Annotated in this window: 49 protein-coding genes; 24 read left to right on the top strand and 25 right to left on the bottom strand. The window is 71.1% G+C overall.

Going from position 1 to position 57,671, the window contains the following annotated elements:
• Nucleotides 1–534: 534 nt before the first annotated feature.
• Entirely contained in the window at nt 535–909 is a 375-nt protein-coding gene (locus LWF15_RS15825) for a hypothetical protein (RefSeq protein ID WP_232811578.1), read from the bottom strand.
• Nucleotides 910–1,029: 120 nt separating this feature from the next.
• Nucleotides 1,030–1,389, bottom strand: a complete 360-nt coding sequence (locus LWF15_RS15820; RefSeq protein WP_232811577.1) for a helix-turn-helix domain-containing protein — start codon at nt 1,387–1,389, stop codon at nt 1,030–1,032.
• Nucleotides 1,390–1,614: 225 nt separating this feature from the next.
• Here LWF15_RS15820 and LWF15_RS15815 point away from each other — a divergent pair, with 225 nt between their 5' ends.
• The 5 genes from LWF15_RS15815 to LWF15_RS15795 all read left to right on the top strand — a co-directional run bounded on the left by LWF15_RS15815 (nt 1,615) and on the right by LWF15_RS15795 (nt 6,855).
• The gene (locus LWF15_RS15815; RefSeq protein WP_232811576.1) at nt 1,615–2,202 is read left to right on the top strand and encodes an ATP-dependent Clp protease proteolytic subunit; all 588 of its coding nucleotides are present in this window, start codon (nt 1,615–1,617) and stop codon (nt 2,200–2,202) included.
• A gap of 83 nt (nt 2,203–2,285) precedes the next feature.
• Nucleotides 2,286–3,548, top strand: a complete 1,263-nt coding sequence (locus LWF15_RS15810) for a helix-turn-helix domain-containing protein (protein ID WP_232811575.1) — start codon at nt 2,286–2,288, stop codon at nt 3,546–3,548.
• A gap of 125 nt (nt 3,549–3,673) precedes the next feature.
• A complete protein-coding gene (gene adh, locus LWF15_RS15805) occupies nt 3,674–5,197 on the top strand; it encodes an aldehyde dehydrogenase (RefSeq protein WP_269810236.1) in 1,524 nt (507 codons plus the stop codon).
• Nucleotides 5,198–5,473: 276 nt separating this feature from the next.
• A complete protein-coding gene (locus LWF15_RS15800; protein WP_352396689.1) occupies nt 5,474–5,800 on the top strand; it encodes a DUF779 domain-containing protein in 327 nt (108 codons plus the stop codon).
• A 281-nt stretch (nt 5,801–6,081) separates the two neighbouring features.
• Nucleotides 6,082–6,855: a response regulator transcription factor gene (locus LWF15_RS15795; protein ID WP_232811573.1), complete on the top strand. Its 774-nt coding sequence runs from the start codon at nt 6,082–6,084 to the stop codon at nt 6,853–6,855.
• A gap of 195 nt (nt 6,856–7,050) precedes the next feature.
• Here LWF15_RS15795 and LWF15_RS15790 read toward each other — a convergent pair whose 3' ends face one another.
• Complete coding sequence (locus tag LWF15_RS15790; protein WP_232811572.1) at nt 7,051–7,377, bottom strand: hypothetical protein; 327 nt, start codon at nt 7,375–7,377, stop codon at nt 7,051–7,053.
• A gap of 54 nt (nt 7,378–7,431) precedes the next feature.
• On the opposite strand from LWF15_RS15790, the gene LWF15_RS15785 reads away from it, so the two are divergent.
• Both LWF15_RS15785 and LWF15_RS15780 read left to right on the top strand, forming a co-directional pair.
• Nucleotides 7,432–8,262 (top strand): HAD family hydrolase, encoded by an 831-nt coding sequence (locus tag LWF15_RS15785; protein ID WP_232811571.1) that lies wholly within the window; start codon nt 7,432–7,434, stop codon nt 8,260–8,262.
• Nucleotides 8,263–8,271: 9 nt separating this feature from the next.
• Nucleotides 8,272–9,048, top strand: coding sequence for a ferredoxin (locus tag LWF15_RS15780; protein WP_232811570.1), 777 nt, complete (start codon nt 8,272–8,274; stop codon nt 9,046–9,048).
• Here the strand turns inward: LWF15_RS15780 and LWF15_RS15775 are convergent, their stop codons facing one another.
• The 7 genes from LWF15_RS15775 to LWF15_RS15745 all read right to left on the bottom strand — a co-directional run bounded on the left by LWF15_RS15775 (nt 9,049) and on the right by LWF15_RS15745 (nt 13,957).
• Entirely contained in the window at nt 9,049–10,017 is a 969-nt protein-coding gene (locus LWF15_RS15775) for a hypothetical protein (protein WP_232811569.1), read from the bottom strand.
• Nucleotides 10,008–10,961, bottom strand: a complete 954-nt coding sequence (locus LWF15_RS15770; protein ID WP_232811568.1) for a sulfite exporter TauE/SafE family protein — start codon at nt 10,959–10,961, stop codon at nt 10,008–10,010. Before LWF15_RS15770 ends, LWF15_RS15775 begins: the two co-directional genes overlap by 10 nt.
• 32 nt (nt 10,962–10,993) lie before the next feature.
• Nucleotides 10,994–11,428 carry a PRC-barrel domain-containing protein gene (locus LWF15_RS15765; protein WP_232811567.1) on the bottom strand — a complete coding sequence of 145 codons (435 nt, stop codon included), beginning with the start codon at nt 11,426–11,428 and terminating at the stop codon, nt 10,994–10,996.
• On the bottom strand, nt 11,425–12,006 hold the full coding sequence (locus tag LWF15_RS15760; RefSeq protein ID WP_232811566.1) for a PRC-barrel domain-containing protein: 582 nt from the start codon (nt 12,004–12,006) through the stop codon (nt 11,425–11,427). The genes LWF15_RS15765 and LWF15_RS15760 overlap by 4 nt, the downstream gene beginning before the upstream one ends.
• The gene (locus tag LWF15_RS15755; protein WP_232811565.1) at nt 12,003–12,164 is read right to left on the bottom strand and encodes a hypothetical protein; all 162 of its coding nucleotides are present in this window, start codon (nt 12,162–12,164) and stop codon (nt 12,003–12,005) included. The genes LWF15_RS15760 and LWF15_RS15755 overlap by 4 nt, the downstream gene beginning before the upstream one ends.
• Before the next feature lie 85 nt (nt 12,165–12,249).
• Nucleotides 12,250–13,059 carry an SDR family oxidoreductase gene (locus tag LWF15_RS15750; RefSeq protein ID WP_232811564.1) on the bottom strand — a complete coding sequence of 270 codons (810 nt, stop codon included), beginning with the start codon at nt 13,057–13,059 and terminating at the stop codon, nt 12,250–12,252.
• A gap of 40 nt (nt 13,060–13,099) precedes the next feature.
• A complete protein-coding gene (locus LWF15_RS15745) occupies nt 13,100–13,957 on the bottom strand; it encodes an HAD family hydrolase (protein WP_232811563.1) in 858 nt (285 codons plus the stop codon).
• 155 nt (nt 13,958–14,112) lie between these two features.
• Here LWF15_RS15745 and LWF15_RS15740 point away from each other — a divergent pair, with 155 nt between their 5' ends.
• On the top strand, nt 14,113–15,165 hold the full coding sequence (locus tag LWF15_RS15740; protein ID WP_232811562.1) for a diacylglycerol/lipid kinase family protein: 1,053 nt from the start codon (nt 14,113–14,115) through the stop codon (nt 15,163–15,165).
• A gap of 1,282 nt (nt 15,166–16,447) precedes the next feature.
• Here the strand turns inward: LWF15_RS15740 and LWF15_RS15735 are convergent.
• On the bottom strand, nt 16,448–17,722 hold the full coding sequence (locus tag LWF15_RS15735) for a glycosyltransferase 87 family protein (RefSeq protein ID WP_232811561.1): 1,275 nt from the start codon (nt 17,720–17,722) through the stop codon (nt 16,448–16,450).
• Nucleotides 17,723–17,829: 107 nt separating this feature from the next.
• Here LWF15_RS15735 and LWF15_RS15730 point away from each other — a divergent pair, with 107 nt between their 5' ends.
• On the top strand, nt 17,830–20,058 hold the full coding sequence (locus LWF15_RS15730) for a hypothetical protein (protein WP_232811560.1): 2,229 nt from the start codon (nt 17,830–17,832) through the stop codon (nt 20,056–20,058).
• A 584-nt stretch (nt 20,059–20,642) separates the two neighbouring features.
• On the opposite strand, the gene LWF15_RS15725 is transcribed toward LWF15_RS15730, so the two are convergent.
• The 4 genes from LWF15_RS15725 to LWF15_RS15710 all read right to left on the bottom strand — a co-directional run bounded on the left by LWF15_RS15725 (nt 20,643) and on the right by LWF15_RS15710 (nt 25,450).
• Nucleotides 20,643–21,908 carry a class I SAM-dependent methyltransferase gene (locus tag LWF15_RS15725; RefSeq protein WP_232811559.1) on the bottom strand — a complete coding sequence of 422 codons (1,266 nt, stop codon included), beginning with the start codon at nt 21,906–21,908 and terminating at the stop codon, nt 20,643–20,645.
• A 9-nt stretch (nt 21,909–21,917) separates the two neighbouring features.
• A complete protein-coding gene (locus LWF15_RS15720) occupies nt 21,918–23,453 on the bottom strand; it encodes a putative hexosyltransferase (RefSeq protein ID WP_232811558.1) in 1,536 nt (511 codons plus the stop codon).
• A gap of 116 nt (nt 23,454–23,569) precedes the next feature.
• Nucleotides 23,570–24,355 (bottom strand): glycosyltransferase family 2 protein, encoded by a 786-nt coding sequence (locus LWF15_RS15715; RefSeq protein WP_232811557.1) that lies wholly within the window; start codon nt 24,353–24,355, stop codon nt 23,570–23,572.
• 135 nt (nt 24,356–24,490) lie between these two features.
• Nucleotides 24,491–25,450 carry a DUF5926 family protein gene (locus tag LWF15_RS15710; protein ID WP_232811556.1) on the bottom strand — a complete coding sequence of 320 codons (960 nt, stop codon included), beginning with the start codon at nt 25,448–25,450 and terminating at the stop codon, nt 24,491–24,493.
• 169 nt (nt 25,451–25,619) lie between these two features.
• On the opposite strand from LWF15_RS15710, the gene LWF15_RS15705 reads away from it, so the two are divergent.
• Entirely contained in the window at nt 25,620–26,261 is a 642-nt protein-coding gene (locus LWF15_RS15705) for a 2'-5' RNA ligase family protein (protein WP_232811555.1), read from the top strand.
• Nucleotides 26,262–26,273: 12 nt separating this feature from the next.
• Here the strand turns inward: LWF15_RS15705 and LWF15_RS15700 are convergent, their stop codons facing one another.
• Entirely contained in the window at nt 26,274–27,113 is an 840-nt protein-coding gene (locus LWF15_RS15700) for a glycerophosphodiester phosphodiesterase (RefSeq protein WP_269810272.1), read from the bottom strand.
• Between the two features lie 144 nt (nt 27,114–27,257).
• Nucleotides 27,258–27,809: a YceI family protein gene (locus tag LWF15_RS15695; protein ID WP_232811553.1), complete on the bottom strand. Its 552-nt coding sequence runs from the start codon at nt 27,807–27,809 to the stop codon at nt 27,258–27,260.
• 166 nt (nt 27,810–27,975) lie between these two features.
• Between LWF15_RS15695 and LWF15_RS15690 the strand changes: the two genes are divergently transcribed.
• Complete coding sequence (locus LWF15_RS15690; protein ID WP_232811552.1) at nt 27,976–29,289, top strand: DUF445 domain-containing protein; 1,314 nt, start codon at nt 27,976–27,978, stop codon at nt 29,287–29,289.
• Nucleotides 29,290–29,346: 57 nt separating this feature from the next.
• Here the strand turns inward: LWF15_RS15690 and LWF15_RS15685 are convergent, their stop codons facing one another.
• Genes LWF15_RS15685 through LWF15_RS15670 form a run of 4 tightly spaced genes read right to left on the bottom strand, consistent with a single transcriptional unit; the run spans nt 29,347 to nt 33,709 of the window.
• Complete coding sequence (locus LWF15_RS15685) at nt 29,347–30,573, bottom strand: ATP-binding protein (RefSeq protein ID WP_232811551.1); 1,227 nt, start codon at nt 30,571–30,573, stop codon at nt 29,347–29,349.
• Between the two features lie 53 nt (nt 30,574–30,626).
• Nucleotides 30,627–31,037 (bottom strand): hypothetical protein, encoded by a 411-nt coding sequence (locus LWF15_RS15680; protein ID WP_232811550.1) that lies wholly within the window; start codon nt 31,035–31,037, stop codon nt 30,627–30,629.
• Nucleotides 31,030–33,393 (bottom strand): transketolase C-terminal domain-containing protein, encoded by a 2,364-nt coding sequence (locus tag LWF15_RS15675; RefSeq protein WP_232811549.1) that lies wholly within the window; start codon nt 33,391–33,393, stop codon nt 31,030–31,032. Before LWF15_RS15675 ends, LWF15_RS15680 begins: the two co-directional genes overlap by 8 nt.
• Nucleotides 33,371–33,709 (bottom strand): rhodanese-like domain-containing protein, encoded by a 339-nt coding sequence (locus LWF15_RS15670; RefSeq protein ID WP_232811548.1) that lies wholly within the window; start codon nt 33,707–33,709, stop codon nt 33,371–33,373. The genes LWF15_RS15675 and LWF15_RS15670 overlap by 23 nt, the downstream gene beginning before the upstream one ends.
• Before the next feature lie 284 nt (nt 33,710–33,993).
• Here LWF15_RS15670 and LWF15_RS15665 point away from each other — a divergent pair, with 284 nt between their 5' ends.
• The 3 genes from LWF15_RS15665 (at nt 33,994) to LWF15_RS15655 (ending at nt 38,507) form a co-directional block, all read left to right on the top strand.
• A complete protein-coding gene (locus LWF15_RS15665; protein WP_232811547.1) occupies nt 33,994–34,449 on the top strand; it encodes an SSI family serine proteinase inhibitor in 456 nt (151 codons plus the stop codon).
• A gap of 270 nt (nt 34,450–34,719) precedes the next feature.
• On the top strand, nt 34,720–36,453 hold the full coding sequence (locus tag LWF15_RS15660; protein ID WP_232811546.1) for a SpoIVB peptidase S55 domain-containing protein: 1,734 nt from the start codon (nt 34,720–34,722) through the stop codon (nt 36,451–36,453).
• Between the two features lie 248 nt (nt 36,454–36,701).
• The gene (locus tag LWF15_RS15655; protein ID WP_232811545.1) at nt 36,702–38,507 is read left to right on the top strand and encodes a SpoIVB peptidase S55 domain-containing protein; all 1,806 of its coding nucleotides are present in this window, start codon (nt 36,702–36,704) and stop codon (nt 38,505–38,507) included.
• A 53-nt stretch (nt 38,508–38,560) separates the two neighbouring features.
• On the opposite strand, the gene LWF15_RS15650 is transcribed toward LWF15_RS15655, so the two are convergent.
• A complete protein-coding gene (locus LWF15_RS15650; RefSeq protein ID WP_232811544.1) occupies nt 38,561–39,448 on the bottom strand; it encodes an Fpg/Nei family DNA glycosylase in 888 nt (295 codons plus the stop codon).
• Nucleotides 39,449–39,577: 129 nt separating this feature from the next.
• Here LWF15_RS15650 and LWF15_RS15645 point away from each other — a divergent pair, with 129 nt between their 5' ends.
• The 8 genes from LWF15_RS15645 (at nt 39,578) to LWF15_RS15610 (ending at nt 49,449) form a co-directional block, all read left to right on the top strand.
• Nucleotides 39,578–39,955 (top strand): hypothetical protein, encoded by a 378-nt coding sequence (locus LWF15_RS15645; RefSeq protein WP_232811543.1) that lies wholly within the window; start codon nt 39,578–39,580, stop codon nt 39,953–39,955.
• 2 nt (nt 39,956–39,957) lie between these two features.
• A complete protein-coding gene (locus LWF15_RS15640; protein WP_232811542.1) occupies nt 39,958–41,457 on the top strand; it encodes a sensor histidine kinase in 1,500 nt (499 codons plus the stop codon).
• A complete protein-coding gene (locus LWF15_RS15635) occupies nt 41,454–42,122 on the top strand; it encodes a response regulator transcription factor (protein ID WP_232811541.1) in 669 nt (222 codons plus the stop codon). Before LWF15_RS15640 ends, LWF15_RS15635 begins: the two co-directional genes overlap by 4 nt.
• Nucleotides 42,123–42,124: 2 nt before the next feature.
• Nucleotides 42,125–43,339: a phosphotransferase gene (locus LWF15_RS15630; RefSeq protein WP_232811540.1), complete on the top strand. Its 1,215-nt coding sequence runs from the start codon at nt 42,125–42,127 to the stop codon at nt 43,337–43,339.
• Nucleotides 43,340–43,437: 98 nt separating this feature from the next.
• Nucleotides 43,438–45,081, top strand: a complete 1,644-nt coding sequence (pgm, locus tag LWF15_RS15625; protein WP_232811539.1) for a phosphoglucomutase (alpha-D-glucose-1,6-bisphosphate-dependent) — start codon at nt 43,438–43,440, stop codon at nt 45,079–45,081.
• Between the two features lie 93 nt (nt 45,082–45,174).
• The gene (locus LWF15_RS15620) at nt 45,175–46,542 is read left to right on the top strand and encodes an FAD-binding oxidoreductase (protein ID WP_408623360.1); all 1,368 of its coding nucleotides are present in this window, start codon (nt 45,175–45,177) and stop codon (nt 46,540–46,542) included.
• Between the two features lie 126 nt (nt 46,543–46,668).
• Nucleotides 46,669–47,979 carry a class I SAM-dependent methyltransferase gene (locus LWF15_RS15615; RefSeq protein ID WP_408623357.1) on the top strand — a complete coding sequence of 437 codons (1,311 nt, stop codon included), beginning with the start codon at nt 46,669–46,671 and terminating at the stop codon, nt 47,977–47,979.
• Nucleotides 47,980–48,225: 246 nt separating this feature from the next.
• Nucleotides 48,226–49,449 carry an EAL and HDOD domain-containing protein gene (locus tag LWF15_RS15610; RefSeq protein ID WP_232811536.1) on the top strand — a complete coding sequence of 408 codons (1,224 nt, stop codon included), beginning with the start codon at nt 48,226–48,228 and terminating at the stop codon, nt 49,447–49,449.
• Nucleotides 49,450–49,504: 55 nt separating this feature from the next.
• Here LWF15_RS15610 and LWF15_RS15605 read toward each other — a convergent pair whose 3' ends face one another.
• Nucleotides 49,505–50,515: a CAP domain-containing protein gene (locus LWF15_RS15605; RefSeq protein WP_232811535.1), complete on the bottom strand. Its 1,011-nt coding sequence runs from the start codon at nt 50,513–50,515 to the stop codon at nt 49,505–49,507.
• Nucleotides 50,516–50,778: 263 nt separating this feature from the next.
• Nucleotides 50,779–51,210: an organic hydroperoxide resistance protein gene (locus LWF15_RS15600; protein ID WP_232811534.1), complete on the bottom strand. Its 432-nt coding sequence runs from the start codon at nt 51,208–51,210 to the stop codon at nt 50,779–50,781.
• Nucleotides 51,211–51,316: 106 nt separating this feature from the next.
• On the opposite strand from LWF15_RS15600, the gene LWF15_RS15595 reads away from it, so the two are divergent.
• Both LWF15_RS15595 and LWF15_RS15590 read left to right on the top strand, forming a co-directional pair.
• Nucleotides 51,317–51,916 carry a TetR/AcrR family transcriptional regulator gene (locus tag LWF15_RS15595; protein WP_232811533.1) on the top strand — a complete coding sequence of 200 codons (600 nt, stop codon included), beginning with the start codon at nt 51,317–51,319 and terminating at the stop codon, nt 51,914–51,916.
• Between the two features lie 59 nt (nt 51,917–51,975).
• Nucleotides 51,976–56,301, top strand: coding sequence for an AAA domain-containing protein (locus LWF15_RS15590; RefSeq protein WP_232811532.1), 4,326 nt, complete (start codon nt 51,976–51,978; stop codon nt 56,299–56,301).
• Here the strand turns inward: LWF15_RS15590 and ligD are convergent.
• A complete protein-coding gene (gene ligD / locus LWF15_RS15585; protein ID WP_232811531.1) occupies nt 56,232–57,524 on the bottom strand; it encodes a non-homologous end-joining DNA ligase in 1,293 nt (430 codons plus the stop codon). The genes LWF15_RS15590 and ligD overlap by 70 nt on opposite strands.
• Nucleotides 57,525–57,671: the final 147 nt, after the last annotated feature.

Genomic DNA, 57,671 nt, shown 5'->3' with positions numbered 1-57,671 from the left:
TTCGCATTTTGGCAGTGAGGCGATACGCCGGCCAATGAGACCACTGGAGCGTCAGCGTAAACAGATATCTATGAAGCTCCGTCCCTCAGGCGGAGCGAACAGTCCGGCTAGCCACCTCGTACCAATGAATTGAGCGCGACTAAGTAACGACGACGCAGCACATTTCTGGGCCATCTACGGGCTAATAGCCCGGGACACGCGGGGGGCAGGTGAGGCCGCTCGCGGCCACTCGTCCGAGCAGGTGGCTGCTGGTCAATCCGAGCGGGCGACAGTTCCCAAGCTGACAGTCCGCGTAACGCTGCTCCGGGGCAGGGCCGAGGCAGGACTGCTGCTCACGAAGGTGATTGCCCTGGTCAAGAGCGAATAAACGGTCCTCTTGAAAACCACTGAGGTGTCAAAGCCTCCGGGGGTTCGAATCCCTCGCTCTCCGCCTGGTGAGCAGTGCGAACGGCCTGGGACCAGCACCGCTGGTCACGGGCCGTTCGTCATTGCGGCCTGGCTTGCAGCAGCAAGTTGTTCGTGGGTTCAGAGGCCCTATTGAGAGACCCGGGCGGCCCAGACGACCGGGGCTGAGGCGGTGAACTTCACGGTCCAGCTCTGGGCCTTGCCCACGTTGATCTCGTTCAGCGACGGGGTGATCGAAGCTGCGTCGCAGGGGATCGTGATGTCGACGGCAGGCTGTGCGGATACCTGGACCTGCCCCTTGCCCAGGCAGTTGACCGCCACCCAGACCGCGCCTGCCTGCACTTCGATCGGCCACGTCTGCGCGGAACTGCCTGCACCCGAAGCTTGCAGAAGCGTCTGCGTGTCCGGCTCCCTCGCTGGCAGTTCGACCGGTTCAGCGCGTGCCGAAGGCGAAGGGCTGCTCGAGGTCTGCGGTGTGGCAGGGCCGGCCGAGGCGTCGAGCACCTGGCCGGAGGTGGCGTGGGTGCATCCGCTCGAAAGAAGCACGACGCTGCTGACGACCGCGACCCGGATACGCATAAGGGGGTAAGTGTGGCAGGCCTCCCTGTCGCCGACGGCGAGGGCTCAGGCGGCGGCCATGGACACCGAGTGCAGCCCCACGGCGTTGGAGGACAGGGACGGGCGTGGGGCCAGCTCGGTCTGGGCGAGGGCGGTGAAGCCGATGGTGCGGGGCTGGGTGGCCAGCTCGGCCAGGCGCTCGGTCTCCAGCTCGAAGCGGACCTCGGACAGCAGGTCCATCATGTCCAGCCCGAGGGCCTCGCAGATCGAGGCCAGCAGCTCGGACGAGGCCTCCTTGCGGCCGCGCTCCACCTCGGAGAGGTAGGGCACCGAGACCCGGGCGGTCTCGGCCACGTCTTTCAGGGTGCGTCCCTGGCCGAGGCGGATCCGGCGCAGAACGGTCCCGATCAGGCCTCGCAGCAGCATGGCAACCCCTCCCTCGGCGAATGTCCCCAAGCCTACGGCGCACCACCGTCAGGATCGGGCCGCGGGCAACCCGAAAGCAGCAGCTCTGCTCACAGCAGATCGGACCGCAGCCACCCCGGGAAGCCGGCGGAAACTCGTCCTCAATCGAAAATCGTCTGCCCGCAGCAGATCTCCGCACAGGCGAATCGCTGGAACCGGGCCCGGTGCGCGGCCGAGGGTTGAGGCATGACCGAAACCCTGCACGTGCCCGGTTCCGACCAGGTCCTCACCCGGCTGCTCGGCGAGCGCATCCTGCTGCTCGGCTCCGAGGTGCGCGACGACAACGCCAACCAGCTCTGCTCGGCCCTGCTGCTGCTCGCGGCGCAGGATCCGGACAAGGACATCTCGCTCTACATCAACTCGCCCGGCGGATCCGTCGACGCCGGCATGGCCATCTACGACACCATGCAGTACATCAGCTGCGACGTCTCCACCGTGGTGATGGGCATGGCCGCCTCGATGGGGCAGTTCCTGCTCACCGCGGGAGCCAAGGGCAAACGGTTCGCCCTGCCCCGGGCCCGGGTCATGATGCACCAGCCGCACGGCGGCATCGGGGGCTCGGAGACCGACATCCGGATCCAGGCCGAGCAGATGCTGCGGATGAAGCAGCAACTGGCCCGGCTCACCGCCGAGCACTCCGGCCAGCCGCTCGAGAAGATCGAGGCGGACGCCGACCGGGACCGCTGGTTCACCGCCACCGAGGCCGCCGAGTACGGCCTCGTCGATGCGGTGCTGACCCGCCCGCCGGCCCCGCTCGGCGTGGTTCCGGCCTGAGGCAGGCACCGGCCAGCGCCGGGGCGCAAATAGTCCCCGGTGGCCCGGTGCGTCGGTGACCTGCCTCACTTACTATCGGCGGCATGTCCTCGCTGAAGCGGATCGGAGCGCTGGCGGCCGTTCAGGAGCATTTCCTGGCCGCTCCCGGCACGCCGCTGCCGGACGACATCGTCCGCCCGGTGGTGGCCGAGAGCTGGAAGCGTTCGCTGGCGCTCGGCGTGGACCCGCAGGCCGAGGCCGCCCCGCTGGACATGAGCGAGGGGCAGCTGGCCGACTACCGGGCCAACCATCCGCTGGCCGCGATGATGCCGCTGATCCGCCGGCTGCTCACCGAGGACGCGGACGAGGCCGGGCACATCGTGGCGGTGGGCGACGCGCTCGGCCGGCTGCTCTGGGTGGAGGGGCACCACCGGCTGCGCAGCCGGGCCGAGCAGATGCAGTTCGTCGAGGGCTCGCTGTGGAGCGAGCGGGCCACCGGCACCAACGCCCCCGGCACCGCGCTCGCCCTGGGCAAGGCGGTCCAGATCAGCGCGGGCGAGCACTTCGGCCTGGGGGCGCGCACCTGGAGCTGTGTGGCGGCCCCGGTGCACCACCCGCTGACCGGTGACCTGCTCGGCGTCATCGACCTGACCGGCGGGCCGGACGTGGCCGGGCCGCGCACCCTGGCCCTGGTGCGGGCCTGCGCGGCTGCGGTGGAGTCCGGCCTGCAGCTGCAGAGCTGGCCCAGCAAGCAGTTCGGGGCCCCCAGCCCGATGCCGGCACCGCGCACGCCTCCGGGCGCCCGGTTGCGGCTGCTCGGCGCCGAGGCGGGCAGCCTGGAGCTGGAAGGCCGCACGGTCAGCCTGTCGCGGCGGCACACCGAGCTGGTCTGGCTGCTGGCCAGCGCCCCGAACGGGCTCTCGGCCCAGGCCCTGGACGTGGCCCTGCACGACGAGGGCGAGCACCTGATCACCGTGCGGGCCGAGATCAACCGGCTGCGCCGGGTTCTCGGTCCCACCCTGCTCTCCTCCCGGCCGTACCGGCTGAACCTGCCGGTGCGCACCGACGTCTCCCAGGTGCGCCGCCACCTCGCCGAGGGGCGGCTGCTGCAGGCGATGGACCAGTTCACCGGGAGCCCGCTACCGGGCTCCGACGCCCCCGGAATCCGTTCCCTCACCGACGAGTTCGTCTGCGAGGTTCGCGAGGCGGTGCTCGGCTCGGGCGATGTGGCGGTGCTCGAACGCTGGGTCGGCCTGGCCGAGGGCAGTGAGGATGCGGCGGCCTGGCAGGCCCTGGTCGAGGCCCTGCCCGACGGCTCGCCCCGGCAGGCCCTGGCCCGCGCCCGTCTGGCCCGCCTAGGGCACTGATATGCCCGCAAGTACGCCGAACGGTCGGTGACAACGTCGGGCCGCAACGTAGCTGCAACCTTCACCGTCCTAGCGTCGGGGCAGCTCCGGTCCACCGTCGGGCCGGAGGGAGTCGGAGGTTTTCCATGGCTGTCTTCCCAGCGCCCGGCCAGCCGGGCAGCCCCACCACTTTCGCCTCTCGTTACGACCACTGGATCGGTGGCCGCCGGGTCGCCCCGGTCAAGGGTCAGTACTTCGAAAACCCCAGCCCGGTCACCGGCAAGCCGTTCTGCGAGGTCGCCCGGGGCACCGCCGAGGACATCGAGCTCGCCCTCGACGCCGCCCACGCCGCCGCGCCTGCCTGGGGAAAGACCTCCCCGGCGGAGCGCGCCGTGATCCTGAACAAGATCGCCGACCGGATGGAGCAGAACCTCGAGTCGCTCGCCGTCGCCGAGTCCTGGGACAACGGCAAGCCGGTGCGCGAGTCGCTGGCCGCCGACCTGCCCCTGGCGATCGACCACTTCCGCTACTTCGCCGGTGCGATCCGGGCCCAGGAGGGCTCGATCAGCCAGCTCGACGACGACACCGTGGCCTACCACTTCCACGAGCCGCTGGGCGTGGTCGGCCAGATCATCCCCTGGAACTTCCCGCTGCTGATGGGCGTGTGGAAGCTCGCCCCGGCGCTGGCCGCCGGCAACGCCGTGGTGCTCAAGCCGGCCGAACAGACCCCGGCCTCGATCATGCACTGGATCGACCTGGTCGGTGACCTGCTGCCGGACGGTGTGGTCAACATCGTCAACGGCTTCGGCGTGGAGGCCGGCAAGCCGCTGGCGAGCAGCCCGCGGATCAGCAAGATCGCCTTCACCGGGGAGACCACCACCGGCCGGCTGATCATGCAGTACGCCAGCCAGAACATCATCCCGGTGACGCTGGAGCTGGGCGGCAAGAGCCCGAACATCTTCTTCGAGGACGTGGCCGCCCAGAAGGACGCCTTCTACGACAAGGCGCTCGAGGGCTTCACCATGTTCGCCCTGAACAACGGCGAGGTCTGCACCTGCCCCTCGCGCGGGCTGATCCAGTCGTCGATCTACGACTCGTTCCTGTCCGACGCGGTGGCCCGTACCGAGGCGATCGTGGCCGGCAACCCGCTGGACACCGACACCATGATCGGCGCCCAGGCCAGCAACGACCAGCTCGAGAAGATCCTGTCCTACTTCGACATCGGCAAGGCCGAGGGCGCGCGTCTGGTCACCGGCGGCGAGCGCGCCGACCTGGGCGGCGACCTGGCCGAGGGCTACTACGTGAAGCCGACGATCTTCGAGGGCGACAACGCGATGCGGATCTTCCAGGAGGAGATCTTCGGCCCGGTGGTCTCGGTGACCCGGTTCGACAGCCAGGACGAGGCGATGAAGATCGCCAACGACACGCTGTACGGCCTCGGCGCCGGGGTCTGGTCGCGGGACATCAACACCGCCTACCGGTTCGGCCGGGGCATCCAGGCCGGCCGGGTGTGGACGAACAACTACCACGCCTACCCGGCGGCGGCGGCATTCGGTGGTTACAAGGGCTCGGGCATCGGCCGGGAGAACCACAAGATGATGCTCGACCACTACCAGCAGACCAAGAACATGCTGGTCAGCTATTCGCCGAACAAGCTCGGATTCTTCTGATCCGACCCCTGACGCGCACTCCCGGCTGGGCGGGGGTGCTGGGCGTGGCCCTTCTCCAGGTCACGTCCGACGCGGGAAAGGACCGCCGGCCATCCCGTTCGGTAACGAGCACGGGCAGATGGGATGGCCGGTGGCCCCTTCCTCGGTGAGACTCAGTGAAGGAGGTGGTCGAGGATGCCCGAGAACGCCGAGAACACAGTCGTGGCGGCCGAACTGGCCGACGTGGTGAAGGACGACCCCTACACCCGGGTGGCCTTCACCCCGGCCGCGGTCGAGATGCTGCGCACACTGCGCGAGCAGCACGGCCCGCTGATGTTCCACCAGTCCGGCGGCTGCTGCGACGGCAGTTCGCCGATGTGTTACCCCTTGGGCGACTTCCTGACCGGAGACGCCGACGTACTGCTGGCCGAGTTGCCCCTCGACCAGGAGCGGGTGCCGGTGTGGATGTCCCGCAACCAGTTCGAGTACTGGAAGCACACCCACCTGACGATCGACGTGGTTCCCGGCCGGGGAGCGGGCTTTTCACTCGAGGCCCCGCACGGGGTGCGGTTCCTGATCCGTTCGCGGTTGCTGACCGACGAGGAGCAGAGCGCCCTGAACTGAACCGACACCACCGAATGGGGGACGTCCGTGGGCCTGGTGCCCACGGACGTCCCCCATTTGGTCTGGTCGGGTCTTGGTCAGAACCTGCGGACGCGGGTGGGCCCAATCGTCCGGGGAGTCCCGATCCGCTCCGGTAACGGTTCGGGCGCGCTCACGACCTGCACAGACTCTCCCGATCTGACCTGCGGGAACAGTGCTGCCGACTGGGCATGATGGCGAGCGGGCGGGACGGTCCGCGCGAAGTTCGCCGGGCCGAGTCAAGGGGAGGATGTGAGGGCGGGGTGGACGAGCGCGACAAGGTGAGCCGGCTGAGGGAGACCCACTCCAGAAAGCCCGGCGAAGTGCACCTGCAGCATCAGGACCGGCTCGAGCTCATCCCCCGGCAGCATCCTGTCTCCCGAGTCCGGGTCGGAATTGTGGACGACCACCGGCTGATGCTCGACGGGCTGAGCACCTGGCTGACCACCCGGGCCGACGACCTGGACGTGGTCATCGCGGTCACCGAGTTCCGGGAGCTGGTGCGGCACAGCGAGTTCCCACCGGACGTGGTCCTGCTCGACATCGACCTGGGCGACGACGTCCCGGCGGGTGCGAAGATCGTGGAGCTGTCGGCCGCCGGGGTGGCGGTGGTGGTGGTCAGCACGTTCTCCGACCCCCGCCGGGTGCGCGAGTGCGTTTCGGCCGGTGCTCTGGGCTACGTGCCGAAGAGCGAGAATGCCGACGAAATGGCCCAGGCCGTAAGGGCCGCAGCCCGTGGCGAGGGGCACGTGACGCCGGCGCTGGCGGCGATGCTGGTGGCCGACGAGCACGGCGAGCCAGGGCCCGCCCTGAGCCCGCAGGAACGCCGGGCCCTGGTGCTCTACGCCTCCGGGCTGCCCCTGAAAACCGTTGCCCGGCAGCTGGACATCTCGGTAGAGACGGCCAAGACGTATCTCACCCGGGTTCGGGAGAAGTACGCGCACGCCGGCCGCGAGGCGCGCACCAAGATCGCCCTGCACCGGCGCGCGGTCGAGGACGGGCTGCTGCACGAGGCCCAGAGCAGGCACGACGACTGACCAGCGGTCCCCCGAAATCGGGGCATGCCCACTCGGGGGTAGGCCCCTAGCGTGATGAGTGGCCGGGACGCCGCGGGGGGTGTCCGGCGAGGCGAGGACCGGGCCCTGCGGATCCGGCTCGATCTCATCGCCTCGGCGCCGGGCGGCGCCGCGAAGGATGTCGCGCCCGCCCGGCGTCTTCTTCCGATGTTCCGATCAGCTGATCCGCGACCAGAACTCGGCCTCCACCCCGATGCTCTCCAGCCAGGCGGCCTCGCCGATCTTCACCAGGTCGGCCCCCCGCAGCACGAGCGCGTCGATGATGCCCACGCCCTCGGCCACGTCGAGGGCGTCCAGCACCCGGGGCACGTCCTCGGGGGCCACGGTCAGGCCGTAGGCGTACTCCGAGACCTCTTCGCCGAACAGTTCCTGCGCGTTCAGGTCCTCGCCGGTGATGGTCAGCTCGCCGTCGTCGAGGGCCGCCCACACGGTCAGGCCGTTGCCCGACCAGAGCCGGACCCCGCGGTCGTCCTCCTCGTCCATGCTGGTCACTCTAGGGCGTGCGCGGGAATGCCCCTGGCAGGGCAGGATGTACGGATGCGAATGGTTGCGTGCGACCTGGACGGAACGATCGTGCGCACGGACGGCCGGATCTCACCGCGCACCCTGGCTGCGCTGACCGCCTGCGAGCGGCTGGGCATCCACGTCGTGTTCGTCACCGGCCGGCCGCCGCGCTGGATGAACCCGATCGTGGAGATGACCGGTCACCAAGGGCTGGCCCTGTGCGGCAACGGCGCGGTGGTGCTGAATCTGGCCACCGGCGACGTGGTGAGCAGCCGGGCGCTGTCCGCCGCCGCGGTGCTGGCGGTCACCGAGCGGCTGCGGGAGCGCATCCCCGGCGCCGCCTTCGCGCTGGAGACGCTGGACGGCTACCGGCGGGAGGCCGACTACATGCCGGTGCACACCGCCGACCCGGAGGCCCTGACCGGCCCGGTCCCGAAACTGCTGCACGATGCCCCGACGGTGGTGAAGGTGCTGTGCAAGCAGTCCGCCGACCACTACGGCGAGCTGAGCTCGGACGAGTTGCTGGTGCTGGCCCGGGAGGCGCTGGGAGATCTGGCCGAGGCCGTCCACTCCGACCCGAACGGCCACATGCTGGAGATCTCGGCCTCGGGCGTGACCAAGGCAACGGCCCTGGCCTGGCTGGCCGGCGAGCTCGGGGTGGAGGCCGGCGACGTGATCGCGTTCGGCGACATGCCCAACGACATCCCCATGCTGACCTGGGCCGGAACCGGCTATGCGATGTCCGGCGGGCACCCCGACGCGATTGCGGCGGCGAGTCGTCAGGCTCCGCCCTGTGACCAGGACGGGGTCGCTCAGGTGATCGAGGCCCTGCTCAGTGAACGCGGACCCAGGGTCGGAAGGTAGATTCCGCTCATGGCGGCGGAGCGACGGCTGAGTGTGGACTGGCCGGCCTGCAAGGGGCACGGGCTGTGCGCCGAGCTCGTTCCCGAGCTGATCACGCTGGACGAGTGGGGTTATCCGATCCTGGCCGACCGGGCGGTCACCCGGGGCGTGCAGGCGCATGCCCAGCGCGCGGTCGCCTCCTGCCCGACGCTCGCCCTGCTGCTGGTCGAGAAGACGATCAAGAACGCGCCGTCGGGCAACGGCGCCGACGATCCGATCACCGGCGCGATCAAGGCGGTCACCGGGTCTCATCCGGTCCAGCGCCGGACTCCCCCCGTCACCCCGGTCACGTCGCCGGTGATTCCGGTCGCCTCGCCGCCGGTTCCGGTCGCGGCCCAGCCAGCAGCCCAGGCAGGCGAGGCAGCACCGCGTCGGCCTGCGGCCGCCGACTCCCCCCGGCGGCGGGCCCGGGCCGCAGCGGCTGCTTCGGAATCCCCTCGCCGTTCGGCCGCGGCCGCCGCTGCTGAGCCGCCGCGTCAGGCGCAACCCCGTCGTCGCCCGGTTCCCGCCGACGATCCGATCACCGGCGCGATCCAGGCCGTCACCGGGCCCAACGCCACCCAGCGCCGTACCCCGCCGACCGGGATGGCCCGCCACGCCACCCCGGCCTACGGCCAGCCCGCCCTGGTGCCCGAGGCCGAGCCGTACGAGCCGGGAGACAGCTTCTTCGAGGGCTACGAGCCGCGCCGGCCCTACGCCCCCGACCAGCCCCGCACCCGGCGTGAGGCCCGGGCCCGGCGCAAGTAGCTAGCTGAGCGCAGCCCGGTCGAGGTCGTCGAACTGGCGGCGCAGCTGGTGGTACCAGGCCCGGCGGCGCGGGTTCTCCCCGTCGACCGGAGGCAGGCCCAGAGCGATCACCGGGTCGGTCACCGCGTAGGTCGCGCGGTAGGCGAGCAGGCTGGTGGCCACGTCCATCCAGGCCCGGGTGTCCTGCGCGGCCGGCATCGGGCCGAGCACCGAGGTGAACCAGCTCGGCAGCAGCGCCCCGCCGCCCACCGCGTCCGCCACCCGCGCTCGCAGGCGCACCTGCAGCGCGGCCCAGGCCCGCTCCCCCTCGGCGATCACGTCGGCCACCGCCACCTGGTTCTCCTCGTCGGCAGCGAGCAGCTCGGCGGCCTCCAGGGCCGGCGCGGCCAGCCCGCGCAGGCGCTTACGGGTCTCGTCGAGCCCGCTCACCGCCAGCTCGAACTCCTCCACCGCGGCGGAGTGACGCGGATCGTCACGATGGGTGTCGGCGAGCACCTCGCTGGCGCCGATCGCGGCTTCCCGATGATGCGAGTGCTGGCGCACCGCCGCCGCGTGGGCCGACACCGCCGCCTCCAGCGACGAACGGTTGGCCGCCTGCAGCAGACCGGCCTTGGCCAGGTGCCCTTCCTCGGCCACCTGCGCCAGTTCCAGCTCGCGGCGGTCCAGGGCGTCCAGCTCGGCCTCGGGGACGTCGGACTGCAGCCGGATGTTGCGCTCCAGCCACTCCACCCGGGCGTTCAGCCGCTTCACCAGCGCGGCCAGGTCCTGGGCGGTGAGCTCGGCCTCCTCGGAACGTCTTTCGACCAGGTGCAGGGCGTTGCGCACGTCGGTCAGCGAGGAGTTCAGGGTGTCGAAGCGGTCGGGCAGGTCGGCGATCGCCCCGCCCAGGTCCTCGACGTCGTTGCGCAGCTGCAGGACGGCATGGTGCAGCTCGGTGTCCGGGGCCGGGCGCGGTCTGATCAGTGCCATGAGTCGCGCACCCTTCTCGGCAGCGCCGCGATCCGCAGCGGGGTCTGCTGCACGTGCCAGATCCCCGCGCCGATCGCCACCACGCCCAGCAGCAGCACCGTGGCCGGCAGGCCCGAGGCCGCGCAGATCGCCGTGACCAGTGCGCCGAACGCCACCACGACCGAGCCCGGCCGCAGCGACTCGTGCCGGTCTCCGGGTGGGTGCACCGGCAGCCGCAGCAGCAGGTAGGCCGCGCCGCCGCAGATCAGGGCAGGCAGCGCCCACCACCGGGGCAGCCAGCCGGCCAGGGCCGCGAGCAGCACCGATCCAGCCACCGCGGCGGTCAGCACCCCGGACCAGCGCACGATGAGCAGGCTCAGCCGGCGCGGTTGCGCGTCCATCAGCATCGGCAGCCGGCGTTCGTAGTTGATCAGTTCGCGGGTTGCGGCGATGACCGCGTCGGTGGCCTCCTGCAATGAAGGACGTTCGCGGCGGGCTGGGTGGCGCGGCTCGTCGAGGTCGGTGGAGAGGCTCAGATCACCCAGCAGTTTCGGGCCGGGTTCGTCGGTCTCACCCCACTCGGCCCGCTCCCCCCAGGCGCTCCGCCCGGCCCGGTCGTTCCGGTCGATCCGGTCCGCCCGCTCGGTCCGGTCGATCTGGTCGCCGCCCCAGTCGTCCTCGTTCTGGTCGTCGTCCAACTCGTCGCGCTCGGGTTCGTCGCTGTCGTCCAGGTCGAGCACGTCGCCGTCCTCGTCCCAGCCCGGCCGTGCGTCCCTCAGGTCGATGCCGTCGGTGAGGTCGATCTCGCGGACCTCGGACCCGGCTTCCAGATCACTGTCCGGATCGAGGCTTTCGCGCCCGGCAGCCTGGCCGGGCACACCCCGGGCAACCGCCCGCAACTCAGCCAGGCGCTCGTGGATGCGCGCCTGCAGAATCGCGACCTGTTCCTCCGGGTCAACCCCCATGACACCGACGGTAACCACAGCGCGGGGCAAAGTCAGCCAGCGACGACCACGGCGTACCGGCCGATTCCCAGAAGCCGGCCACCGTCGACGAACGTGTCCTTCAGCAGCAGGCTGGTCACCCGGCCGTCGGCCGGGTCGAACTCCACGTCCCGGATCTTGCCCAGGGGGTGCCCGTGCTCGGTGAGCACCGGCCGCTTGAGCACGTCGAGCTTGCGGCCCGAGCGCTCCTTCAGCTCCTCCGGCGGCTCGGCGACCTTGTCGGTCGAGGCCACCGTGATCGCGTCCGGGCCGAGACCGGCCAGCGCGCTCCAGAGCAGCACGTCGCCCGGGCCCTTGCTCTTCTTCACCCGGAACCCGACCACCCGCTGGGTGGCCGGATCGATGATCGGGGCCTCCACCCGTCCCACCGTGGTGGCGGTCGAGGTGTCCATCACCGGGTTGCCGGAGATGTCGCTGAACCTGATCACTGCGGGGCCTCCCCGGCGCTGCGGCCCAGGCGGGCGCGGAACTCCTCGACCGCGGCGCCGAAGCCGGCCAGGTCGTCACGGATGAAGTCGAGAGCGGACTCGGGCAGGATCAGCGCCTCGCCGGAGACCGAGAGCGTGTCGGGCAGCGGCACGAACTGCCGCCGGGGGGCCGACTTGTCGGTCGGCTCGATCTCGTAACCGACCGCGTCGGTGCTCTTCTCGTGCACCGAAAGGATCACGTCGGTGACCACGCCGAGGTTACGGCCGCCCTCGGTGAGCACGATCGAGCCGATCACCACACCGCCGGCGCCCTCCAGCTCACCGTCGAAGGCGTGCCGGTCGGCCAGGCTCTCGGCGCTGCGGATCATCACCGCGGCCGGGCCCAGGCCGTGCACGTTCGCCCAGGGCAGCGTCTGCTTCAGCGGCCCGGCGAAGATGCCCCGGCCGTTCAGGGTGAAACCGGCCAGCTCCCCGGAGCCGGAGGAGTAGATCACGTCCTTGATCTGCGCGACGTCCTCGCCGGCGAGGGTGACCACCGGCCGCTTGAGAAGCTCGGCGGCCCGCAGCAGGACGCTCACGACCGATCTCCCGGAACCCCGCCGGGCGGAACGTTGCCGCCACGCGAGCGCTGCGCGACCACGCTGCCCCTACGCCGCCGGGCCTGGATGCCGTAGACCACCGCAGTCAACAGGATCAGCACCCCCACGACCAGTACGACCCACTGCCACAGATCCACGGCGAACTCCCCTCTGACCGGCGCAAAGGCGCGCCCTGACCATCGTGGCGCGTTCCGATCTTCGCGGCATCCCGAGGACGGCGGATCAGCTCTGTATGCCGCCGTCGGAGAAGAGGTGCTGGCCGTTGATCCAGCCGCCGTCCGGCGACAGCAGGAAAGAGACCAGCGCGGCCGTGTCCTTCGGGCTCCCAAGGCGGCCCAAAGGCGTCTTCAGTCGGAGCTCTTCGCGCAACTCGGTGTCCATCCAGCCGGTGTCGACCGGGCCGGGATTGATCACGTTCGCGGTCACCCTCAGGTGGGCGAGCTCCCGGGCGGCGGCCAGCACGATCCGGTCCAGGGCACCCTTGCTCGCCCCATAGGGCAGGTTGAAGGTGGTGTGGTCGCTGGTCAGGGCCACGATCCGGGCGGGGTCGACGGCCCGGTCGCCGGGCTCGGCCAGCCGGCGGGCGAACTCGCGCACCAGCAGCCAGGTGGCCCGGGCGTTCACCGCGAAGTGCCGGTCGAAGCTCTCCACCGTGGTGCTCAGCAGATCCGAGTCCACCGACTCGGCGTGGCTCATCACCAGGGCGCTCACCGGCCCGAGCTGTTCGTTCACGGCGTCGAAGACGGTCTCGGGCGTACGGACGTCGGTGAGGTCGGCGTTCACCGCAACCGTTCTCGCTCCGGTCGCCTTCAGGCGAGACCCCAGCTCGGCGACGTCCTCGGGTTGCTCGCCCCAGGGCATCCGCGAGTCGTAGGGCGTCCAGTGCGTGGTCGCGACGTCCCAGCCGTCCTGAGCCAGCCTGGTCGCGATGCCGGCCGCGATCCCCACGAGCCTTCCGGCGCCGGTGACCAGGACGACGGGCCGGTTCCCGGCCGCGCTCGTCCCTGCACCAGCGTTGTCTGTCGTCCCCATCCGGCGATCATGCCGAGCCGGGCCGGGGACCGGAAGTGATTTACCGCCCCAGCAGACCTTCCAGCACCTCGGCCAGGCCGTCCTCCGCCACCGGGCCGGTGACCAGGTCGGCGTGCACCTTCACGTCCTCGGTGGCGTTGCCCATCGCGACCGACCGGCCGGCCCAGCCGAACATCTCGATGTCGTTGCGGCCGTCGCCGACCGCCAGCGTGGCCCCCGCGTCCACGGCCAGGCGGCCCCGGATCACCTCGAGCGCGCTGGCCTTGCTGATCCCCTCCGGGGCCAGGTCGAGCCAGGCCGTCCAGCCGACCGAGTAGTTGACCCCGTGCATGCCCAGCGACCGGGTCAGCGCCATGAAGTCGTCCGAGGTGTGATCGGGGCTGCGCACCACCACCCGGCAGGCCTGCTCGACGATGAGTTCCTCGAAGGTGTCCACCACCCGCACGTGCGGGCCCTCCAGCTCGCCGGCCGGGAAGGGCGCGGTGAGCAGGAAGTTGCCCGCTCCGGTCTCCAGCGCGTAGAGCGCGGTGGGCAGGTGCTCGCGCAGCACGGTGAGCACGTCGGCCGGGTCGAACGTGACCGTCTCGGCCACCTCGTAGCCCTTCGGGGCCAGCGGGTCCAGGCGCAGGGTGACCGAGCCGTTGCTGCACACCGCCCAGCCGCTGACCAGGCCGAGCCGGTCCAGCACGGGCAGCGTCTCGTTCAGCGAGCGGCCGGTGGCGATCACCACGTGCACGCCGAGGTCGGCCACCGACCGCACCGCCTCGCGCACCCGGTCGGTCAGCCGCTGGTCGTGGTCGAGGATCGTGCCGTCGATGTCCAGGGCGACGAGTTTGGGGGCCCAGTGGTCGGCGGCGGGGTCGGTACGGGGACGGTTCTCGATCACGTGGTCTGTCATTCGCCGAGTTTAATCGGCCGGAGGTTACGGAACGGGGTCGTTTGATGACGACGAAGGCCAAGTCGAGGTGACAGGGCCTGCGGATCTCAAACCGCAAGTCTCGTCACCCCGCGTCTGGGAGGGCCGGGCCCCGAACCCGGGCTAACGTGCACTTCATGTCGATCAGTAGCGATGTCGTCAGGGACGTCGTTCTGGTCGTCGTTCTCCTGCTGGCCGTGGCCGTCCTGGTCTCGCTCGTGCTCACCCGCCGCCGCCTGCTCTTCGCCCGCCGCCGCGAGGACTCGCTGGACGGGGCGGGGGCGCCGCAGGCCGCGGTGGTCGTGCACAGCAAGAAGGTGGACGACCACGACGCCCGGCGCCGCCAGATCGAGGTGCTGTCCGGGCGCCTGGGCTGGCGCGCCCCGGTGTGGCTGGAGACGACGGCCGAGGATCCGGGACGCGGACAGACGAAGAAGGCGGTCCAGGACGGGGCGTCGGTGGTGGTCGCCTTCGGGGGTGACGGAACCACCCGGGCCGTGGCCGGGTCACTGGCCCAGACGGGTGTACCGATGGGCCTGCTGCCGGCCGGCACCGGCAACCTCCTGGCCCGCAACCTGGGCATCCCGCCCAACCGCCTGGAGTCCTCGCTGCACATCGCCCTGACCGGGCGCAATCGCACCATCGACGTGGGACACGTGGAGATGTCGGACACCCTGGGCAGCCCGCCCCGCCGGGAGACCTTCCTGGTGATGTCCGGCCTGGGCTTCGACGCCGAGGTGATGGCGACGACGGCACCGGAGCTGAAGAAGAAGATCGGCTGGGTGGCCTACGTGGTGGCCGGCGCGAGCCGCCTGCGGGGCCGACGGACGCCGGTGACCATGCGGGTGGACGACGGACCGGTGCAACAGCGCAAGATCCGGGCCGTGGTGGTGGGCAACGTGGGCATGCTGCAGGGCGGAATCCAGCTGATGCCGGGAGCTTTGCCGGACGACGGCTGGCTCGACGTGGTGGTGGTCTCCCCCAGGGGCATGACGGGCTGGCTGCCGGTGGTCGGGGCGGTGCTCACGCGACGCAACCACGCCACGGTCGAGCACTTCCGCTGCCAGACGGTGGAGATCCAGGCCGACCGCCCGATGTTCGCCCAGCTGGACGGCGACCCGGCCGGAAAGGCCCAGACACTCAAGGCCAGCGTCGACCCGCTAGCGCTGATAGTCCGGGTGCCCGGCTGACCCATGACGCTGGGAGTTGTCTTCAGCGCCCGGGCTTACCACAACACCTCGAACTCACCACCTCGTCACACGCCGGGCCGGACCAGCGCCATGGTCAACTTTCGGCCCGGCCCTTCACAGCCCCCGGCCCGCCCCGAACTCCGACAGCTCCTGGGACGAATGGGAGCCACCCGCCCGCCACCGCCGATGGCCAGGTGGGTGATCACCACCGTCTGACGGTCCCAGGTGCTGCCTTGGCCGCCAGATCGGATGTCTTTTTCGCGCCAAGCCGAGATCGGATGTATTTTTGGGCCGTATAGCCCACTTTTGGCATCCGTTCTTGGCTTGCAAGAGATTCCGGCCGAGCGAACCATCGCTGGGCAGGCCAAGACCCCGGGCTGGTCTCATGCCCGGTCAAGAACACGCCGGCCAAGGCGCGTGCCGAGCACAGAGCCCAGCCGACACCGCTCACGGCCCGGCCGAGCTCACACGTGCCCAGGCTTACGCCCAACAAGCTCGCGGCCCGACAAGGCCACGTCCCTGACCAGGCCACGTCCCGACAAGGCCACCGCCTGGCGAGTCCACAGCCCGACAAGACCACGACCCGACAAGACCACCACCCAACGAGACCACCACCCGACTAGGCACCGCCCGACAAGGCCACCGCCTGGCGAGTCCGTGGCCCAACAAGGCCACCCCCTGCGAGTCCGTGGCCTAACAAGGTCACGGCCTGGCGAGTCCACGACCCGACAAGACCACCGCCCAACAAGGCCACGCCCCGACAAGGCCACCGCCCGACTAGGCACCGCCCGGCGAGTCCGCGGCCAGACAAGGTCACCGCCTGGCGAGTCACAGCCCAACAAGGCCACGACCCGATAAGGCCAACACCCGACAAGCTCCCGGCGCGACGAAGACCACCGCCCGACAAGGCCCACCCGCCTCGCCAAGCCAAGGCTCACTCTCAACCAGGCTCTCTCGGCCCGGCGAGTCCACGACCTGACAAGGCCACCGCCCAACGAAGGCCACCGCCCAACGAGCCCACCGCCCGACAAGGTCACGGCCCGACAAGGTCACGGCCCGACAAGGTCACGGCCCGACGAAGACCACCGCCAGGCCAAGGCCCACCCGCCTCGCCAAGCCAAGGCCCACTCTCAACCAGGCTCTCGGCCCGGCGAGACTCACAGCCCGGCCAGGGCCACGACCGACTGAGGGTTGCGGCCCCGGGCAGAAGGTCACCGCCCCAGGCAGAAGGTTGCGGCCCGGGCAGGGGGTCTGAGCCCAGGGCCCGAGGACTAGGAAGGTGTCAGGCTCGGGCGGGGGTGAGGTCGTCCTGGGCGGGGTTGTCGGGGTCGTTCTGGTCGGGTGCTGGGGGCGCCTGCTGTTTTCGGGCGACCAGGAGCCAGAGGGCGAGCAGGGCCAGGGCGGCCCACCAGCTGTACGAGTTCTGGACGACGCGGGCCACGAGGTTGGGCACGTCGTTGCCGGCCAGGAGGTTGGCGCCCCACCAGGGCATTCGGATCCAGAGCAGCACGGCGCCGGCCAGGGCCACGGCGACGCGGCGGCGGTCTCGGCCGTCGCCCAGGACGGCACCGATCACCACGACGCCCCAGTGCATGTGGTGCACCCAGGAGACCGGGGAGATGAGGTAGGCGGTCATGCCGAGTACGGCGACCACGGCTACCGGCTCGCCCAGGCGGTCGAAGCGGCGGGCGAGGGGGAGGGCGGCGGCGAGTACAGCGATGACCATGAGGCCGTTGACCGCGGTGAAGGCCAGGCTGCCTTCACCGGGGCCCAGGCGCAGGAGCACGCCGCGCAGGGACTGGTTGGAGGTGCCGCCGTTGGGGCCGAGGCGCCCGGGGTCGAGCAGGGCGTCTGTCCAGTAGGTGGCCGAGGCGGAGGGCAGCAGGAACCAGGCCACCACGGTGACCAGGGCAGCGGTGCCGATCGAGGTGGCGAGCACCTTCCAGCGCCGGGTGAAGGCCCAGTGCAGCCAGAAGACGCCGGGGGTGAGCTTGACCGCGGTGGCCAGGGCGACGCCCACCCCGCTGCCGCCGGCCCACGTGCCGGTGTCTCGGGAGCGGCGGGTCACGTCCCACAGGCAGAGGGCCACGATGACCGCGTTGACCTGGCCGAAGCGGATGCCGTCGGAGACCGGCAGCAGCCAGACGCCACCGGCGGCGAGCACGCCCTGGGCCAGGCCGGCCCGGTGACCGAAGCGGCGCAGCAGCGGGCGGAAGGCGACGCCCACCATCCACCACAGCAGCGCGCACTGCAGCACCGTCCACACCCAGCCGATGACCGAGAAGGGGGCGATGAGCAGGGGGAACGCGGTGAAGGCGGCGAACGGCGGGTAGGTGAACGGGAGGAACTGGGGCTGGACGGTGCGCAGCTCGTAGAGCGGGAAACCGGTGACCACGGCCCGGGCGCCCTCGCGGTAGACCTCGAGGTCGACCTGCCAGTTCTCGCGCGGGTAGGTGACCAGGTAGTGCCAGGCCAGCGGGAACGCGGACGCGGCCAGCACCAGGACCCCCAGCACCAGCCAGGGGGCGCGCTGCCTGAGCGTTGCCGGGTTGTCCACGGACAGATTCTTGCGTGTCCCACCGACAATCTCCGCAAGTGCCTGGTCAGACGGGCGGAACCGACTGACGGACGGGCCGGTCGGCGAGGCCCAATACAGTGGCCCGGGTGAGACTTGGACTGCGCCCCCGCCTGGCTGCACTCGGCGTCCTGACCACGCTGATCACCGGTGCCACGGTCCCGGCGGCAGGCGCGGCCACCGACTCGTCGGTGCCCGGCCCGGTGATCCTGCTCGGCACCGGAGGGCTGCGCTGGACGGATGTGACCGAGGAGCACCCGGCCCTGACCAGCCTGCAGGAGGACGCCTCCTCCGGCTGGCTGTCGGTGCGCAGCATCCGCCAGACCACCTGCCCGGCCGACGGCTGGCTGGGGGTCTCGGCCGGGGCTCGCGCCGGCGACATCAAGCCCGCGAACGGCGCCGCGGTCTGCCAAGACCCGCAGGTCACCGTGACCGATCCGGGGCAGAGCGGCACCGTGGGCGGGTGGGACCGCTACCTGGCCTCGGCCTCGGACGCGGACTTCGATGCCCAGCCGGGTCTGCTCGGCACCACACTGGCCGCCAACAACGTGAGCAGTGCGGCGGTCGGTGCGGGCGGCGCGATCGCCCTGGCCGACAAGGACGGCCAGGCGCCTAACGTCTGGGCCGGCAGCGCTGATCCGCAGGATCTGGCGGCCGACGTGGACGCGGCTCTGGCCACTGGACCGCAGGTTCTCGCCGTCGATCTGGGCGCGGTCATCGATCCGGCCGAGCAGAAGTACAAGGTTCCCAAAAACATCCCGCCGCTGACCGGCTCCTACGCCCAGCCCCGGGCCGAGCAGGTCACCGCGCTCGAGCAGCGCCTCGAAGCAGTGCTGGCCGAGATCCCCAACGACGCCACGGTCTACCTGGCCTCGCTGGCCGACTCCGGGTCGAAGTCGCAACTGCGGCTCCTGGCGGCCACCGGCCCGGCACCGGACGGCGGCTCCTACGGCAACTCCCTGCTGGGCAGTTCCTCCACCCGGCAGGACGGCCTGGTCCAGACCACCGACCTGTTCCCGACGGTCCTGGCCGCCATCGGCGTGGACCGGCCGGCCGCTGCGGTGGGCTCGGTGGTGCAGCCGGTGGCGACCGACATGGCCGACGCGGACCGCAAGCGCAAGCTGCTCGACCTGGACGAGGCCGAGATCGCGGTGAACCCGATCGTGCCGGTGTTCTTCGCCGGCCTGATCGTGGCCCAGGTCCTGCTCTACCTGGCCGCCACCCTGATCCTGCGCCGTCGTTCGCTGCCCGAGCGGCGGCTCACGCTGCTGCGCTGGCTGCGCCGCGTGGCCGTGCTGTTCTCCTGCGTCCCGGCAGCCACCTTCCTGGCCAACCTGCTGCCCTGGTGGCGGTACGAGAACCCGGCCCTGGCGGTGACCGGAGCGGTCATTCTCTTCGTGGTGCCGATGGCCCTGATCGCCAACCTGGGGCCCTGGAAACACGGCCTGCTCGGCCCGATGGGGGCGGTCGGCGGAATGACGGTGCTGGTCCTGGCCGCCGACGTGGTCACCGGTTCGCACCTGCAGATGTCGAGCATGATGGGTCTGCGCGCGGTGGTGGCGGGCCGCTTCTACGGCTTCGGGAACGTGGCGTTCTCGGTGTTCGTCACCGGGGCGATCCTGCTGGGCGTCGCGCTGGCCGACACGTTCGTGCGGAGCAACCGCCGGATGCTCGCCGCAGCCGCTGTGGTCGCGGTCGGCATCTTCGCCACGGTGATCGACGGCACCCCCGGCTGGGGCAGCGACTTCGGCGGCCCCCCGGCGATCATTCCGGCCTTCGCCGTGCTCGCCCTGCTGGCCCTGGGGGTCAGGATCACGCTGCGTCGGGCGGCCCTGATCACCGCCGTCACCGTGGCCGTGATCGTCCTGATCAGCGTGCTGGACTGGGCCCGGGGCGCGGACGACCGGACCCACCTCGGCCGGTTCGTGCAGACGGTGATCGACGGCGGCGCCTTCACCGTGATCCAGCGCAAGGCCCTGGCCAACCTCGGCATCCTGTTCACGACCAACCTCAGCATCCTGGTGCCGGTCGGGATCGCCTTCGTGGTGCTGGTGCTGGCCCGCCCGGTCTCCTGGGGGGTCCGGCCCCTGCAGCTGGCCTACAACCGCTCGCCGGTGCTGAAGTCGGGCATGATCGCGTTCGGCGTGCTGATGCTGATCGGGTTCGTGATGAACGACTCCGGCATCGCCATCCCGGCGGTGGCCGCCACCGTGGCGGTACCGCTGCTGATCGCGGTCAGCGTGCGGGCCCTGGAGCTGAGCGACACCGACCCGCCGGCGGCCACGGAAACGGAAGAGGCCGCGGCCGCCGAGGGCTAGGCACGACCTCCGGTCTACCTCGGCTACCGGCTCGCCATCGTGCGAGTCGGTAGCCGCCGACGCGCCCGTCGCGGCGGTGTACATCGTGTACACGTGGTACTCGATGTACACGACGGCACCTGGGGGCTAGGCCGCGGATACGCATCGTGACGAGGATGCGCCCGGTTCAGCCCAGCTCTGCCTCGGGGGTGCGGGGTGCAGGAGGCAGGCGCACCCATGACGCACTGGCCGGGCCCGGCGGACACCCCTCGTAGGGACTCGATGCAGGCGCCAGCAGTAGGCAGCCAGGCCTAGGAACTGGCCTTCTTGACGGCGCGCCGCACCTTCGGACGGGGCGCAGGAACCGCCACCTCGGCAGAAACCGGCGCCACCTCAGATGCGACCAGGCCCAGGAACTGGCCTTCTTAGCGACGCGCCGCACCTTCGGACGAGGCCCAGGAACCGCCACCTCAGTAGAAACCGGCGCCACCTCAGATGCGACCAGACCCAGGAACTGGCCTTCTTGACGGCGCGCCGCACCTTCGGGCGAGGCGCGGGAACCGCCACCTCGGCAGGAACCGGCGCAACCTCAGATGCGACCAGACCTAGGAACTGGCCTTCTTGACGGCGCGCCGCACCTTCGGGCGAGGCGCGGGAACCGCCACCTCAGTAGAAACCGGCGCCACCTCGGATCCGGACTTCCGCGAAGCCGGCTTCCGGCCCGCAGTCTTCGAAGTCGCCGTCTTCGGAGTCGCAGTCTTTGGAGTCGCAGTCTTTGGAGCCGTCGCCTTCGGAGTCGCCGTCTTCGGAGCCGTGATTTCCGCCTTGACCGTCTTACGCCCGACCGTGGCGGGAGCCGTTGACTTCCGGGCAGCCGACTTACCGGCCGAGGCCGTGTTCGCGTTCGCGGCGGCCTTACGCGGAGCGGGCGCGGACGCCTTACGCCCCGCCGAGGCCTTACGGGCCGAGGCCTTACGGGCTGAAGCCTTGGGCGTCGAAGGCGCAGGCGCCGCCTCGTCAGAAGAAACCTTCGGAGCGGCCCAGAACGTGAGCCGGACCGAGCCGACCTGCTCGGCGAACAGCACGCCCGAGGCCGCCCGCGCCGTGAGCAGCTCGATCAGCTCGGCCTCGAACTCGTCTTTGCGCTCACCGAACAGGTGCGGCGCGGAGTACGACAGCGAGTACACCGCGGCCACGACCTCTTTGACCGTGCGCACCCGGGCCACGTTGTGCGGCACCTCGACGGTCTGCGGCTCACCGAAACCGGCCGCGGCGAAGGCCTCACGCTCGGTGCCGAACATCTCACTCGGGCGCACACCTCGCCCGGCGCGCCGCTCCTCACCCAGGTAGCGGGCCACCAGGTCGCGGATCTCCTCCCACGGTGGCTGCGGGAAAGCCAGTGGTGTGCGCGGGGTCTCGCCGGTGCCCTTGTCGGTGGTCGCCGCCACGTGCACCACCGAGCCGCCCTCTTCCAGCAGCCCGGCCGCGATCCCGGCCACCTTGGCCTGCTCCATCCAGTGGAAGGACTGGGCGAAGGCGATCAGCCGGAACCGGCCCAGCCCGGCGTCCAGGTCCTCAGCCCGCAGCGCCTGCCAGGAGATCGACCGCACCCCCCGGGCCTCCGCCTCGGCCCGCCCGACCTCGACCATCTCCGGATCCGCGTCCACCGCCACGGTTTCGGCGAAGTGCGCGGCCAGCGGCAGGGTCAGCGAACCGGGCCCGGAGCCGACGTCGAGCAGCCGGCCGGTGCCGTCCAGCCCGAGCGTGTGCACGATCGCCTGCACCGCGCTCGGCGGATAGGGCATGCGCCCGGTTGCGTAGTAGTCGGCGCTACCCGAGTAGAGCGACGGATCCCATTGCCACACGGTCATTCCCGCAACCTATTCAGTCGGCCTGGCCGGCGTCGAATCAGTCGATCCCGGGGCCAGGGAGGCCGAGGAGCGGCGCTGCTCTTCGTCGTCCGGTGTTGCTGAGGCCCGAAAATCCTTCCAGCGCAGACAGGTCCAGACCACGACCGTGACGATCACGGCGAGTTCCAGCCAGGGCGCTACGGATTTACGGAAACCCAGCGTGATTTCCTCGACCTGTACGGACATCCCGACAACCCGGCCGGGGACGTAGGCCAGCACGAGCACGAACAACCGGGCCAGCAGAGCCCCGTCCAGCAGTGTCGGGGCGAGCAGCGCCAGTGGTGCCCACACCATGCTGTCGTACCACGGAAGCGAGTACGGCGTCATCAGCAACCAGCCCGCAGCCAGCGCGAACGCCGCCCGGGCCATTGCGGCGGTCTCGGTGTCGCCGGAGATCCCGGTGGGGTGCGCACGCAGCCGGCGCAGCAGCAGAACCACCAGAACCGCGCCCAGGGCCATCGAGAGCGGGCCGACGACGTCGCGCACCACGCTGCCGAAGACGGGGTCGAGCTGGTTGGTGACCAGCCGCCAGGGGGTGGCCAGCGAGACCTGACTGCTGGCGGCACTGAGGCGGTCGTAGGTGTGCCACCCCGTCCACAGATGCACCGGGACCAGCACGGCCAGTCCGGCCGACGCCATCACGCCCAGGTGCCGGGCCAGTTCGGGCCACGGCCGGTGCCGCAGGCCCCAGAGGATGGCCAGGGCGAAGAGGCCGAAGGTGATCTTGCTGCCCACCGCAGCACCGATCAGCACACCGGCCAGTGCCGGACGCCGCGATGCGAGCGCGATCGCCCCGATCGCGAAGGCCACCGAGATCACGTCCAGGTGGCCGCCGAGCACGATCTGCCCCAGCAGCAGCGGGTTCAGCGTCCACAGCACCCAGGTGCGCGCCCGGGCCGCCGGATCCCCGCGGGTCAGGCGGTCGAGGGTGAGGGCCACCGCGAGGAAGGCGAGGCCGCAGAAGATCTGCCAGATCCAGACCGTGAGCCGCAGCGATCCGTCTCCGGCCCAGGCCGGGAGCGCCTGGGCCGCGGTCGCCACCGGGCCGTACACGCTGGTGGTGTGCTGCCAGGGCGGCTGCACGGCGCCGGCCACCGGGTCGGTGCCGTCGCGCCAGGCGGCCGGGTCTTCCACGTAGGGGTCGTCGCCGGCCGCGGCGATCCGGCCGTAGGCCAGGTAGGAGAGGTGGTCGGCCGAGCCCAGCGGCGGTAGCAGGGTGAGCACGGCAACCGCGGCCACCACTGCGATCAGCACCTGCCGGGGCGCCAGGAAGGAACCGCCGACGGCGCGCAGCCCCGCCACCACGGCAACCGCTCCGAGGACGGCCGCCACGGCCAGGACGGCACTGACCGTGCCGGAGTTCAGCCCGAGACCGAGGTCCCACGACGGGTACCAGGTGGCCGGGCCGAGGCCGGGTACGGCGGCCGAGTCACCGGCGAGTGCCACCCCGGCCAGCAGCAGGACGGAAATCGCACCCGACCAGCTGAAGACCCGCGCGGACGACACGAGCCCATCGAACCAGCATCGCCGGCCCCAAAGGGCCGCCGGCCGGACTCGGCTTGGAAACAGCACGCCGATTTGCCCGGAAGTTCAGGTCGGTGTGGCCCAGACCACGGCCACTGTTACCCGCCGAGAACCTTGCGAACCACCTTGGAGGCGGGCCGGAACACCCGGTTGGCCACCGGGACGGTGCGGGTGCGGCGTTCCAGCAGCGCCAGCCACACGTCCCGGTACTGGCCGGCGCGGTGCAGCTGACCTCGCAGGTCCGAGCCGGTGACCCGGTGGTGCAGCTCGCACGGCACCTCGATCACCCGGTACCCGGCGCCCAGCACGTCGATGGTCAGCCCGGTCTCCACGCCCCAGCCGATGGCCAGGGGCAGGGCGGCGTCGAAGGCCGGGCGGCTGATGCACCGCGTTCCGGACAACGGCTGCGTCGCCGTCCAGCCACTGGCCTGGCGAATGCCCTTGCGTGACAGCCGCACCACCCGGCCGCTGCCCCCGCCCGCGGTGGCCTGGGGCGGGATCAGCGCGATGGTCATGTCGGCCTCGCCGGCGAGCACCGGTTCCACGATGGTGGCCGTGGCCGCCGCGCTGGCCTCGAGATCGGCGTCGATGAAGAGCAGGGCCCGGGGGGCGGAGGTGCCGTCGAGCACAGCTGCGCGGGCCGCCCCGGTCTCCATCGCGGCCGCCTTGCCCCGGTTCACCTCGTGGCTCACCACCTGGGCACCGGCCTTGCGGGCGATCTCGGCGGTGTCGTCGCCGGAGCCGTCGTCCACCACGATCACCAGGTCGGCGCCGGGCAGAGCCAGCGCCGCGGTGACGGTTGCGGCGATCCGCTCGGCCTCGTCCTTGGCCGGGATGACGACGGCGAGCCCGCCAGGCAAACCCGGATGTGTCTCGTCTGCCACGCCACAGAGGCTAGGGGGTAGCGCGGACCACGGGGTAGTGCGGGTGTTCCGAACCAACCGGTGCCCGAACGAACTATGGACGTCTGTGAGCCAGGCGCTCACAAACGTCCATAGTTTGTTCTGGTTGCCTTGGGGTCAGCGCAAGGTGACCTGGCGGGAGACCACACCCGCCCGGGCGCGACGCTCGTCGGGGGTAAGCGGCTCGGTCCGGCCCATTGCCTCGCGCAGCCGCTCGGCGAACGCCACGATGGGCTTCTCCAGCTCTTCGGGCTCGGTGTCGTCGGCCAGGTCCCAGACCGGCACGATCAGACCGCAGGCCCGGAACGAGCCCACGTACTTGGTCTCCGGCAGCAGGGCGGACTCTCCGGCGGCGTGCAGCCGGGCGATGCCGTCGAGCACCTTGGTCTCGTCGTCCGGCAGCACCCAGCGCAGGTGACGGCGGGCGCCCATCTGCACCCAGTAGGCCGCGTCCACCGAGTTCAGGCGCTTGGTCGGCACTGCCGCACCGTTGGCCTGCTCCAGGGACTCGCGCACCTCGGGGGTGAGCTCGTTGTCCTGCGCGAACCAGAAGTCGAAGCCCTCGTGCACGGCGACGTCGAACCCGCCGGAGAGGTCGAGCACGTCCTGCAGGCGCGGCCCCGGACCGGGCAGGTCCCCCTCGGCCACCGGGTTGCCGGCCTCCAGCTCACGCGCGCTCAGCAGGGCGGCGGCGATGTCGCGGCTGGCGTCGCCGGAACCGCCGTTGGTCTGCAGACCGACCAGCACCGTGCCGTCCGCGCGGTGCAGCGCCGACCAGGCCATCGGCAGGATCGTGGCGATCGTGACCTCGCCCCCGCCGAACTCCTCCTTGACCGGCACGACCGCGGTCGCCGCGGGGACGATCTCGCGCATCGCGACCAGGTCGCACTCGCCGGTCAGGCCCTCGAAGGGGCGCACGACCATCTTCATCGCCTCGATCCGGGCCGCCCGCCCGTGACACGCCTTGTACCGCTTGCCCGACCCGCAGGGGCAGGCTTCACGTCCACCGACGACCGGGATGTCACCGTCGGCGACGGCGACGGGGGCGGATCCGGTTCGGCGCTGCTTCTTTCCCATGGGCCGCGAGCCTAGCGATCCCCGATGAGGATCAGGACGTCTAACAAACTCTAGCGATTGAGCTAGACATGTCTAGACAAGGCAATTCAGCTGTACACCCGGTTGTCACCCGAGCATGGGCGCCCGCAAGGATGCTCCGCGACGACCACCGACGATCAACGGGACTTCGATGAACGGGTTGCTGGACCACTGGGTAGACCTGCCGGAATGGCAGCCGGGGCGCGAGCTCTGGGCGTTCTACCTGACCTTCGCCGACGCGAGCGCACTGCACTCCCGGATCGAGCACGACCAGGCCGCGCTGAGCGGCATCCCCGGCCTCGGCCCGATCCCCCGCTCGGGACTGCACCTGACCGTTCAGGGCGTCACGTTCCGCGACCTGGTGCCGGACGCTCAGATCGAGCACCTGGCCGAGGCCGTGGGCGCCGTGGTGGCCCGGCGGAACCTGCCCCGGCTGTACGCCGGCCCGGCCACCGACGACATCGATGCAGTGGTGCTGCCGGTGTATCCGGCCGAGGAGCTCGTGGCCCTGCGCGACCTGATCCAGCTGGCCGCGGCCGAACTGCTCGGCCCGGAGCAGGTCTACCAGTTCCCGCCCTCGGCAGGCGGTTTCGTGCCCCACGTGAGCATCGCCTACGCCGACCGTGCGATCAGCGGTGAAGAACTGACCGCCGGTCTGGCGACGACCTCGCAGGACCTGACGCCGATCGACGTGCGGCACCTGTCACTGGTGGCCCTACGCCGCGCCGACAAGAGCTGGTCGTGGGAACACGAAGTGCAGTTGCCGTTCGCCGAACCCGCGGTCCTGTCCTGAGGTTCTGAAGTCCTAGGCCGGGACCAGCAGGTTCTCGAGCGTCCGGCGGGTCTCCGCGGGCCGGTTGGTGATGATCACCGAGGCCCCGGAGTCCAGGCACACCCGGACGTGCTCGGGAGTGTCCACCGTCCAGACGTGCAGGTCCCGGCCGCGGGCCCGGATGCGCTCGCCCAGCCGTGGGTTCTGCGCCAGCAGCTCGACGTCCGGCCCGATCGCCACCCCGGCCGGCACCTGCTGGTCGATCATCGCCACCGGCATCCGGCGTTCCACCAGGTAGACCAGGGGCAGCTCGGGGGCCAGGGCACGCATCCGGCGCACGGCCAGGGCGGAGAAGCTCATCATCCGCACCGGCGAGGGCCGGTCGGGGGTGTGCTTGTCCCAGCCGAACTCCTGCAGCAACTGCAGCAGCTTGCGCTCGACCAGGCCGCCGTAGCGGGTGGGGTGCTTGGTCTCGACCGCGATCTGCACCGGACGGTTCAGGTCGGCGACCACGCTGAACAGCTTGCGCGCGGTGAGCAGGTGCGAGCGGTCGGAGGCGTCGACCGTGTCGGGCGTCTCGGTGCCGAGGTCGCCCTGCTGCCGGGACAGCTGCTTCCAGGAGCCCCAGTCGAGCCCCTCGAGCTGGGCCAGCTCCAGCGTGGAGACGATGCCGGTGCCGTTCGAGGTGCGGTTCACCGTGCGGTCGTGCACACAGACCAGGTGGCCGTCGGCGGTCAGCCGGACGTCACACTCCAGTGCGTCGGCACCGGTCTCGACGGCCCGCAGATAGGCCGCGAGGGTGTGCTCGGGTTCGCGGTCGCTGGCTCCCCGATGGGCGACGACCTGAGGCCGTGGCGAAGTCACACGGAACAGCGTGACACATGATCGCCGCAGGTGGGAGACGGTATGCGAAAGGCCGGCGAATGCTCGCCGGCCGTTAACACCGGCGTTCCCGGCCGGTCGCGCGCAGTGCACGGGGACCGGCCGGGAACCACCGACGGGGTGTTACCGGAAGGTTCAGGCCTGCTTCTTGTCGGCCTCGATCTCGAGGACCAGCTTGACCTTGTCGGAGACCAGGAAGCCACCGGTCTCCAGGGCCGCGTTCCAGGACACGCCCCAGTCGCCGCGGTTGATCGTCGCGGTGCCCTCGAAGCCGGCCTTGGTGGTGCCCCACGGGTCGGAGCCGACGCCGGTGAACTCCCACTTGATGTCGACCGGCTTGGTGATGCCCTTGATCGTCAGGTCACCGGTGAGGATCAGGTCGTCGCCGTCCAGCTTGGCGGAGGTGCTGCGGAAGGTGATCTTCGGGTTGTTCTCGGCGTCCCAGAAGTCGGGGGAGCGCAGGTGGCCGTCCCGCTGCTCGCTGCCGGTGTCGACGCTGGTGGCGTCGATCTCGATGAACGCGGAGGAGGCCTCCGGGTTGGCGGCGTCGATCGTGGCCTCGCCGCTGAAGGAGTTGAACTTGCCGCGGGTGGTGCTGACCATCGCGTGCTTCACGGCGAAGCCCACGGTGCTGTGGCCGGCGTCGATCACCCAGGTGCCGGTGAGTTCGGCGGGGAAGTTGCTCATTTCGGTGCTCCCTAGTCGTCGGTGGATCGCGGTGCTGGTTGAACCCTAGATGATTCAACGTTCACCTAACTACCTCTGGCCGGAGAAATTCCCGCACTTGGCCGAACGGCAATGTGAACGTCACCCGGATCGGGCGGAGTCGGCGATCACGGGAGAAGATCTACCCATGTCCGTCGCCCCCACGCGTACCTCGGCACCAGAACCGGCGTCCTCAACCGCGCCCGCGTCACCCCGTCTGGCCGGATCGGCCGAGGCCGACGAGCTGCGCCGGGTGCGGCTGCGGCGGATGAAGGCGGTGGCGACCGCCCTGCTGGTGGTGGCCGCGGTGATCTACCTGGTCACGCTCAATCAGGAGGGGCCGCTCGGCTTCGTGAACGCGGCCGCGGAGGCCGCCATGGTGGGCGCGCTGGCCGACTGGTTCGCGGTGACCGCGCTGTTCCGCCGCCCGCTGGGCCTGCCGATCCCGCACACCGCCCTGATCCCGACCCGGAAGAACCAGATCGGCGAGAGCCTGCAGGAGTTCGTCGCCGACAACTTCCTCTCCGAGGACATCGTGCGGGAGAAGATCCGGCAGGCCGAGGTCACCCGGCGGGTGGGCAACTGGCTGGCCGAGGCCGACCACGCGGAGCGGGTGGGGGCCGAACTGGCCACGGCCGGGCACGGCGTGCTGAGCGTGCTGCGCGACGACGACGTGGCCGCGATGCTCGAGCAGGTCGTCGTGCCCCGGGCGGCCGACATCCCGGTGAGCCCGCTGGCCGGTGGGCTGCTGGACGGGATTTTGGACGATGGTGCGCACCGACGGCTGGTGGACCTCCTGATCGACGAGGGCAGTTCGTGGCTCGAGATCAATCAGGACCGGATCATGCTGCTGGTCACCGAGCAGGCCCCGGGGTGGACCCCGCAGTGGGTGGACAACCGGATCGCCCGCCGGGTGTACGACGAGATGCAGCGCTGGCTCACCGAGATCGCCGGCGACCAGCAGCACCCGGCCCGTCAGGCCCTGGACGACCTGCTCCGCCGGCTGGCCCGCGACCTGCGCACCGATCCGGAGACCCAGGCCAAGGTCGAGGCGATCAAGATCCGGCTGCTCGAGCACCCGGAACTGCGCAAGGCCTCGATCGCCCTGTGGTCGACGGTGCGCCGGATGCTGATCGAGGCCCTGGCCGACCCGGAGGGCGAGCTGCGCCGGCGGATGGTCACCGCCCTGGTCGACCTGGGCAACCGGCTCGGCCGGGACAAGACCCTGCAGGCCCGGCTGGACAGCTACGCCGAGGACGTCATCGGTTACGTGGTGCGCAACTACGCCGGTGAGCTGGCCATGGTGATCAGCGAGACGGTGCAGCGCTGGGACGCCGAGGACGCCTCCCGGCGGATCGAACTGCACGTCGGGCGCGACCTGCAGTTCATCCGGATCAACGGCACGGTGGTCGGCGCCCTGGCCGGGCTGGTGATCCACTCCGTGGCCGTGCTGGTGGGCTAAGACGCTCTAAAGCCGTCTACCCCGAGAACTAGACGCCACTATCGTCTTCAATCGGATCTAGTCGCCGGCCTGACGCCGCAGGTAACGACCGAAGTGCGGAACGGTGAAGGCGATCCGGCCACGTTCCCCGGAGTAGATCAGGCCCTTCTTGATCAGCGAGTCGCGGGCCGGGGACAGCGACTGCGGTTTGCGGCCCAGCAGCACGGCGATCTCGGAGGTGGCCACCCCCGCGTCGCCCATCGACAGCCCGGGCGGCAGATCGGCCGACACCTCGGCCATCGCCCGCAGGTACTCCCGCTCGGACGGCGTGGCCCGCTCGTAGCGCGAACCGAAGAACCCGACCGCGAGCTCGGCCTCGGCCTCGGGCGCCGCCACCCGCACGTCGTCGGCGGTGATCGGCGTGCGCGGGGCCACGTCCCAGGCGACCTTGCCGTAGGCCTGGATGAAGTACGGGTAGCCGGCCGTGACCTCGTACATGGCGTCGAGGGCCTCTTCGGTGAAGTCGGCCCCCTCTTCCTGGGCGGGGCTGCGCAGGGCCTGGGCGGCCGCCTCCGGATCGAGGCGGTCGATGCGGGCGTAGCGGAAGAGCCGCTCGGAGTAGGACTTGCTGGCCGAGAGCACGGCGGGCAGGTGCGGCAGGCCGGCCCCGACCACCACCAGGGGCAGACCCTGCTGGCCGAGCTCGTGGCAGGCGGCACACAGCGCCGAGACGTCTTCCGGCAGCAGGTCCTGCATCTCGTCGATGAACACGGCGATGCCGCGCCCCGCCCCGCCCGCCACCCCGGCGATGTCGGTGAACAGCTCGACCAGGTCGATCTCGATGTCGCCGGAGTCGGCCCGGCCGGGTACCGCGGGCACGTCGATGCCCGGTTGCCAGCGGTCCCGCAGCGCCGTGCGACCCCGGGTGACCGGCGCAGGCGGCTCTTTCATCGCGAACGACTTCAGAATGCCGAGGACGTGGTTCGCATCGTCCTTGTTGGCCGGGCCGAGCTCGCGCACGGCCTGGTGCAGGGCGGCCGCCAGCGGACGGCGCAGCGGCGTGTCGGGCCGGGCCTCCAGCTTGCCGGTGCCCCAGTGCCGCCGGACCGCGGCCGAGCGCAGGGCGTTGAGCAGCACGGTCTTGCCCACACCGCGCAGGCCGATGAGGACCAGACTGCGCTCGGGGCGGCCCCGGCTGATCCGTTCCAGCACCACGTCGAAGCTGTCCAGCTCGGTGTTGCGGCCGGCCAGCTCGGGCGGGCGCTGGCCCGCGCCGGGGGCGTAGGGATTGCGCACCGGGTCCACGATCAGAGCGTATCCGCGTGTCTACGCCCAGTACTAGAGCCTCGAATAGCGTTTTATGGGCGGTTCGGTCCGAGCACGTCGAGCAGGGCCCGGGGCCCGGCCACCAGGGCGGCCGCCGGGAGCCGGGCCCGCAGCCCTCGATCGGCCGTGACCACCAGCGGGACCCCGCCCGCGGCGACCACCTCGTGAGCCACCGCGACGATCGTGCTGTCCCCGTCGGCGGTGGCCCGGATGACCTCCACCCCCTCCGGCCCGGCCGCTCCCTTGGCCTTGCCCTCGACCACCGCGAGAATACTTGCCACAGAAAAGGTCTCACCGCTCAGCGAGATCTTGGTGACCGTCGCGAGGCCACCGAGCAGCCGGGTGGCCGCCCCCAGCCGATCACGCCACCAGCCGTCCGGCCGGCTGCCCATCACGTTCGCGACATCAACCAGAAGCACTACGCCGTAATCGTTCTCACTCATTGCAGAGGGCCCGGGCCGTGGACATCACCCGCGCCTCGGTGAGCTGCACGAACGCGGCCGCCGGACCGGCCGGCAGCGGACTGTCCTTCGCCGTGACCCGGGCCAGCCGGCCGTCGTAGCCCTCTTCCAGCACCGCCGTGACCAGGCTCTCGGAAATCCCTCCGGTACGGCGGGTCTCGTCGACGATCAACAGGTTCCCGGTGGCCATGGCGGCGCTCATCACGTCTTCCACCGGCAGCGGGGCGAGCCAGCGCAGGTCGACCACCCGGCAGCCGATGCCCTCGTGCTCCAGCCGGGCTGCGGCCCGCAGGGCCATCCGTAACCCGTTGCCGTACGCCGCAATCGCCAGATCCTCGCCGTTGCCGTGCACCGCGGCCCGGCCGATCGCCGCGTGCTGCGAACCCCACTCCGCGGGCGGGGCGTAGGGCGCGAGCCAGCCGTCGTCCCCCTCGGCCCCGAGATCACGCTGGTGGTAGAGCGCCACCGGCTCGAGCATCACGCTCACCGTGCCGTCGGCCTCGGCCGCGGCCAGGCAGGTACGCAGCAGGGCCGGGGCCTGGGCCGGATGCGCCGGGCAGGCGATCACCAGGCCGGGGATCTCGCGCAGGCCACCGAGCGCGTTGTCCACCGCGACCGCGCCGCCGAAACCGTCCTGGTAGCCCAGCCCGGGCACGCGCAGCACCATCGGGTTGCGGTAGGCCCCGTCGGAGCTGAAGGCCAGCGTGGCCACTTCGGAACGCAGCAGCTCACCGGCCGCGTGCAGGTCGTCCAGGCCCAGCTCGGCGATCGGCAGCAGCCCGCTGACCGCCCCGCCCATGGCCAGGCCGAGGATCGACTGGGCGTCCGGCGTGGTGTCGGTGACCTGGGCCGGGCCGAGCTTCTTGTGCAGGTCGCGGGTGACTCCGTGCAGACCCCCGGCGCGGGCCACGTCACGGCCCATCACCACCACCCCGGGATGGGCGAGGGCGGCGTCGAGCAGGGTGCGGTTGATCGACTCGGCGAGGGTGAGCGGGCCCTCCTTCTCCGGCAGCCGGGTGCCGAACAGCGCCTGGCGACGCTCGGGCGCGGGCTCGCGGGACGCGGCCATCCCGACCACGGCCGGGCGGCGCGGCGAGAGCGGGGCCATCACCTCGGCGGAGCTCTGCGGGCGGGGGCGGTGGGTGGCGTCCTCCAGGGCCGAGGCCACCTGGTCGCGCAGGTGCAGCAGCCGGCGGCCGACCTCGTCGCCGGCCATCGCGCCGTGCCGGACCAGGGCGTTCATCGTGGCCACGAGCGGGTCGCGGGCCAGTTCGGCGCTGATCCGGCCGGGCTTGCGGTAGCTCAGCTCGTGGTCGGCCCCGCTGTGCCCACCGATGCGGACACAGCTGAGGTGCAGTAACACAGGACGTCGGTGGGCACGGGCGGTCTCGACTGCGCGTCGGGCGGTGGCGAAGAGGGCGGCGGAGTCGCCGGCGGAGTCGGCCGGGAAGTAGCGCAGCCCCTCGCGCGAGCCGAACACCGAGCGGATCCAGCCGGGCGGGCTGGAGGTGGAGAAGCCCAGCGCGTTGTCTTCACAGACCAGCAGCAGGGGCAGCGGCACACCCTGGCGGGAGGCCCACAGGGCAGCGTTGATCGCGCCCAGAGCGGCGCCGGTGCCGGCCGTGCCGTCGCCGAAGCTGGCCACCGCAACGGCGTCGGAGGGCCAGTTCAGCCGGCCGCCGACCAGGCGGGCGCGGTTGCGCGGCTGACGGCCGATCGCCCAGGCCAGGCCCAGGGCCCGGGGCAGGTGACCGGCGACCGTGCCGGCCGGCGGCAGCACCGCGACCTCGGGGTGCGCCGGGGTGGGCCGACGACCGCCGCCGGCCGGCTGGTCGGAGCTGCCGGCCAGACCGCGGGCGACTGCCGCGATGCCCTCTTCCAGCCCGGCCGAGGCCAGCCGGGCCAGGTAGAACGCGGTGGAGCGGTGGTGCAGGAGCGCCGGGTCGTTGCTGCGCAGGGCCATCGCCACGGCGGCGTTGCCCTCGTGCCCGGCCGAGGCCACGGTGTGACTGCCCAGCCCGGCGGCGGCCATCCGCCGGGCCGCCACGTCCAGCCAGCGGCTGGCCGCCTGGGCCTCGAACAGGTCGAGCAGGTCGGCCCGCAGCGCCTCGAGCGGGGCCTCCTCGTCGGTGCCGTCGACCGGCACCACCACGTCGGGCGACTGGCCCTCGTCGGCCGCGGCGGCCGGCGGAGCGGCGGCCACCTCGGCCACCTCTCCGCGGGCCAGCCGCTCGAGCACCGGACCGAGGTGGTCGACGAGCTCGGCGCCGGGGCCGGGCTCGCCGAGGTCGGCCACGGTCAGCGCCGCGACGCTCTCAGCGGACCGTGGGTGCTTCACCGGTGTCGCTCACCATCTCGCGGCCGGCCGCCTGCCAGGCACCCATACCGCCGTCGATGTTGATCGCCTCGAAACCGTTCTGCCCGAGCCAGGCCGCCGCGCGGGCAGAACGGCCTCCGGACCGGCAGATCACGTAGACCTGTCCGTCGGGGCCCTCGGGCAGGTCGGCGGTACGGGCGGGGAGCTCCATCAACGGGATGTGGACGGCGCCGCGGACGTGGCCGGCCTCCCATTCGTCGGGCTCACGAACATCCAGGATCGCGGCGTCGGCGGGTACCTGGCTGGGGTCCACCGAGGGAACCTGCGGCGGGAACATGACAACCTCCGGGGGCTTGCTGTCGGGGTCCGGTCATCCTCTCAGGCCCGGACACCCGCCGGGCCGTCGGAGGCGGCCTGTCGTCGGAGCGTAGGAGCCCGGTCTCGGCAGAACGGTCGGCAAATCCGGCTGCCCCGGGCAAATCCGCCGGATGTCGGCCTGTAGGTCGGCCGGGGGAACCGGTCGGTCACCCACTGCGTCCAACTTCGGATGGCCCGGACAACGACACTCCACGACCCCCGACAACAACCCTGCACCGGCACCCGCACGAAAGGATGAGACCTGTGGACCACCGATCTTCACGTCGCCCCTGGCTCGCCCCCCTCTCGCTCTGCGCGGTCGTCGCCCTGAGTGCCTGCGGCTCCGACTCCTCGGACGGCACCGTCACCCCGCAGGACGCCCCGACGGCCGAGAGTCCGGCGACCGACCTGTCCATCGAGGTCACCGACGGGCGGACGACCACCTGGCAACTCACCTGCGACCCGGCCGGCGGTGACCACCCGGACGCCGAGGCCGCCTGCGCCGCCCTGGAGAGCAACGGCGACAAGGCCGTCCCGACCACTCCCACCGACAGCGTCTGCACCCAGATCTTCGGCGGCGAGCAGACCGCTGTTGTCACCGGCACGTGGCAAGGTAAGGCCGTGAACGCGACCTTCAGCCGGCAGGACGGCTGCGAGATCTCGCGCTGGGACGCACTCACCCCCCTTCTGCCGAAAATCACTGAGCCAAGCGCGCAATAAGGCCGGATTCGGCGACCGTCGCCGGACCTCCCGCCCGCCCCAGAATCCCCTGCTCACCTCCGGCGTCCCAGGAGGAAGATCACGAAAACCCCCCGCATCGGACGGAACCGGGCACAAGCCGTCCGAAAGGGGTGTTTTCCAGCGGCTTCCCAGGGCTTATGGTGACGATCACAGCCGGGGGTTGTTCGGAGCGTGCCAGAGCGGGCAGCTCGTCCGGTGTCGGTCCGGCACGCTCGTGCCCGGCCGGATCTCTATTCAGTGGGGGCTGAAATGATCAGATCTCGTGCGGCCGGCGGTTTCATTGCGACGGCGGCGGTCTCCGGTCTGCTCGTCGCTCTTCCGGCCGCCACCGCGTCCGCGGCGGCGACCGACTGCCCGGCGGCGCTGCCCACCGCCGACGCGGTCGACGGGGTGGGCGGCACCGGTTACACGGTCGAGCGCGGCACCACCGCCGAGCCGTTCAGCGCCACCGTCCTGGGCCGGATCACCGACGGGATCGCCCCGGGCATCGACATGATCATGGCCGAGGTGGACTCCCCCGCCCTGGAACGGGCGGGCGGGGTGTGGGCGGGGATGTCCGGCTCGCCGGTGTACACCGGCGACGGCAAGCTGATCGGGTCGGTGTCGTACGGTCTGGCGGCCTCCTCGAAGATCGCCGGGATCACGCCCGCCGAAGACCTGATGGCCCTGCGCGGCAGCGCCACCGGGGCCCGGAAGATCTCGGTGCCGAAGTCCCAGGCCGCCCGGATCGCCAAGACCGGCGAGGCCTCGAAAGCGCTGGCGGCCAAGGGGTTCGAGCGTCTGCCGGTGCCGGTCAGCGCCTCCGGCATCGCCAAGAAGAACACCGGGCGCTACCTGGCCGGCCTGGAGAAGAGCAGCGGTCTGGCGGTCCGCCGGGGCGGATCCGCGATCGGCGTCGGGGCCGAGTCCTCACCCAGTGAGATCTTCGCCGGTTCCAACTACGCGGCGTCCCTGTCCTACGGCGACATCTCGCTGGTCGGCCTGGGCACCACCACCTATGTCTGCGACGGCACCGCGGTCGCCTTCGGCCACCCCTTCCTGTCGGCCGGGCGGGCCGAGTTCGGCGTGCACCCGGCCTCGGCCGTCTACGTGCAGGAAGACCCGGTGTTCGGGCCGTTCAAGGTGGGTAACGCCGGCGGTGTGGTGGGCACGGTCACCCGCGACAACACGGCCGGCCTGCGCAGCACCCTGGGCAGCGCCCCGAAACACCGGTTCCCGGTGACCACCTCGCTGGTGAACGAGGACGGCAAGGCGGTCAAGGGCCGCACCGTGGGGGTCTACCAGCCCTACGCCGCCGACATCGCCGCCCTGCACCTGCAGAGCGCGGTGGTCAAGGCCAACGGCGCCCAGGGCGCCGGATCGTCCGAGGTCAGGATCACCGTCACCGGCACCCGGGCCAAGGGCAAGAAGTTCCGGCTGACCCACACCGACCACTTCGCCGACACGTACGACATCAGCTACGCCACCGCCGACAGCCTCTACTTCATGCTGCTGCCGCTGATCGACCAGCCGTACGAGAAGGTGAACATCACCGGTGTGAAGGTCACCGGCAAGGTCACCACCGACGTGGAGCAGTACCGGGTCACCGGGGTCCAGACCAAGAAGAAGGGCAAGTGGGTGCCGGTCAGGAGCACCCAGAGCGTGACCTCCGGCTCCACCGTCCCGCTGCGCGCCACGCTGAGCGCCTACCGCAGCAACCGGAAGGTCACGGTCCCGATCTCGGTCGCGGTGCCGAAGCGGAGCAGCGGCTACACCGGCGTGCTGACCATCTCGGACGGCCTGGGCGCGGCCACCACCGGTAAGGAACCGAACTCGCTGAACGGCCTGCTCGCCCAGATCCGCAACACCCCCTCGAGCGATTCGGTGGTCAGCCGGATCGACCTCGACGCCCCGCGGGGCGGGGTGCGCAGCAGCGTCCGCGAGACCCGCCTCGACGCGGCCGTGAGCCCCTACCAGAAGCTGGTGTCCATCACGGTCAAGTAGCGTCCCCCACCTCAAGGGCTCCCGTTCCGTCCGGACCGGGAGCCCTTGTCGTTCCCGGGGCACCCGAAAAACCCGGCACGCTCAGCAGAAACACCCGGCACGACATCGAAAGCTACTCACCGCTAACACTTTCCGAGGCCCTATGGTGATGCTCGCCACCTGGGGAACCGGTGTCCGCGCTCCTGCGGCACCGGCCCAGAGGCTGCCCGGCACAGCGGTGCCGGGTGTCCCGGACAAGTGGGGGCTCCATGTCCAGAAGTCGTACAACCACCGGGTTCGCCGCCGGAGCAGTCGTCTGCGGCCTGCTCGTGGCGGTGCCGGCGATGAACTCGTCGGCCGCGAACCCGGCCACCAAGGCGGCGGCCGCGTGCCCCGAGGCACTGCCCACCGACAAGGCGGTGGACGGGCTGAAAGGCACCGGCTACACGGTCGAGAAGGGCAACCAGGCCGACCCGTTCAGCGCCACCGTGCTGGGCCGGATCACCGACGGCATCGGGCCCGGGATCGACATGATCATGGCCGACGTCGACTCGGCCGCCCTGGACCGGGCCGGCGGGGTGTGGAGCGGGATGTCCGGCTCGCCGGTCTACACCGCCGACGGCAAGCTGATCGGGGCGGTCTCGTACACCCTGACCGGCGGCAACACCAGCATCGCGGGTCTCACCCCGGCCGCCGACATGCTCGCCCTGCGCAACGATCCGTCGAACGCCCGGGGCCGCGCCGCCACCACCGAAGCGAACCAGAAGGTGGCGGTCAGCAGCGACAAGGCCGCCCGGATCGCCCGGACCGGCGAGGTCAGCACCGCCCTGGCCGCCAAGGGTTTCCGGGCGGTCTCCACCCCGCTCACCGCCACCGGCCTGGCCAAGAAGAACACGGCCAAGTTCCTGAAGAACATCGAGGCCTCCAGCGGCACCACCGTTCGGGTCGGCACCGGGTCGGGGGCCAGTGCCACCGTCAAGTCCTCACCCAGCGAGATCTTCGCCGGCTCCAACTACGCGGCCGCCCTCTCGTACGGGGACGTCTCGTTCTACGGTCTGGGCACCACCACCTACGTCTGTGACAAGACGGCGGTCGCCTGGGGCCACCCGCTCCTGTCGGCCGGCCCGGTCAGCTACAGCGCCCACCCGGCCCAGGCCCTGTTCGTGCAGCGCGACCCCCTCTTCAGCCCGTTCAAGGTCGGCAACCCCGGTGGCGTGGTGGGCACGATCACCTGGGACGGCACGGTCGGCCTGCGCAGCACCCTGGGCCAGAACCCGGAGCACCAGATCCCGGTGACCACGTCGCTGACCAACGACCACGGCAAGAAGTCCACCGGTAAGACGGTGGCGGTGTACCAGCCCTGGGCCGCCGACATCGCCGCCACCCACCTCCAGGCCGCGGTGGTGAAGGCTCTCGGGGCCCAGCCGGCCGGTTCGTCCGAGATCAAGATCGTGATCAAGGGCAGCCGCGCCGACGGCAAGAACTTCAAGATCACCCACAAGGACTACGTGGCCGACACCTACGACATCAGCTACGCCACCGCCGACCGGCTCTACTCGCTGATGTGGCCGCTGATCGAGCAGGAGTACGAGGAGATCCAGGTCACCGGGGTGGAGATCACCGGTGAGGTCTCGACCCAGGTGCGCCAGTACTCGGTCAGCAAGGTGCAACTGAAGGACCAGAACAAGTGGGTGGCCCTGAAGGACGTGGAGGTCGCGCCGGGGGCCAGCATCCCGCTGCGGGCCACCCTGAAGGCCTACCGCAGCACCGACACGATCACCGTCCCCCTCACGGTTTCGGTTCCTGACGAAAGCCCCAGCGGCTCGACCGGCAGCCTGAGCATCGACGCCGGTGGGGGTCTGGTGTGGGACGAGGAGGAGCCGGAGGAGGAGCCCGCCGACTCGTTCGAAGAGCTCATCAAGGAACTGAACAACCAGCCGTCCAGCAACACCCTCGTCAGCCGCGTCGACATCGACCCGGGCGACGGTTCGGACGTGCTCAGCAGCACCCGTGAGGCCGACGTGGAAGGTGCGATCGCCTCGTACTACGACTCGGTCTCGGTGACCGTGAAGTAGTCGTCGTTCTCCGGCCGGGGCCCTCGTTCGATCGTGAGCGGGGGCCTCGGCCGTTACTTCAGCAGCCGGGACATCCGGCGGTCGGCCAGCACCTTGCCGCCGGTCTGGCAGGTGGCGCAGTACTGCAGGGACGAGTCGGCGAACGAGACCTCGCGCACCACGTCACCGCAGACCGGGCACTCCTGGCCGGTGCGCGCGTGCACCGCCAGCCCGGCCCGTTTCGCGTCCTTCAGCTCCTTGGCCGGTTTGCCCGAGGCCGCCGAGACCGCGCTGCGCAGCGTGTTCTGCAGCGCCTCGTACAGGGTGCCCACCTGCTCGTCGTCGAGCTTGGCGGCGATCGCGAACGGCGACATGCGGGCCACGTGCAGCACCTCGTCGCTGTAGGCGTTGCCCACCCCGGCGATCACGCTCTGGTCGCGCAGCAGACCCTTGATCTGCTGCCGCTGCCCGCGCAGGATGCCCGCGAAGACCTCCTGGGTGAAGCTCTCGGCCAGCGGGTCGGGCCCCAGGGTGGCGATGCCGGGCACCTGTCCGGGGGCCTTCACCACGTAGATCGCCAGCCGCTTCTTGGTCCCGGCCTCGGTGAGGTCGAACCCGGGCGTCGACTCGTCGTCCTCGTCGTCGAGCCGCGGGGTGAACCGCACCCGCAGGGCCAGCGGGCTCTTGCCCGGCTTGAGCATCGTCTTGACCGCCGTGTCGTTCCACCGCAGCCAGCCGCCCCGGGCCAGGTGGAAGATCAGGTGCAGGCCGTCGGCGTCCAGGTCGATGAACTTGCCGTGCCGGTGCACCGCGGTCACGCTCAGCCCGCGCAGGGCCCCGGGCTGCGGGTCGTACGTCTTCAGCGCGCTGATCGCGCCGATCTCCACGCTGTCCACCACCCGGCCGACCAGCCGTTCCCGCAGGAAACCGGCCAGGGCCTCGACCTCCGGCAACTCAGGCACGCCCCCAGCATGCCCCGGCACCCCCCGGTCTGTCAGTCGGGCGCGAGGGCTCGTTCCGGAACCTCAGATGAGAGGGCTCTCATCCGACTCTCATCGAGCAGCGTCCCCGCCTCCGTCAGGGTGATGCCCATGGGACGAAGGAACGTGCTGATCACCGCCGCGCTGCTGGGCGTCGGCGGGCTTGCCGTGTTCGTGTTCGCCAGCGCGGCCTCGGGCGATGCGAGCGACCTGGACGCCGATCTCGGCCCGGCCGTGGTCGCCGGCACCGAGGCCGCCGGGAGCACGGCCTCCCCCTCCGCTCAGGACGCCGCCGAGCCCTCCGCCACCTCCCCGGCGGCAACCCCCACCGCCACGGCCACCCCCACGGTCACCGCCTCGGCCGGGTCCGAGGTCAAGAAGGTGGCCCCGCCCAAGCCCAAGAAGGTGGGCGACGACGATGACGACGACGGGGACGACGGGGACGATGAGGATGACGAAGACGATGACGACGACGATGATGATGAGTGACGATGACCGGACACACCGCGGTCCTGCCCGAACGCCGTAGCGGGCTGATGCGGCGCATCACGTTCGGCGTCCGCACCCGGATCCTGGCCACGGTGCTGCTGCTCAGCGCCCTGGGCATGCTCCTGGCCGGCAGCAGCATCGTGATCATGCAGCGCAACGCCCTGGACGAACGGGTCAACACCTCGCTGCGCGGCGAGGTCGAGGAGTTCACGGCGATCGCCAGCCCGCCCAAGGACACCCCGGCCACCCGGTTCACCTCGGTGAGCAGCCTGCTCGAGGCGGCCATCGCCAAACAGGCCCCGGACCGCGACGAAGCGTTCCTGGCGATGCTCGGCAGCGAGCGCTGGGAGCCCAGCTTCGAGCAGTTCATCAACCTGAACAACGAGCAGGCGGTGGTCGGCGCGGTGACCGCCCTGGGCGCCGACGCCCCGACCCGCCTGCGCGAGGTCACCACCACCTCCGGCCAGCGGATCCGCTACGCCGCGATCAAGGTCACGGTGCCCGGCGACCCGGGGGTGGGCAGCTACGTCGTCGCCCAGAGCCTGGACCGCAACGCCAAGCAGATCAGTGAGATCGCCACCCGGTTCACCCTGGTGTCGCTGGTCTCGCTGATCGTGGTGGGGGTGGTCGGCTGGCTGGTGGCCGGCCGGCTGCTGGCGCCGCTGCGCCAGCTGCGCACCACCGCCGAGCGGATCTCCCACACCGACCTGACCGAACGGCTCGAGGTCTCCGGCTCCGACGACGTCAGCGAGATGGCCGCCACCTTCAACCGGATGCTCGACCGGCTGGAGAGCGCCTTCCGGGCCCAGCAGGAGTTCCTCGACGACGCCGGGCACGAGCTGAAGACGCCGATCACGATCATCCGTGGTCACCTGGAACTGATGGCCGCGGGCGACGAGGCCGACGTGGAGGAGACCCGGGTGCTGGTGATGGACGAGCTGGACCGGATGGCCCGGCTGGTGCAGGACCTGATCCTGCTGGCCCAGACCCGGCGCCCGGACTTCGTCCGCCGCGAGCCGGTGGCGGTGCGCGACCTGATGGCCCTGGTGCTGGACAAGGCGGTCGGCCTGGCCGACCGGGACTGGCGGCTGGACGAGCAGACGCCGGTCTGGATCAACGCCGACCCGCAGCGGATCACCCAGGGCCTGCTCCAGCTGGCCCACAACGCGGTGAAGTACACCGCCGCGGGCCAGGTGATCGCCTTCGGCAGCCGGGCCGAGGCCGGGGTGGTGCACCTGTCGGTGCGCGACACCGGTCCGGGGGTCTCGGCCGAGGACGCCGAGCGCATCTTCGAGCGGTTCGGACGTGGCGCCGACGCCCGCCGGGTGGAGGGCTCCGGGCTGGGGCTGTCGATCGTGGGGGCGATCGCCGCCGCGCACGAGGGCTCGGTGTCCCTCTCGTCGGCGCCGGGCGAGTCCGGCGCGATCTTCACCCTGACCATTCCGCAGGCCCCCGTGCCCGCCTCAGCAACGACCGTCCCGATGGTGCAGGAGGTGCCGTGAACCGGATCCTGGTGGCCGAGGACGAGGACCGGATCGCCTCGTTCGTCTCGAAGGGCCTGCGGGCCGCCGGTTTCACCCCCACCGTGGTGGGTGACGGGGTGAGCGCCCTGGACTACGCCACGACCGGCGAGTTCGACCTGCTGGTGCTGGACATCGGGCTGCCCGGGATGGACGGCTTCGAGGTGCTGAAGCGGCTGCGGTCGGGCCGGAGTTCGCTGCCGGTGATCATCCTGACCGCCCGGCAGTCGATCACCGACACGGTGGCCGGGCTGGAGGGCGGGGCGGACGACTACATGTCCAAGCCGTTCCGGTTCGAGGAGCTGCTGGCCCGGATCCGGCTGCGGCTGCGGGAGGATCCGCGGGAGCCGGAGGCGACGGTGCTCACGCACGGCGCCCTGGCGCTCGACCTGCGCAGCCGCCGGGCCGCGGTGGAGGGCCGCACGGTGGAGCTGTCGGCGCGGGAGTTCGCGCTGGCCGAGACCTTCATCCGGCATCCGGGGCAGGTGCTCAGCCGGGAGCAGCTGCTCAGCCACGTCTGGGGCTACGACTTCGACCCCGGCTCCAACGTGGTCGACGTGTACGTGCGCTACCTGCGCAAGAAGCTCGGCGTGCAGTGGTTCGAGACGGTGCGCGGGATGGGCTACCGGCTGGTCGAGGTGGCCTGAGGATGGCGTTGGAGATGCTCACCGGCCCCGACGCCGGCGACCTGCTGGAGGCCGCGGTCTCGACCGCCGGTGGGCACCTGGAGGACTGGCGGGTGACCCAGGTCGACCATCGCGGGGAGGTCACCACGGTCGCCTACCAGGCCACCGTGCAGTGGCCGACCGGGCGTACCGACGACGTGCTGGGAGCCACCTCGCTGGCCGCGGGCGACGAACCGCCCCAGGTCCCGGGCACGCTGACGTTGTCGGACGGGCAGAACCGGGTGTGTGTCTGGCGGCTGCCGGACGATCCCGGGCTGCCCGGGCTGAGCACGGCACTGAGCACCGAGGCGCTGCCCGGGCTGCTGCGCTCGTTCGGCCTGGACCCGCAGGGGCTGCGCACCGAGGTGGTCTCGTACCGGCCCAAGCGCCGGGCGGTGATCCGGGTCAGCTCGGCCGGGGGCGTGCTGTACGCCAAGGTGCTGCCGCCCGCAGACGTGGAGGCGCTGCACCGACGGCACGAGATGCTCTACGAGGCAGGCGTTCCGGTGCCGCACAGCCTGGGCTGGACCGACGATGGGCTGCTGGTGCTGGAGAACCTGCCCGGCACCCCGCTGCGCCGGCGGCTGCTGTCCTCGAACGCCGCGGGCTCCGGGGAGGCCGGGCTGCCCCGTCCGGAAGAGCTGATCTCGGTGCTCGACAAGTTCCCGCCCGGGGTGCTGGGACTGAACCGCCGCCGTCCGTGGAGCCGCCGTGCCCCGCAGTACGCCGAGATGATCGGCCGTTCGCTGCCCACCGAGGCGGCCCGGGCCCGGCAGCTCGCCGACGTGGTCGCGGCCGGGCTGAAAGGGGTTCCGCTGGGCAGCGACCCGACCCACGGTGACTTCTACGAGGCGCAGCTGACGGTGGACGCCTCGGGCCGGGTGGTCGGTCTGCTGGACGTGGACACGGTCGGACCCGGCTCCCGGGCCGACGACCTGGCCTGCGCGCTCGCGCACTGCGAGGCCCTGGCGCTCAGCTCCGAGCGGCACGCGGCCCGCTCGTACGCCCTGTCCCGGCTCTGGCGGCCGGTTTTCGAGCAACAAGTGGACGCTCTCGGGCTGCGGTTGCGCACGGCGGGGGTGCTGATGAGCCTGGCCACCGGCCCGCACCGGGTGCAGCGGCCGGACTGGGAGGCGGCCACCAGCCGGATGCTCGACCGGATCGAGGAAGTGCTCCAGGGCCGCCCGGCGCCGGAGTGAGCGGCCGGTGGGCGCCGCGGGCCGTAGGGCCACCGGAGAGGTGCCTACCCATTGGATAACCTCCTGACCGAACGCTGTCCGTGCCGTCAGGAGGATTCATGCCACACGACCGGGCCGGTCAGCCGGCGCAGCCGGAAGACCTGATCGACGTCGCTCACGTCGTGACCAGCTACTACACCGTCCAGCCGGATCCGTCCGAGGCCGCCCAGAAGGTCTCGTTCGGCACCTCCGGCCACCGCGGCAGCAGTCTCAACGGCTCGTTCAACGAGGCCCACATCGTCGCCACCACCCAGGCGATCTGCGACTACCGCGCGGGCCAGGGCATCGCCGGGCCGCTCTTCATCGGCCGGGACACCCACGCCCTGTCGGAACCGGCCTGGGCCAGCGCCCTGGAGGTGCTGGCCGCCAACGGCGTGCGCACCCTGGTCGACGACCGGGACGGCTACACCCCCACCCCGGCCGTGTCGCACGCCATCCTGCGGTACAACCGGGGCCGGGCCGGTGACGACTCCGGCCGGGCCGACGGCATCGTCGTCACCCCCTCCCACAACCCGCCCGCCGACGGCGGTTTCAAGTACAACCCGCCGCACGGCGGGCCCGCCGACACCGACGCCACCGGCTGGATCGCCAACCGGGCGAACGAGCTGCTGGCCGCGAAACTGGCCGGGGTGCAGCGCATCCCGTTCGCCCGGGCCCGCACTGCGGAGACCACCGCGGGCTACGACTTCCTCGGCACCTACGTCGACGACCTGCCGAGCATCCTCGACCTGGACGCGATCCGCGAGAACGGGCTGCGGATCGGGGCCGACCCGCTGGGCGGGGCGGCGGTGGCCTACTGGGGCGAGATCGCCGAGCGCCACCGGCTCAACCTCGAGGTGGTCAACCCGCTGGTCGACGCCACCTTCCGGTTCATGACGCTGGACTGGGACGGCAAGATCCGGATGGACTGCTCCTCGCCCTCGGCGATGGCCTCGCTGATCGGGGCGAAGGACCAGTACGCGATCGCCACCGGTAACGACGCCGACTCCGACCGGCACGGCATCGTCACGCCGGACGGCGGCCTGATGAACCCCAACCACTACCTCGCGGTGGCGATCAGCTACCTGTTCGCCTCGCGGACCGGCTGGTCGCCCGACGCCGGGATCGGCAAGACCCTGGTCTCCTCCTCGATGATCGACCGGGTGGCCGCCGACCTGGGCCGCAAGCTCGTCGAGGTGCCGGTCGGGTTCAAGTGGTTCGTCCCCGGCCTGCTGGACGGATCGGTCGGTTTCGGCGGCGAGGAGTCGGCCGGGGCCTCGTTCCTGCGCAAGGACGGGACGGTCTGGACCACCGACAAGGACGGCCTGCTGCTGGCCCTGCTGGCCAGTGAGATCACCGTGAACACCGGTAAGACGCCCAGCCAGCACTACGCCGATCTGGTGAACCGGCACGGCGATCCGGTGTACGCGCGCATCGATGCCCCGGCCACCCGGGAACAGAAGGCGGTTCTGGCCAAGTTGTCGCCCGAGCAGGTCACCGCCACCGAACTGGCCGGCGAACCGATCACCGCCACCCTGACCGAGGCCCCGGGCAACTCGGCCGCGATCGGCGGGCTCAAGGTCACCACCGAGAGCGCCTGGTTCGCCGCCCGCCCGTCCGGGACGGAGGACGTGTACAAGATCTACGCCGAGTCCTACCGCGGGCCCGAGCACCTGGCTCAGGTGCAGCAGGCCGCGAAGGACCTGGTGAACGCCGTGCTGTAGAGCTGAGAAGGACAGGACCGAGAAATGACGCCGACCACCACCACCGTCACCCCGGTCCTGTCCACCTCGGCCGTGCCGCCACTGACCGCGCTGGTGCGCGGGGCCCAGAGCCACCGGGCCGCGGTGGACCGGCTGCTCGCCTCCTACCGGGCGATCCCGGCCGGGCAACGGGTGCGCCTGGCCAAGCGCACCTCGAACCTGTTCCGCACCCGCAGCCAGGGCACCACCACCGGGCTGGACGTGAGCGGGCTGGACGGCGTGATCTCGATCGACGTCCAGGCCCGCACCGCCGACGTCCAGGCGATGTGCACCTACGAGACGCTGGTCGCGACCACGCTGCCGTACGGCCTGATGCCCCTGGTCGTGCCCCAGCTGAAGACCATCACGCTGGGCGGGGCGGTGACCGGGCTCGGCATCGAGTCCACCTCGTTCCGCAACGGCCTTCCGCACGAGTCGGTGCTGGAGATGGACATCCTCACCGGCGACGGCGACCTGGTCACCGCCCACCCCGAGGGTGAGCACGCCGACCTGTTCCACGGTTTCCCCAACTCCTACGGCACCCTCGGCTACGCCACCCGCCTGCGGATCGAACTGGAGCCGGTGCACGCGGCCGTAGACCTGCGGCACGTGCGCTTCGACGACCTGGACAGCCTGGCCCGGGCGATCGAGACGATCAGCACCGACCACCGCTGGGAGGGCACCGAGGTCGGCTTCCTCGACGGGGTCGTGTTCTCGGCGACCGAGGGGTACCTGACCCTGGGGTCGTGGACCGACGAGGTGGGCGGCCTGAGCGACTACACCGGCGCGGAGCCGTACTACCGGTCGATCCAGCGCCGTTCCACCGACCGGCTGTCGATCCACGACTACCTGTGGCGCTGGGACACCGACTGGTTCTGGTGCTCGGCCGCGTTCGGCGCGCAGAACCCCACGGTGCGCCGCTACTGGCCGGCCCGGCTGCGGCGCAGCGACGTCTTCCACCGTCTGGTCGGCCTGGAGACCCGGTACGGGCTGGTCTCCCGGCTGGACGCCTGGCGGGGCCGGCCCGCCCGCGAGCGGGTGATCCAGGACGTGGAGCTGCCGGTCGGGCGCACCGCCGAGTTCCTCGGCTGGTACCTGCAGAACGTGCCGATGACCCCGGTCTGGCTGTGCCCGCTGCGTCTGAGGGAAGGCTCCGGCACCTGGTCGCTGTACCCGCTGCGGCCCGGCGAGACGTATGTCAACGCCGGGTTCTGGGGCACCGTGGCGATCGGGCCGGGCCAGGCCGACGGCGCCAAGAACCGCGAGATCGAGCAGGCCGTGGCCGAGTTCGGCGGGCACAAGTCGCTGTACTCGGACGCCTACTACGACGAGGAGACGTTCTGGGCCGCCTACGGCGGCGAGAACTACCCCGCTCTGAAGGCCCGGTACGACGGCGACGGCCGCCTGCTGGATCTTTACTCCAAGGTCGTGGGCCGTCACTGAGGTACGGCCGTCCGGGCGAATCCCGATCTCACTCGGTGGACGTCGGGCATTGATCGTCACATTTTCAACTTGTGCCTGAGGCAACTGAAAATTTTGTCTCGAGGAGACGAGTTGAGCCTCACCACGATCCTGGGCCGGACGGACGCCGGACCCCAGCCTTTCCGGCCCTTTCTGCTGGCCGAAATCTTCGACGTGCTCCTCGCGGAGCCCTCCCCCGTGCGCTTCACCGCGTACGACGGCAGTTCGACCGGACCGGCCGACGCCGAGATCACGGTCAGCCTGAACAACCCGCGGGCCGCGGCCTACGTGGCCACCGCCCCCGGGTCGCTGGGACTGGCCCGCGCCTACGTGAGCGGGGACATCCAGGTCTCCGGTGTGCACCCCGGCAACCCCTACGCCCTGCTGGCCGCGATGGACCAGCTGAAGTGGCGGCGACCCGACGTCCGGACCACCGTCCGGATCGCCCGCAGCCTCGGCCTGCAGCGACTCGTCCCGCCGCCGCCTCCGCCGCAGGAGGCGCTGCCGGACTGGCGGCGCACGCTGGAGGGGCTGCGGCACTCCCGGCACCGCGACGCCGAGGCGATCCATCACCACTACGACGTCTCGAACGAGTTCTACGAGATGCTGCTCGGCCCCTCGATGACCTACACCTGCGCCCTGTACCCGCACGAGGGCGCCACCCTCGAAGAGGCCCAGTTCAACAAGTACGACCTGGTGGCCCGCAAGCTCGGCCTGAAGCCGGGGATGCGGTTGCTGGACGTCGGGTGCGGCTGGGGCGGGATGGTCCGCCACGCCGCCGAGCACTACGGCGTGAAGGCCCTGGGCGTGACCCTCTCGGCCGAGCAGGCCGAGTGGGCCCAGCAGGAGATCAAGCGCCAGGGCCTGGAGCACCTGGCCGAGGTGCGCCACGGCGACTACCGGGACGTGACCGAGGGCGACTTCGACGCGGTCAGCTCGATCGGCCTGACCGAGCACATCGGGGTGGGCAACTACCCGGCCTACTTCTCGTTCCTGCGGGACCGGCTGCGCCCCGGCGGCCGGCTGCTGAACCACTCCATCACCCGGCCCGACAACATCCACGAGCCGCGGGTGCGAGGCGGTTTCATCGACCGCTACATCTTCCCGGACGGCGAGCTGACCGGCGCCGGGGGAATGATCGTGGCGCTGCAGAACGCCGGGCTGGAGATGCGGCACGAGGAGAACCTGCGCGAGCACTACGCCCGCACCTGCGCGGCCTGGGGAGCCAACCTCACCGCGAACTGGGACGCCGCGGTCGCCGAGGTGGGCGAGGCGACGGCCCGGATCTGGGGGATGTACCTGGCCGGCAGCAGCCTGGGCTTCGACAAGCGGCAGATCGAACTGCACCAGGTGCTGGCGGTGCGGCCGGACGAGCGGGGACGTTCCGACTACCCGCTGCGGCACACCTTCGGGGTCTGAGGTGGTCCCGGGCGGAGCGGAACGCGTGGCACCACGCCCTGTTCCGCCCGGTGCTCCGGTCGGGTCGCGCCCACGGCCGTCCGGGTGAACGCCAGACTCTCCGTGATCCGGCGGGTAGCCCGGAAGGAGTACGGGTGTCTCAACTGCTGCCCCGGCGCGGCCGATACGAAACACGGAACCGCTGAGTCCGCGGTCACCGAGCAACTGGACGGCCGTCGCAGTCCGGCCCCCGGAAACGGAGCGATCGTGCATGTGGCCCGCCAGGCGATCAACGACGCCAACGGCCACCTCTACGGCTACGAACTGCTCTTCCGCGGAACGGCCGGAGCGACCCGCGCGGACCTGGACACCGACGGCGCCACCACGCAGACCATCCTGGCCGCCTTCGCCGAGTTCGGCGCGGCCGAACTGCTCGGCGGAAAGCCCGGTTTCATCAACCTGACCCGCAAGTTCCTGGTCGGCGACCTGCCCCTGCCGTTCTCCCCGGACGCGGCGGTGCTGGAGATCGTCGAGACCATCGACCTGGACCCCGAGGTCGTCCTCGGGGCGCTGCGGCTGGCCGCCGAGGGCTACCGCCTGGCCCTGGACGACTTCACCTGGACCCCCGAGTCGGAGCCGCTGCTCGCGGTGGCCGACATCGTCAAGATCGACGTGTTGGCCATGACCTGGGACGAGGTCCTGTTCACGGTGGAGAAGTGCCGGCCGCACCCGGTCCGGCTGCTGGCCGAGAAGGTGGAGACCCAGGAGGTCTACGAGCGCTGCATCGCCGCCGGGTTCGAGCTGTTCCAGGGGTACTACCTGGGCCGGCCCGAGACCATGTCGATCGAGACGCTCTCCCCCGGCCAGCAACTGGCCCTGCACCTGATCGGGCGGCTCGGTGACCCGGACGCCACCACCGAGGAGATCGAGCGGGCGGTGCGCCTGGACCCGGCCATGGTCTACCGGCTGCTGCGGATCGCCAACTCGGCCTCGACCGGTTCCAGCCGGCAGGTCGCCTCGATCCGCGACGCCCTGGTGATGGTCGGGCTGAGCCGGCTGCGGGCCTGGCTGATCCTGCTGTCGCTGAACTCCGACGGACGCAGCGAGAGCCAGATGGTGGGCGCGCTGACCCGGGCCCGGACCTGCGAGCGGGTGGCCGAGCTGGGCCGGGTGGTCACTCCGGACACGGCGTTCACGGCTGGTCTGCTCGACGGCATCGCCGAGGGTCTCGGCCTGCCCGCCTCGGCGCTTCTGGACCGGATGCCGACGCTGACGCCCGAGCTCTCGGCCGCCCTGACCGGCGACCCCAGCCATCCGTTGCGCCGGTTGCTGACCGCAGTGCGGGCCTACCAGCACGAGGACCTGGAGGAAGCCGGCCGCGGCCCGGTGCCGCTGCCGGCCATGGCCGAGGCCTACCTGCAGGCCCTGGCCTGGACCACGGAGACGACCCGGGCCACGGCCCGGAGCAACCGCTCGACCCGGCCTGCCTGACTTCCGAGTTCAGGCAGGCCCGGGACGAGCGGCCGGTTCAGGTGGGTCAGCTGGTTCAGCCCTGGGTGCCGAACGTCTGCGTCCACCAGATGGTGCCGTTGTCACCGGTCACCGCGGCGACCCCGATGTCGTCGAAGGAGCAGTTGAGGATGTTCGCCTTGTGCCCGGCGCTGTTCATCCAGCCGTCCATGACACTGGCGGCCGAGGTGTAGCCGTAGGCCACGTTCTCGCCGATCGAGCGCCAGCCGGTGTAGCCGGCCGCGGTGAAGCGGGTGCCCAGGTCGGCCTCACCAGGCAACTGGTGGGACATCTGGTTGGCCGCCTCCATCTTCTCGGAGTGGGTCAGCGCCGCCTGGGTGAGCGCCTGGTCCTGGGTGACCGGCTCGCAGCCCGCCGCCGCCCGCTCGGTGTTCACGATCTTGATCACCGCGGTGGCCAGCGTGCTGTCGCCGCTGGGGGACGTGGTGGTCTCGTCCGGCGTGGTGGTCGGCGCTTCGGTGGTGGGCTCGGTGGTGGGGACGTCGGTGGTCGGCTCGGTGGTCGGCTCTTCCGGCGTGGTCGGGCCCGGGTCGGACGGCTCGGTGGTGGCGGTCTCGTCCGGTTCCGTCGGCTCGGTGGTCTGGGTCTCGTCCGGCTCGGTGGTCTCGGTCGGGCCGGTCGGCTCGGTGGTCGGCTCGGTGGTCGGCTCTTCCGGGCTGGTCGTCTCGCCCGGATCGGTGATCTCACCCGGCTCAGGGGTCTCACCCGGCTCGGTGGTGGCGATCGGACCGTGACCGTGACCGTGGCCGGGCCGGTGGTGACCGTGGTTGCGGTGCTTCTTGCGGCGCTCCTTCTTCCGCTCCTCCTGGGCCTTCTTGCGCTCGGCCCTGGCCTCGGACTTCGGCCGGGAGTCGGTGGCGGCGGCGCCGAGTTCGATGGCGTGAGTGGCGAGTTGGGCCCGGGGAGCCTCGGTGTCGTTGCTCAGCAGGCCGTTGCAGGCCCAGGCGGCGCCGCTGCCTCCGACGACGACTGCGGTGACAGCGCCGATCAGCAGCGGACGGAACTTCTGGTGACGTGTCAGGGACATGGCCAGCAGGTTTAGCACGAATGCCGGTTAAGGCGTTGTCATATCGTTACCTGTCGAATCGCCCCTAAACCCCGGTCGGCGAGCGCCTTTTCGCAGGCCACCGATGAGGATTGGTCAAGCCTGGGCCAGTGGCCCGTTAACTGCGCCCCGAAAGGTCTCGCCAAAAAACACGTCCGGCCCACCGGTGCAGTGAACCGGTGGGCCGGACGTGTTCGACCGTGATCGATCACCCGCCGCGGAGGAGCCGCAGCCAGTCGTACCGATCAGGCCGGGTTCGTGGTGACGACCAGCTCGACCGGGATGTTGTTGCGGGTGGCGTTGGAGTAGGGGCACACCTGGTGCGCGGTCTCGACCACGGACTCGGCCGTGGCCTGGTCCATCGCCGGGAAGTTGACCTTGAGCACGACCTCGAGGGCGAAGCCGCCCTGGCCGTTGGAGCCGATGCCGACCTCGGCCGTCACCGACGAACCGGTGGCGTCGGCCTTCTGCTTGCCGGCCACCAGACGGGCGGCACCGTGGAAGCAGGCCGCGTAGCCGGCCGCGAAGAGCTGCTCGGGGTTGGTCTTCTCGCCGCCCGGGCCGCCCATCTCCTTCGGCACCGCCAGGTCGATGTCGATGACGCCGTCGCTGGACTGGGCGTGACCACCCCGGCCGTCACCGGTAGCGGTAGCAACAGCGGTGTAAACAGCGGCCATGACAACTTCCTCCAAGGAATCGGACCGATCGTTCTGTCGTGGGCAACTCTCGCGTGCCGCTCCGGGATCTGTCAAGACGGAACGATCGGTCCGATAGACTGGGGTCATGGCAACGCGCGAGGCCGTCAGCACCGGTTCCACCCGCCCCTCGAAGGCACGCGAGCGCCTGCTGAGGACCGCGACGGCGCTCTTCTACACCGAAGGCATCCACGAGGTAGGTGTCGACCGCATCCTCGGTGAGGCTGAGGTCACCCGCTCGACCTTCTACCGGCATTTCCCCGGTAAGGAGGATCTGGTGCTCAGCTACCTGCGCTCGCTCGACTCCACCGTGAGGGCCAACGTGGAGCCGGCGGTGTTCGACCCGGACCCCCGGGCGCTGCTGGAGGCCCTGATCGGTGAGCACAGCGAGCGGATCTGCGAGCCGGGCTTCCGCGGCTGCGCGTTCATCAACGCCGCGGCCGAGTACCCGGACCAGGGCAGCCCGGTGCGCCAGGCGATCGAGGAGCACCGGACCTGGATGCTGGGCCTCGCGGTCGAGGCGTTCCGCCGGATCGGGCACTCCGCGCCCGACCGGGCCGGGCGCCGGTTCATGCTGCTGCGCGACGGCGCGATGATCTCGGGCTACCTGAACGATCCGGAAACCGCCCGGGCCACACTGCGCGAGGGCGTGGACGATCTGCTCACCGACGGCCGGTCGAGTTCGTGATGTCCCTCGGTTTTGCCACAATCCAGTGCAGACACCCGTAGGGCGACCTGAGGAGAACCGTGGGCGAGCGGAGCGAGGAGGTCCTCGACCGCACCCGTCGTCTGCTCACCTTCCTGGCCGCCACCGCCCGTGAGCTGACCGTCCGGCCGGTCCGCGACGTCCTCAGACCCGATCTTTCCGGTGGGCCGGCCGCTCTGCTGCCCACCGACGTCCCCAAGCACCCGAAGGTCCGGCTGGGCACCCCGGCCGACTGGCTCGAGGTGCGCAAGGTACCCCTGCCGCCCGAGCCGCCCCGCGTCCCCGGTGACCTGGCCGCCTACGTCGCCACACACGTCCGTGAACCGGCTCTCTCCCCAGGGGCACCGCCCGAACTGGAACTGCCCTTCCGCACCTGGCTGCAGGAGACCTGGCGCCCCTGGGCCGAAAGCGCGGCCAACGGCCAGCAGGCTCGTGACCTGTATGAGCGTCTCTTCGCCCTGCATTTGGAGGCCGAGCGCAAGCAGAGCACGCACGAACTGGTCTGGGGCCACTCGGTGCTCTCGTGGGACGTCGCCCTGGAGCAGATCCGGCATCCCCTGGTGCTCACCGGGGTGCGGGTCGAGCTGGATGCGGCCACCGGCGCCCTCCGGGTGGTGCCGGACGGGCCGGCCGAGCTGGAACTGGCTGCGCTCGAGGGTCTGGACCTTCCGGTGCTGGGCGACCTGAACCGGCTCACCGATCTCGACGACCTCGACGTGTGGGACGACGCGGCCCGCCGGGCTCTGCACGACCGTCTGCTGGCTCCTCTGCACCTGGACGCCGCCGTCGTCGCCGGCCCCCACATCGCCACCCCCGGCCCGGTCCCGGTGATCACCGACACCTGGGTGCTGTTCCTGCGCCGTCGGCCCACCCGGCACGAGCGCTTCTACCTGCAGCTGGCCGAGCGCCTCAAGGAGGACTCGGTGCTGCCGCAGGCGATGGCCGCGGTGGTGGCCGACGAGGACGAGCTCCGGGTGGCCCAGGACGAGCTGGGCCAGCGGCCCGACGACGCCACCTGGAAGGCGATCGGTGAGCGCCTGCTGATGCCGCTGCCGGCCAATGCCGAGCAGGAGCGGATCGCCCGGCAACTGGCCCGCGAGCGCGGGGTCACGGTGCAGGGCCCGCCCGGCACCGGCAAGAGCCACACCATCGCCAACCTGGTGAGTCATCTGCTCGCGCACGGCAAACGGGTGCTCGTCACCGCGCAGAACGAGCAGGCGCTGACCGTGCTGCGCGACAAGATCCCCGAAGAGCTGCGCGACCTGTCGATCGCGGTGCTGGGTTCGTCGGCCGAGTCGATCGAGCAGCTGCGCGGTTCGGCCCAGGCGGTGCAGGACATCGCCGCCCAGATCGACGTGGAGGCCGAGACCCGGGCGGTGGCCGGGCTGGAGGCCGAGCTCGACCAGGTGCGCGCGCAGCTGGCCGAGGTGGAGCGGGCGGTGCTCGAGGCGCTGCGCACCGAGGACGCCGAGTGGGACCTGCCCAGCGGGCCCAACGGCCGGGAACGCACGCCGCACCGGGCCCCGCAGGTGGCCCGCTGGCTCAGCGAGAACGAGCCGGAACTGGGCCGGATCCCGGACGAGCTGCCGGTCGACGCGGTGCCGCCGCTGACTCCGGACGAACTGAACCGGCTGTTCGAGCTGAGCGAGCGGCTCGGCCCGGGCGACGCCCACGCCCTGCGGACCACCCGCCCGCGAGGTGATCTCCCCACTCCCACACAGCTGTTCGAGCTGGTCAGCCGACTCGACCAGCTGCGTCAGGACGTGGCCGTCCTGGAACGCTCCGGGGTGGACGTGGGGGCGCTCGACGAACTGACCGCCGGGCGGCTGACCGAACTGCGGGCCGAGGTCGCCGAGGCGGCCGGGCATCTGGCCGGGCTGGAGTCGCCCGGGCTGGTGCGGATCCGTACCGAGGTGCGCGACTCCGAGGCCAGTGCCCGTTCCTGGGCGAACCAGGCCGAGCAACTGCGTCGCCGCAGCAGCGCCGCCGCCGATCTGCAGGCCGCCCTGTTCGGGCACGAGATCCAGCTCCCGCCCGGCGATCCGCACGAGCAGCGCCGCCTGCTCACCGAACTCGGGCAGAGATTCGCTGCGGGCAAGGGACTTCCGCGTTTCGGCGGGAGCGACCTGAAGCAGTTGCACGGGCAGGCCCGGATCGACGGACGGGCCCTGCGCACGGCCGAGGACACCGATCTGGCCGGCACCTGGCTGCAGTTGGAAGAAGAGCGCGCCGCCACCCGGCGCATGCTGGCCGGGCTCCCGATCGACGAGTCCCCAGCAGACGATTCCATCCACGGAACGACGGTTTTCGCCGAACAGCTCACCCAGGCCCTTTCGTGGGAAACCGAACGCCGACCCGCCCTCCTGGCCCGACTGCGTCCATTGGTACCGCAACTGGGCCCCGAACTCACCGCCGCCGACCTGACCACCCTGACCCGCCTTCTGGCCGCCGCCGGAGCCCGGACGCAGGAGCGGGCGGCCACCGCCGAACTCACCGCCCTGAGCGACGAACTGCGCCGAGGGGCCGACCGGCCCGCGGCATCGCCGCTGTTCAACGCCCTGCGCACGGCCCTCGACGAGCGCGACTGGGTGGCCTGGGGCGTGACCCTCGACGAGGTGGCCCGGCTGGCCGGACTGGAACCGGTGGCTGCCGAGCAGGCCGGACTCGCCGCCCGGCTGGCCACGGTGACCCCGGGCTGGGCGGCCGCGATCGTGAGCAGCAGCGCCGATCCGGAGGTGGTGGGAACGGCCGCGCGGGCGGCCCTGACCTGGCACTGGCGGATCACCGCGACCTGGCTGGACGCCCTGCTCCGAGCCGGTGACCTGGCTCATCGGCAGGCTCAGGTGATCACCCTGCAGCAGCGGGAGCAGGCGCTGGTGCGGCAGCGGGCCCGGCGCGGGGCGGCCCTGGGGCTGAAGCACAACCTGCGCGAGGTGAACCGCCGCGCACTGGCCGCCTGGCTGCGGGCGCTGGGCAAGCGCGGCAAGGGCACCGGCAAGTACGCCCCGCACTGGGAGAGCGAGGCCCGCCGGTTCATGCCCAGTGCGATGGGCGCGGTGCCGGTCTGGATCATGCCCGTGCACCGGGTGATCGAGAACTTCGACCCGCTCGTCACCCAGCCGTTCGACGTGGTGATCGTGGACGAGTCGAGCCAGTGCGACCTGCTCTCGGTCGGGGTGCTGGCGCTGGGTGCGAAGGCCGTGGTGGTCGGCGACGACCAGCAGACCAGCCCGGCCGCGGTGGGGGTGAACGTGGAGCGGATCATCCAGCTGCAGAACGCGCACCTGGCCGGGATCGGGGTGCGCAGCCTGCTCACCGCCGACCAGAGCCTGTACGCGCTGGCCGAGCTGATCTTCTCCAGCACGATCCTGCTGCGGGAGCACTTCCGCTGCGTGCCGGAGATCATCGAGTTCTCCAACCGCTACTACGACGGCGACATCCTGCCGCTGCGCGAACCGTCCAGCGCCGCGATCGGCGCTCCCCTGCAGCTGGTGCGGGTACCCGAGGGCGCCACCACCGGCTCGGCGGGCGGCGACAAGGTCAACCCGGCCGAGGCGGCGGCCCTGGTCGAGCAGGTCCTGGCCTGCCATCACGACAGCGCCTATGCCGGAATGACTTTCGGTGTGGTCACGCTGCAGGGCGCGGCCCAGGCTCCGCTGATCGAGAATCTGCTGCGCGAGCGGCTCGGTCCGGAGGCGTTCGCCGAGCGTCGTCTGCGGGTGGGCAGTCCGCCGGCCTTCCAGGGCGACGAGCGCAACGTGGTGTTCATCAGCGTGGTGGCCGACGACGCCACCTGGGCCGCCACCAAGAACGCGGACAAGCAGCGGATCAACGTGGCCGCCTCCCGGGCGCAGGACCAGGTGTGGGTGTTCCACACCGTGGAGCCGGGCCGCCTGCACGCCGACGACCAGCGCCGGGCGCTGCTGGAGTACGTGCGGGACGCGGGCCGTCGGGTGCCGCCGGCCGAAGGGCTGGAGGAACGCTGCGAGTCGGAGTTCGAGCTCGCGGTGCTGCGCGAACTACAGCAGGCCGGCTACCAGGTGCAGGTGCAGCACGCGGTCGGCCGCTACCGGATCGACCTGGTGGTGGTCGGGCGGTCCGGGCGGCGGCTGGCGATCGAGTGCGACGGCGAGCAGCACCCCGGCGACGAGGGCTGGGAGCACGGCCTGCGCCGCCAGCGGCAGCTGGAGCGGCTGGGCTGGACGTTCTGGCGAATCCGGGCCTCGGAGTTCTACCGCGAGCGGGCCGAGACGGTGGCCACCCTGTTCGAGCGGCTCGAGAAGCACGGCGTACGGCCCTATTCGGAGTCCGAGGGATCCGGGGAAGTGGTGCTGGAGTTGCCGGACCCCCTGCTCGACCATTCCTGACCGGCCCAGGGGTTGTAGTCGGCCAGAAGCTCCTCCTGGGGCGGCCTCTGGGCCTCGGGCACGTGCTGCAGGTTGATCCGGATGCGGTACCAGAGCGAGCTGCGCCCGCGCATGCCGTCGACCAGCACGTCGACCGGTTCCAGCTGGGCCGCCACCTCGGGGTACTTCGCCTTCCAGACCTCGAGCCACTCCAGCGCCTCGGGTTTCGTTCTGGTCCGGGCGATCTCGATCAGCGGCATGGTCGACTGCCGCCGGCCCACCCCCTTCGGCGGCTTCTCGGCCGGCCCGAGCTGCTTGGCCAGGGCGAGCAGGGCGTCCAGGGTGCCGCGCTCGTTCTCGATCCCGGCCCAGGGATCACCCTGCTCGGCGTACCGCGGCAGCACCGTGGCGATGGTCAGCTCCTCCATCCGGCAGTGCTCGACCTCGTCCCACCTGAGCGGTGTGGACACCCGGGCATCCGCGACCGCCCGCACCGACCAGGCCGAGGCGATCGTCCGGTCCTTGGCGTTCTGGTTGAAGTCGACGAACACCTGCGACCCGCGCTCCTCCTTCCACCACCGGGCGGTGGCCAGCTCGGGCACCCGGTTCTCCACCTCCCGGGCCACCGTCTCGGCGGCCAGGCGAAGATCCTTGTACGGACGGGTCGGCTCGACTCGTGCGTAGATGTGGAAGCCCCGCGAGCCGGAGGTCTTGGGCCAACTGGTCAGCCCGTGGTCGGCGAGCACCTGGCGGGCGACGAAGGCCACCTCCACCACCTGCCCCCACTCCACCCCGGGCATCGGGTCCAGGTCGATGCGCAGTTCGTCGGGCCGGTCGAGGTCCTCGGCCAGCACCGGGTGCGGGTTCAGGTCGATGCAGCCCAGGTTCACCACCCAGGCCAGCCCGGCGGCGTCGCGGATCACCGCCTCCTCGGCGGAGCGGCCCGAGGCGTATTTCAGCTCGGCGACCTCCACGAACGAAGGACGGTTGGAAGGCGCCCGTTTCTGGAAGAACGCCTCCTCGTCGATGCCCTTGACGAAGCGTTTGAGCACCATCGGGCGGCCGGAGACCCCGCGCAGCGCCCCCTCGGCCACGGCCAGGTAGTACTGCACCAGATCCAGCTTGGTCACGCCGGTGCCCCCACCGCCGGGACGTTCGGCCTCGGGAAACACCATCTTGTCGGGGTGCGTCACCGTCACCTCGTGCCCGGCGACCTCCAGGACCGTGCCCTTCTCCTTCGCCACCCGGTCAGGCTATGCCGCAGCGGCCGGATCGGCCCGGTTATTCGGCCGCGACCCCGTAGCTGCTACCGAGAGACCGAGAGGCTCACCGACGTCCTCTATCTGTGGTTTTGTCGGCATCCGAGTTCGGATTAGCCGAACCAGGCCGGA

It is taken from the genome of Kineosporia rhizophila, from assembly GCF_021277265.1.
Classification (GTDB): domain Bacteria; phylum Actinomycetota; class Actinomycetes; order Actinomycetales; family Kineosporiaceae; genus Kineosporia; species Kineosporia rhizophila.
The sequence above is the reverse complement of the archived record's forward strand: the minus strand, read 5'-3'. Positions and strand labels throughout refer to the sequence as shown.

Bases quoted from the DNA above. Each gene is read 5' to 3' on its own strand.
- LWF15_RS15820 (WP_232811577.1), bottom strand. From the start codon at position 1,389: ATGCTGCTGCGAGGCCTGATCGGGACCGTTCTGCGCCGGATCCGCCTC.
- LWF15_RS15815 (WP_232811576.1), top strand. From the start codon at position 1,615: ATGACCGAAACCCTGCACGTGCCCGGTTCCGACCAGGTCCTCACCCGG.
- LWF15_RS15810 (WP_232811575.1), top strand. From the start codon at position 2,286: ATGTCCTCGCTGAAGCGGATCGGAGCGCTGGCGGCCGTTCAGGAGCAT.
- adh (WP_269810236.1), top strand. From the start codon at position 3,674: ATGGCTGTCTTCCCAGCGCCCGGCCAGCCGGGCAGCCCCACCACTTTC.
- LWF15_RS15800 (WP_352396689.1), top strand. From the start codon at position 5,474: ATGCTGCGCACACTGCGCGAGCAGCACGGCCCGCTGATGTTCCACCAG.
- LWF15_RS15790 (WP_232811572.1), bottom strand. From the start codon at position 7,377: ATGGACGAGGAGGACGACCGCGGGGTCCGGCTCTGGTCGGGCAACGGC.
- LWF15_RS15785 (WP_232811571.1), top strand. From the start codon at position 7,432: ATGCGAATGGTTGCGTGCGACCTGGACGGAACGATCGTGCGCACGGAC.
- LWF15_RS15780 (WP_232811570.1), top strand. From the start codon at position 8,272: ATGGCGGCGGAGCGACGGCTGAGTGTGGACTGGCCGGCCTGCAAGGGG.
- LWF15_RS15775 (WP_232811569.1), bottom strand. From the start codon at position 10,017: ATGGCACTGATCAGACCGCGCCCGGCCCCGGACACCGAGCTGCACCAT.
- LWF15_RS15770 (WP_232811568.1), bottom strand. From the start codon at position 10,961: ATGGGGGTTGACCCGGAGGAACAGGTCGCGATTCTGCAGGCGCGCATC.
- LWF15_RS15750 (WP_232811564.1), bottom strand. From the start codon at position 13,059: ATGGGGACGACAGACAACGCTGGTGCAGGGACGAGCGCGGCCGGGAAC.
- LWF15_RS15745 (WP_232811563.1), bottom strand. From the start codon at position 13,957: ATGACAGACCACGTGATCGAGAACCGTCCCCGTACCGACCCCGCCGCC.
- LWF15_RS15740 (WP_232811562.1), top strand. From the start codon at position 14,113: ATGTCGATCAGTAGCGATGTCGTCAGGGACGTCGTTCTGGTCGTCGTT.
- LWF15_RS15725 (WP_232811559.1), bottom strand. From the start codon at position 21,908: ATGACCGTGTGGCAATGGGATCCGTCGCTCTACTCGGGTAGCGCCGAC.
- LWF15_RS15710 (WP_232811556.1), bottom strand. From the start codon at position 25,450: ATGGGAAAGAAGCAGCGCCGAACCGGATCCGCCCCCGTCGCCGTCGCC.
- LWF15_RS15705 (WP_232811555.1), top strand. From the start codon at position 25,620: ATGAACGGGTTGCTGGACCACTGGGTAGACCTGCCGGAATGGCAGCCG.
- LWF15_RS15695 (WP_232811553.1), bottom strand. From the start codon at position 27,809: ATGAGCAACTTCCCCGCCGAACTCACCGGCACCTGGGTGATCGACGCC.
- LWF15_RS15690 (WP_232811552.1), top strand. From the start codon at position 27,976: ATGTCCGTCGCCCCCACGCGTACCTCGGCACCAGAACCGGCGTCCTCA.
- LWF15_RS15680 (WP_232811550.1), bottom strand. From the start codon at position 31,037: ATGAGTGAGAACGATTACGGCGTAGTGCTTCTGGTTGATGTCGCGAAC.
- LWF15_RS15670 (WP_232811548.1), bottom strand. From the start codon at position 33,709: ATGTTCCCGCCGCAGGTTCCCTCGGTGGACCCCAGCCAGGTACCCGCC.
- LWF15_RS15660 (WP_232811546.1), top strand. From the start codon at position 34,720: ATGATCAGATCTCGTGCGGCCGGCGGTTTCATTGCGACGGCGGCGGTC.
- LWF15_RS15655 (WP_232811545.1), top strand. From the start codon at position 36,702: ATGTCCAGAAGTCGTACAACCACCGGGTTCGCCGCCGGAGCAGTCGTC.
- LWF15_RS15645 (WP_232811543.1), top strand. From the start codon at position 39,578: ATGGGACGAAGGAACGTGCTGATCACCGCCGCGCTGCTGGGCGTCGGC.
- LWF15_RS15640 (WP_232811542.1), top strand. From the start codon at position 39,958: ATGACCGGACACACCGCGGTCCTGCCCGAACGCCGTAGCGGGCTGATG.
- LWF15_RS15630 (WP_232811540.1), top strand. From the start codon at position 42,125: ATGGCGTTGGAGATGCTCACCGGCCCCGACGCCGGCGACCTGCTGGAG.
- pgm (WP_232811539.1), top strand. From the start codon at position 43,438: ATGCCACACGACCGGGCCGGTCAGCCGGCGCAGCCGGAAGACCTGATC.
- LWF15_RS15605 (WP_232811535.1), bottom strand. From the start codon at position 50,515: ATGTCCCTGACACGTCACCAGAAGTTCCGTCCGCTGCTGATCGGCGCT.
- LWF15_RS15600 (WP_232811534.1), bottom strand. From the start codon at position 51,210: ATGGCCGCTGTTTACACCGCTGTTGCTACCGCTACCGGTGACGGCCGG.
- LWF15_RS15595 (WP_232811533.1), top strand. From the start codon at position 51,317: ATGGCAACGCGCGAGGCCGTCAGCACCGGTTCCACCCGCCCCTCGAAG.